Origin of the sequence: Alkalibacillus sp. S2W (assembly GCF_046764385.1) — a bacterium.
Taxonomy (GTDB): Bacteria; Bacillota; Bacilli; order Bacillales; family Alkalibacillaceae; genus Alkalibacillus; species Alkalibacillus almallahensis.
Genome location: NZ_CP177234.1, coordinates 1,614,404 through 1,672,074 on the forward strand (window position 1 = coordinate 1,614,404; position 57,671 = coordinate 1,672,074).

Genomic DNA, 57,671 nt, shown 5'->3' on the forward strand with positions numbered 1-57,671 from the left:
TGTTCCAGGTGTAAATACTTTTTGAACGCCTTGTTCTTCTAGATAAGCAATATCCTCATCTGGAATAACGCCTCCTCCAATAACTGGAATATCCTCAGCGTTTCTTTCCTTTAAGGCTTCAACAACCCTTGGAAACAATGTTTTATGACCACCTGATAACGATGACAAACCAACTACATCAACATCTTCTTGTATAGCCGCTTGTGCAATTTGAGCAGGTGATTGTCTTAACCCTGTATAAATGACTTCGATACCATGATCGCGTAGTGCTTGTGCGATGACAAGCGCCCCACGATCATGACCATCAAGTCCTGGTTTTGCAATGAGCACTCTGATTTTTCGATCCATTTCAACCTCTCCCCCTATTATACACCTGTATATTCACCGAATTCATCTCGTAATGTATGGCAGATTTCTCCGACTGTTGCATATGACTTAACACATTCTAAGATATAAGGCATGACATTAATCGTTTCATCTTGAGCAGCTTGTTTTAAATCATCCAGTTTAGAATCAACAGTCGATTGATCTCGTTCTTTTCGAACCTGTTGCGTTTTTTCAACTTGACGTTTTTCTAAAGCATCATCAACACGTAACAAATCTTCGTGCACTTCTTCTTCTAATTGGAATTCATTAAGGCCTACAATAATATCTTCTTTTGATTCAATTTTCTTCTGTGTTTCATAGGCTGTTTGGTGGATTTCACGCTGCATATAACCTTCTTCGACCGCTTGAACTGCGCCACCCATCTCTTCAATTCTGTCTATATAAGCCATAACTTCTTTTTCGATTTGGTCTGTCATCTCTTCAACATAATAAGAACCAGCGAGTGGGTCCACTGTATCAGCAACACCACTTTCATGAGCGATAATTTGTTGTGTTCGAAGGGCAATACGTGCTGATTCCTCTGTTGGCAAAGCTAACGCCTCATCTCTTGAATTCGTGTGTAAGCTTTGGGTTCCACCAAGCACAGCTGATAGTGCTTGTAATGCCACCCGTACCACATTATTATCAGGTTGTTGAGCCGTTAGTGTTGAACCACCCGTTTGTGTATGGAAACGCAATCTTAAACTCTTTTCATTTTGTGCTTGGTATTTCTCTCTCATTAATTTTGCCCAAATACGTCTTGCTGCACGGAATTTAGCAGTTTCTTCGAAGAAATTATTATGTGCATTGAAGAAAAAGGCTAATCTCGGAGCAAATTGATCAATTTCTAAACCGCTTTCAAGTGCCGCATCTACATAAGCCATACCATTCGCTAATGTAAACGCAACCTCTTGTACGGCTGTCGATCCCGCTTCACGAATATGATAACCCGAAATACTAATCGTATTGAACTTCGGCACCTCTTCAGCACAGTACTCAAAAATATTCGTAATTAATCGCATCGAAGGTTTTGGTGGATAAATATAAGTTCCGCGCGCAATGTATTCTTTTAATATATCATTTTGAATGGTCCCCGTAATCTTTTCTTTCGGGACACCCTGTTTCTCTGCAACGGCGATATACATACATAATAAAACTGAAGCGGGCGCATTGATCGTCATTGAGGTACTTACACGATCTAATGGAATACTATCTAGCAGTATTTCCATATCTTTTAAAGAATCAATGGCGACGCCTACTTTTCCCACTTCTCCTTCTGACATAAAATCATCTGAATCATAGCCTATTTGAGTCGGTAAATCAAAAGCAACGGATAAACCTGTTTGGCCTTGATCAAGTAAATAACGAAAGCGTTCATTCGTTTCTTCTGCTGAACCGAAGCCTGCGTATTGTCGCATCGTCCAAAAACGATTACGATACATGGAAGGCTGAATTCCTCGTGTGAATGGAAACTGCCCTGGAAAGCCAATATTTTCAGCATAATCATCTGTTTGCCCTTGTTCATCTGGCATATACAAACGGTCAATTTCTATTCCAGAATGATTCGTAAACTGTTCTTTTCGCTCTGGAAATCGTTCATTCGTTTGATCCACTGCATCTTGCCAGCGCTCATACTGTTTTCGAAATTTTTCATCCATTCTCCCAACCCCTTTAATGATCTACTTTACAATTTTGAGAAAAATTCGTCATCTAACCTTATTGTAAAGGAAAGTTTAGGCTTGTCCAATCTTCTTTTTTCTTTTACAATATGTTTATTAGAGATTTTAAAGGAGGTATAAGTGTGTCTAAAAAGCAAAATCAACCTCGTGCTCCTTATGCATCAAATCGACGCAAGAAAAACAAATGGACAACAATTGTAATCTATCTTATGATTATCGCCATGCTTCTTAGCTCTCTTATGATGGGCGCCAGCATGATTGTATAAATCAAATTCCCAAGTCATAGCTATTGCTATGGCTTTTTTATTAGATAACAGAAAATAAATACGAGCTTATTGAGATAATAATCACAAAATGGACACATATTTTTTAGTGAAGTGGTTATTTTGTCTTAGATTCGGGAATGACGATATTATATTACAATATTTTCACATCAAGGGGTTGGAAAAATGGCATTTTGGCTAAAACGGTATAAAATGATTTTCTTATTTTTTGTCTTACTATTAATCGTTGGTATTTATACATTCTTTAATTTACCTCAGCGTGATTTTCCAGAAACACCAGTCAATCAAGTTACAATTTCAACACCCTCTCCTGGAGCATCTCCAGAAGAAGTTGAACAAAATATAACAACCTTGATTGAGAGTGAAGTCAGTCAATTGGATGGGATTGATTCTTATCAATCGACATCTACTCGTGGATTTTCAAATATAATACTGTCGTTAGAGGATAGCACGAATGAAGCTGAGCTCGTCGCTGACCTGAATCAACAGATTAGCTCTCTAGACCTACCAGATTATGCATTAGAGACAAATGTCGAAGCTGTTAATTTAGAAACACCAAGTCAATCTTATTATTTCACAGCTTCTGAACGCGATCAGTTATATAATTTACAAGCTACACAGCAAGAATGGCAAGATCGTTTAAAATCCATTTCTGGTGTAGCTTCTGTTGAGTTTAATGGTTTAGAAGAAGAACAAGTGGTAATAGATTTAGACCCTGAAGCCTTGCAAGAGAATCAAATTCAATTCCAAAATGTCTTAACAGCACTAGAAGAAGAATGGCGACCAACACCAATGGGCCAAATTCAAACGGAAGATGGATATGAAACTTTGACGATTGATCACTATGAATCAATCAGTGAAATTAATAATACGACCATTCCTTCACAAAACGGGTCAGTTCCACTCAGTGATTTAGCTACCATTGAACAAGAACCTGTTGAACAACCAGACTTTATCAGTTATCAAGGCGAAGCAGCAATCAATCTGACCGTTTATTTAGAAAGTGGTGAAGATATACCATCAGTTAGCAAGCAAGTCGATGACGAAGTTCAAAATCTTGCTTCTGACTTACCTGAAAATATTAGCTTTCATCATTATTTCGATCAATCTTCATTTATTTCTAATATTTTTGATGATTTATTTTTATCATTAGCAATTGCTGTGATTGCCGTCATTTTAACAACTACTTTAGGCTTAACCTGGATTGGGTCGTTAGTTGTTGCAATAGCTATTCCAAGCTCACTAATACTAGCACTGATTCCGCTTCCGTTCTTGGATGTAACGTTAAATCAAATCTCCGTCATCGGAGCGATCATTGCACTCGGGATTTTAGTCGATGACTCTATTGTACTGAACGATAATATCGAGAGACGTTTTCGACTTGGAGATGGTCCATTAAAAGGAACGTTAACGGGAATTAAAGAAGTTCGCAACTCAATCTTAACGTCAACATTAGCGATTGTGTTTACGTTTTCACCATTAATCTTCTTATCAGGTGCAAATGGCGCTTTTATCCGGGCATTACCTAGTGTATTAATCGCGACCATTATTGCCTCAACGATCGTTGCATTAACATTAGTACCAGCGATTCGCTACGTACAATATAAACACAATCGTAAAACAATCAAAGCTAACCCAGGTTTACTCGGAACTTGGTTAAATCATGGCGCAAAATGGTATGCCCATAACTTAGTTAAGAAATTAATTCGCATTCCTAAACGGACAGTTGCATTAGGGCTAGTTCTCACTACTGGTCTATTTGCTTTAGTGGTATGGACACCTTTTGAATTCTTTCCTGCCGCAGATCGTGAGGAAGTGACAATTGACGTATCATTAAACAATGGTCTAACGAAAGAAGACACACATGAGACCTTGCAACAAATTGAATCAGACTTAACTCAAAGCAATGAACCCATTAAAGATATTAGCCTGTTCACAAGTGGTAGTGCCCCACAACTATTCACGCAAGGACAAGGAAATACAGGTGAAGAAACTGGCCGATTATATGTCCGAATCGACACTTCAGAAACGAATGCTGAAGCTTTTAAAGAAGAATGGGAACCAGAATTACGCAGTAACTATGAGGATGCTACGATCTTTATCGAGACAATTGAACAAGGACCGCCTTCAGGTGCACCTTTAACCGTTACGATTGAAGGAAATAATCTAGAAGAAATGATTAACCTAAGAGATCAGTATAATGAGCGATTAAGAGAAGAAGGTGCTAATTTAGTCGTTGATAATGTTGGAAACTTAACAGATCAAACGGTTTATCAACCGAACCGCGAATTATTGAATGACTATCAAATCTCAATTGAAAGTATCAATCAACAGTTAGCATTAAGAACAACAGGCACCCCTTTTATGACTATTAATGATGGTCTAGAACAGTATGATGTTCAACTTTACCTTAATCGTTTACAAGACGATGAAACGCTTGACTTAGATGAAATTGTTATTCCAGTTAATTCGAATGATGGCCCACCTGTTGTACCTGCTTCAGAACTGATCGAAGCAGAGTCAGAAAAAGTCATTCCAACTATCTATCACGAAGATGGTGATCGTACGATAACAATTAGAGCTTATGCAGATGACACAGCTCCTATTAAAGAAGCGATCCAACCTGGTATAGATGAATTTAATCAATCACATGAAGAGCTTTCGTTATCAACTGGAGCTGAAACAGATAGTCAGGACAGCTTCTTCACAGAAATTATCGTTATCTTCTCGATTGTGATTTTATTAGTCTATTTACTAATTGCCTTCCAATTCAACTCATTATCTATGCCGTTTTTAATTTTGATTTCGGTATATCTAGCTATAGCTGGGGCAATCTTAGGATTATTCGTTACACAAACTCCAATCAGCTTCTTAGCAGTAACGGGTATGGTTTCGTTAACTGGTATTGTTGTCAGAAATTCATTAGTTCTTGTTGATTTCATTGAACAATCCATCGCTTCGAATGAAACAATGAGTGAAGCAGTGATTAACGCTGCAGAAGCAAGATTTAAACCAATCATTCTAACAACGATCACCTCAATTGTAGCCTTAACACCAGTCGCATTAGGTGGGGATGCATTATTTAAACCACTAGCTATAACTATTATAGCTGGGATTATGTTCTCAACTGTATTAACCTTAATCTTAGTCCCTGTGTTATATATCATCTTTAATAAAAGACGCTACAAGATATCATAAATCGAGTAGGAGGAGGTGATTAACCTCCGACCTCTCACACCACCGTACGTACGGTTCCGTATACGGCGGTTTCTTTAAGATTGACGTATTGTTTGGTATCTACCATACAAGCTTGTTAAGCCTAGGTTACTCCAGTATGAGTTGCCTAGGCTTTTGTGTAAGATTGGACTATGGGTTATTCGCCAATAGCCTTTTCTCGTGTTGCCCCATTCATAAGCTTTTGACGGATTGACTCCTAGTGCTTTAAGGTTCTTCACTCTTGTCTTCGACAATTTCCATTCTTTCCACCTGCACATTCGAAGCCTTCTGCGTATCCATTCATCAAGTTCTCTAAATATACTCTTGGTATCTGCCAAGGCGTAGTATCCAAGCCATCCATTGAGAAATTTATTCAGTCGTTCAATCCTTCTGTCCATTGGAATGGAGGATTTCCGCGAAGTTAATTCTCTCACTTTTGACTTAAAACGTTTGATACTGTCCTTATGAATTCGAGTACGTGTTTGCTTTTCTAGAGTAAAACTAAATCCTAGAAATTTACGTTTCCATGGTCTATCGACCGCTGATTTCTCTCTGTTCACTTTCAACTTCATCGTCTTTTCAAGGAAAGTCGTTATGTTAGTCATCACTCTTTGTCCAGCTTTACGGGATTTCACATAGATTTGGAAATCATCCGCATATCGGACAAATTTGTGTCCTCTTGTTTCAAGTTCTTTATCCAATTCATCCAAAAGGATGTTGGCTAGAATTGGGCTTAGAGGACCACCTTGTGGTGTCCCTACTTGACTCTTGGTTGCTACGCCATGAATCATGATGCCTGCTTTCAGGTATTTGTTAATGAGCTTTAAGACGGTCTTGTCTTTAACTTTCTTCGCTAAAACTCCCATGAGTTTTTCATGGTTAACTGTGTCGAAGAATTTCTCTAAATCAACACCGACAACCCATCTATGCCCATCGTTTATATATGCCTGTGCTTGTCTAACGGCTTCATGTCCTTGTTTATTTGGACGGAATCCGTAGCTGAATGTTGAGAAACCCGGGTCGAAAACCCTGGTTAACTCTTGGGCAATAGCTTGTTGAATGAAGCGATCCATCACCGTTAGTATGCCTAATAACCGTTTCTCGCCGTCGGATTTCGGGATTTCGACTCGACGGACAAGGTTCGGGTTATAGGTTCCCTGTCTCAGTTCTTCTTTAATGATAGGCCAATAGTTGTAAATCTGTTCCCGTAGGGTTTGCACGGGCATTTTATCTACGCCATGGCTTCCTTTATTGCTTTCTACTCGCTTTAGTGCGGTTAGTAAGTTGTCACGGGATAGAATCACTTCAATCAAAGGTATCTTCCTTTCCTACGCGAGCGTACGTCTTATTTCTTCCTTGCTCACTCCACCACTCTGAAGTCCCCCACGGGATTCACCGTTTCCTCCTTCAGCTGTGCCTTAACGGTTATCTGTATCATGGTGAGACAGGTCTCCATAAGTGTCGCTCTTTCTTAAAGATTCAGTCCTTCCTACACTATCTTAAGCTAGCGTAGTACTATGACCTATGCTGACTTCTGACGATTCAGCCATCCTTCACAGAATGGGTTGTCAAGTGTACTTAACGTGTTCGTCAGGCCTCCCCAGGTAAGAGTACAATCTTTCCCTCCAGGTATCTGCTTCATTTACTCTGTATCACCTTCGGCAGTAAGGACTTCGCTTTGTTAAGCAAGCTCATCCAATGATACCTAGCCTTATATGAAGTTCGTGTTCCTCAGATCGGAGGTTTGCCGCTCGCTTCCTTCAGATTCTGGGTCACCCCAGACACCCTTGCGTTAAGCTAATCACTACTACTGCCTTCGTGATTCGGGACTTTCACCCTATAGATTGCACCCATGCTGGGCACACTTAAAGAAGGGTTGCTGGAGTTTCCAGCAACCCTTCTTATATGTCATATAGATTGGTTAACCTTATTGAAGTAAATATACAAAAAGTGGAATTCATGATAAACTTCACTCATCTTATTTCTAGCCATATTTTTTATTAATATGATTATCTTAAGGAGGTTGATTTCAATTGAAAACCATTTACATTCATATTCTAAATATCTTGGCCTTTATAGCACTAATTGTCTTTAACTTGTTCGCTTATTTGGGTATGAACTTCACTCCACAAAATGAACCTTACATAGCGGAATATACTTTTTTAGCGAGTTTTTATTTCATCTTAGCGTTATTTTACTATCTACAACTAAAGCAAACCTCTCTCAAATCACTTCTAGTCATCATTATTGTTGAGTTACTCCTTCTAATTACGTGGAGTCATTTCGGAAACACTCTTCTAGAAAGCTTGATTGAATAAAAACCGTAAATGCATATTAACCGATGCACTAAAGGAAATGAATGCGGAAAGCGAAGCGTTTTAATGGAGCGTCATTCAGACAGAAAACCCGAAAGATTTTATTAAATCTTTCGGGTTTCTACTATGCATTATTAACTTTTGTCTCAGCTTAATTTTATTAGCTTAACTATATATATTTGAAGTCTTTCTTGTTATATATCACTCTTTTTAAATGATCGTTTTAAAATGAGATATTGCTCAATCTCATTAAGTAATAAATATAAATTAGCACGGTCTTCAAATGTTTGCCTGTCATGTGGCAAAGGTTCTTCATTAAACTGCTGTCGGATCTCTTTTAATGAATCTAAATACTTAACCGCTGTATTCCCTGGATGAACATGAGATGCAAGATCCTCAAATAATTGACCAATATAATGATATTCATCTTGTGACGCGTCAATCCGACTAATTAACGGCAACATACGCTCTAAAATATCAAACTGTTTTTCCCGCATATGAAAATAATGATAAAACGGGTGGTGTCGGCGTAACAAATGGTTTTCAACATCTCGTGATGCTAGTTGATTAGCCTTTTCTAATAATTGAGCAGTTTCAGTAATTTCTTGGCCTGACCAATGATAATCGCCTGTCTTCAAATAATTAGCGATTTCTTGTAGGATAATCGCAAAATTATCCTCTAACTGATTACGAATTTTCACCAACTCAGAATCAAGACTCGGCATATACATGTTTAATAAAAGGGCTACACCTAAACCAATTGAAATTAAAATAATTTCATTAGCGACTAGAGAGAAAGTCAGTTGCCCAGCCCCGTAGATATGCAACATAATAACCGAACTAGTCACGACCCCTTCTGTAATTTGTAATCGAACTGTGATCGGAATAAATATAATTAAAACTAAACCAAATACAATTGGATTATAACCAATTAATTCAAATAACAATCCTGATACTAAAATTGCTATAACACAGGCATAGAAACGATACCAAGCACTTTGTATCGATCGTTGACGTGTGACTTGGATACATAGAATCGTTAAAATCGCTGCACTAATAGCATTTTCCAACTGTAGAGCATTTGCTAGCACGATTGAAATCGGTGCACCAATCGCTGTTTTGATTGTTCTAGACCCGATTTTAAACATTCTCATGCCTCTTTCTAAAGTAAATTTCTTCTTCTATCATATATGTCTTATTCAAGATTATAAAGCAAAAATAAAAAGGTGGCTATTAACCACCTTTTTATTGTTATTAGTATTCTTCACAATGTTGATCAAAGATTGTTTGTAACTGTTGAACAACTTCCATTGGTGTTGAGCTTTCAATTTCATGACGTTCAACCATTGTTACAAGTTTCCCATCTTTCATTAATGCAAACGATGGTGAAGATGGTGGATACCCTTCAAAGTAACCTCTTGCCTTCTCTGTTGCATCACGATCTTGTCCAGCAAAAACTGTTACAAGATGATCTGGTCTATAATCATAATGAATAGCACTTGATGCAGCTGGACGAGCAACGCCACCAGCACAACCACAAATTGAGTTAACAGCAACTAATGTTGTTCCTTCACGTGACAATGCCTGATCAACGTCCTCAGGTGTTTTCAATTCTTCATAGCCTGCATCAGCAATTTCTGAACGTGCTTGTTCGACGAAATCCTGCATATATAAATTAAAATCCATATTATACGCCTCCCCTATCTTTAAAATTCTACCTATATACTATCAACAAATGGAAGTCGTTTCAAATTGTTTAACTTCAAAATTTTATTTCAAAAAAGAAGAGGCTAGGACAAAACCCCATAAAGCAAAGTGAAACCCGAACGATTTAATTGAAAAAATAAATCGTTCGGGTTTATTGCTTGAATCACGCTCCATCAAAACACTTCGCTTGCCGCAGGCACGGCTCGAGTCTCCTCAGCCCAAAAGCGGGGCTTGCGGGGTCTCGAGACGCGTGCTATTCCCGCAGGCGTCTACGTGTTTTGATTCCGCTTTATTACTGTTCACCTATAACTATTTCAAACATTCGTTCTTTGTATAACTGATTATTCTTTTGTCTCAGATTCTTAAATAGTAATAATTAATAAATAGAAGTATTATCCTCTGTCATATTTTCAAGAATCTCTTTCACACGTTGTAAGAACTGGCCACAGATTAGACCGTCCAGTACTCGGTGATCAAGTGATAAACATAAGTTAACCATGTCACGTGCACCGAACATGCCATCCATGTAAACAGGTCGCTTCACAATTGATTCTACTTGTAATATAGCTGCTTGTGGGTGGTTGATGACGCCCATGGACTGGACAGAACCAAATGAGCCTGTATTATTGACTGTAAATGTACCACCTGACATATCTTCATTCGTCAGTTTACCATCACGTGCTTTCGCAGCCAATTCTACAATATCTTTGGCTATGCCTTTAACACTTTTATCATCAGCATTCTTAATAACAGGAACGAATAATTGATTATCACTAGCTACTGCAATCGATAAATTAATATCTTTCTTCTGAATGATTTTATCATCTGCCCACATACTGTTAAGCTCAGGGAATTCTTTTAATGCTTGAGCAACAGCTTTAACAAAGAAAGCGAAATACGTTAGTGAATAACCTTCTTTTTGTTTAAACTCTTTTTTCTTCTGCTCACGTAGCTGAACTAGGTTTGTGACATCAACTTCAACCATCATCCACGCGTGTGGAATCTCAGTTGTTGACTTAACCATGTTTTGCGCAATCGCTTTACGAACACCAGAGACAGGTACTTCGACATCTCCAGTTTGAGCACTTGGTGCAGGTTCTTGACTAGGTTTAGCCACTTGGGACGTTGATTTCTCTGCTGTGCTTGTCGTCTGGGCTGATTCTTGTTGAGCTTGCGGTACTTCACCAGATTCGACGATCGCTTCGATATCTTTACGTGTAATACGTCCACCTTTGCCTGAACCAGTCACTTGATTTAAATCGATATCATGTTCCTGAGCCATCTTAAGGACTGCTGGTGAATAACGCTTATTCATCGATTGGTCTGTTTGTGACGTTTCTGCTGGCTGTTCACCTTGTTCAGAGCTTGTTTCGTCACCTGAACCTGATGAAGCCTCAGATGCCCCACCTTCTACTTCTATATAAGCTATAAGACCACCAACTTCAATTGTATCGCCTTCACTTGCTACGAGATCAGTAATTTTACCTGTGAAAGATGATGGCACTTCAGCGTTTACTTTATCAGTCATGACTTCTGCGATGGGATCATACTTGTTTACTTGATCGCCAACACTGACTAGCCACGAGCTAATCGTACCTTCTGTTACACTCTCACCTAACTGAGGCATCTCTACCTTTTCGACCGACATGAATGACTACCTCCTTTGTTTTGCCTAAACAGCTTAAAATTCCGCTAGTTCACGCATTGCATTTTCCAATTTATCTGGATTAATCATAAAATACTTCTCCATTGTAGGAGCATAAGGCATTGATGGAACGTCTGGTCCTGCTAACCGTTGAACAGGCGAATCCAGATCAAATAGACAGTTTTCAGAGATAATAGCTGAGACCTCACTCATGATACTGCCTTCTTTGTTGTCTTCTGTCACAAGTAAGACTTTACCTGTCTTTTTCGCTGCCTCAATGACTGCTTCTTGGTCTAATGGATAAACGGTACGTAAGTCTAAAATGTGAGAAGAAATCCCTTCTTCTTCTAATTTTTCAGCTGCTTCTAAAGCGAAATGAACACCTAACCCATACGTGATAACTGTAATATCATCACCTTGTTTTTTAACATCAGCCTTACCGATCGGTAATTCATAATCTTCTTCAGGTACTTCTCCTTTAATCAAACGATAAGCACGTTTATGTTCAAAGAATAAAACAGGATCATCATCTCGAATAGCTGCTTTAAGTAACCCTTTGACATCATGTGGTGTGGAAGGCATGACGATCTTAAGGCCTGGCTGATTAGCAAAGACGGCTTCTACGGATTGTGAGTGGTACAACGCACCATGTACACCCCCACCATACGGAGCGCGAATCACCATTGGACAACTCCAATCATTATTTGATCGATAGCGAATACGTGATGCTTCTGAAATAATTTGGTTAACGGCTGGCATAATGAAATCGGCGAATTGCATTTCTGCAACAGGTCGTTTACCATACATTGCTGCACCAATGCCTACACCAGCAATAGCAGATTCCGTTAAAGGTGTGTCCATGACACGTGATTCACCAAATTGATCATATAATCCCTCAGTTGCTTTGAAAACGCCGCCTTTTTTACCGACGTCTTCACCAAGTACAAATACGGAGTCATCACGTTCCATTTCATCTTTTAAAGCACTCGTAACGGCTTGAATATAAGACATAACTGCCATGATTATTCCCCTCCTTTTTCTGCATAAACATACTTCAATGCATCTTCAGGTTCAGCATAAGGAGCATTCTCAGCTGCTTCTGTTGCTTCATTAATTTCATCATCAATTTCTTTATTTAAAGCTTGTTCCTTCTCTTCCGTTAATACGCCAACGTCACGTAAATATTGAGCAAAAGAAATCAAACTATCCTTTTGTTTCATTTCTTCTATTTCTTCTTCAGTACGATACGCTTTATCATTATCATCACTTGAATGTGCTGTTAAGCGTTCAGTCATTGCTTCGATTAACGTTGGTCCTTCTCCATTCATAGCACGATCATGAGCATCTTTTACGACTCGATAAACTTCTAATGGGTCATTTCCATCAACTTGATAACCTGGCATACCATAAGCAACGCCGCGGTCAGCTACGGATTCGCTTGAAATCTGACGTTCGAGCGGAACCGAAATGGCATATTTATTATTCTCAACCATCGTAATAACCGGCAGTTTATGAACCCCAGCAAAGTTTAGACCTTCATGGAAATCGCCTTGATTGGAAGAACCTTCACCTAATGTAACGAGCGAAGCAATATTTTCCCCATCCATCTTGGCTGCTAAAGCTATACCTACTGCATGAGGCAATTGTGTTGTAACAGGTGAAGAACCTGTTAAGATGCGGTTTTTCTTTTGGCCGAAGTGACCAGGCATCTGCCGACCACCTGAGTTAGGATCTTCTGCTTTAGCAAAAGCTGCTAAAAATAGCTCGTGCGTTGTCATACCAAATGCTAAAACAACCCCTAAATCTCGGTAATAAGGAGCTACATAATCCTTATCCAAATTGAGTGCATAGCTTGCACCAATTTGTGCGGCTTCTTGTCCTTGACACGAAATGACGAATGGAATTTTACCTGCTCGGTTCAAAAGCCACATACGTTCATCAATTTTACGTGCTAACAACATTGTGCGATACATATCGAGCACTTGCTCATCTGATAAGCCTAAATCTTGGTGGCGATTATCAACTTGACTCATAGAATAACCTCCTTATTCTTAACCATGAATTTGTTTCCCATCAACAGCTAAAGCCGCTTCACCTATTACTTCAGATAAAGTAGGATGCGGATGAATCGTTTCGCCGATCTCCCAAGCTGTCGCATCTAACACCATTGCAAGGCCAGCTTCCGAAATCATATCTGTTACGTGTGGACCAATCATATGCACACCAAGGAGATCATCATTTTCTGCATTCGTGATAATCTTCGTAAATCCTTCTTTTTCACCGTGAACTAATGATTTACCAACAGCCTGAAATGGAAATTTACCTACTTTAATCTCATAACCTTGATCTTTCGCAGCTTGTTCTGTTAATCCAACACTAGCCATCTCGGGATGTGAATAAATACAAGAAGCTACATGATTATAATTGATTGGCTCTGGATTTTCATTAGCCATATGTTCAACGGCCAAAATGCCTTCATGTGAGGCCACATGTGCTAATTGCATACCGCCAATAACATCGCCAATCGCATAGATATGGGATTCTTTCGTTTGTCCAAATTTATTAACTTTGATCGCGCCATTATCAACCTGAATATCTGTATTTTCTAACCCGATGTTATCGACAATAGGTGAACGTCCAACTGATACAAGCAAGCGATCTGCCTCAAAGGTTTGCTCTTCTCCATTTATATCTGCTTGTATAGAAACACCATCTTGTTTTTCTAACGTTTCTGGCTTCACTTTAGCCCCAGTAATGATTTCAATACCCTTTTGTTTCAACGCTTTTTCTGCTTCTTTAACGACATCTTGATCTTCAGTTGGTAAAATCTGATCCAGATATTCAATGACTTTCACATTCACTCCGAAATCTGCCAACATCGAAGCCCATTCGATACCAATCACACCACCACCGACAATCATAATAGACTCCGGCAATGATTCCATTTGTAAGGCTTCATCAGATGTCATGACCAATTTACCGTCAACTTCTAATCCCGGTAAAGTCTTAGGTTTGGAGCCTGTTGCCACAATGACATTTTTCGGGATGATCATGTCATTCTCTTCCCCATTATTCATTTCAACCGAGATTGTACCAGCTGTTGGTGAAAAAATACTTGGGCCTAAAATACGGCCATGACCCTCAATCACATCAATTTTTCCTTTTTTCATTAAACCTTGGACACCTTGATGTAATTGATCAACAATTTGTTGTTTACGTTCTTGAACTTTAATGAAATTCAAAGATGTATTTTCGGTCTCTACACCGTAAGTGTCAGCCTGTTTCGTTTGTTGATAGACTTCTGCACTTCTGAGCAATGCTTTAGACGGAATACAGCCTCTATGTAAACAGGTTCCGCCTAATTCGCCTTTTTCAACCATTGCAACACTTAAGCCAAGCTGACTTGCCCGAATTGCTGCAACATAACCGCCTGTCCCACCACCTAAAATGGCGAGATCATATTCTTTTGCCATAGCCTTACCTCTCCCTTCAATGAAAGTTTACTACTTAATAAATTTTGGCTTCTTCATCGCCATCTAAAACGCGTTGTGCCCCTTCAGCAAGAGCTATAAGTTCATTCTCACCAGGGTACACTCGAACATCTGCAATCCAACTAATTTGGTCTGTGATCCACTTTACGAGTAGGTCGCTATAAGCTAGCCCACCTGTTAGTACAATAGCGTTTATATCACCTTTAAGAACAGGACTAACCCTACCTACTTCCTTAGCGATTTGATAGGCCATAGCTTTATATACTTGCTTAGCCTCGTTATCACCATTGTCTATTGATTCTTCTACTTGTCTTGCATCATTCGTTCCTAAATGAGCAACTAAACCTCCATGACCTACCAGCAATTTATGCAAGGATTGCTGCGTATAGTCTTCAGAAAAGCACAAATCAACAAGCTGACCTGCTGGTATAGTCCCTGCACGTTCTGGTGAGAAAGGACCTTCTCCATTCAAACCATTATTAACATCTACGACTTTCCCTTTTTGATGAGCACCAACTGTAATGCCTCCGCCCATATGACATACGATCAGGTTAACGTCATGATAGGATTGGTTTAGTTCATGGGCCGCTTTTCGTGCAACAGCTTTTTGGTTAAGAGCATGAAAAATACTTTTACGAGGAATTTCAGGCACACCAGAATATCTCGCAATATCAGATAATTCATCTACTACAACAGGATCAACAATATAGGCAGGTACATTGACATTATTAGCAATCTCAAATGCTAGCATAGCTCCTAAGTTAGACGCATGCTCACCATTTTCAGCCTTTTTTAAGCCATCGATCATGTTCTGGTCTACCAAATAAGTCCCGCCTTCAATTGGCTTTAATAAACCGCCACGACCACATACAGCATCTAAATTGGAGATGTTAAATCCTTCATAATCTAATACATTCAATATCACGTTTTTTCGAAATAAGTATTGATCTGATACTGAATCGAATGCATTAAGTTCATCGGTTTGATGCCGAATCGATTTTTCAAATAATTGATAGCCTTGTTCGAAAACTGCAATTTTAGTTGAAGTCGAACCTGGATTAATGACTAAAATTCTATTATGCATCGTTCAACTTCCTCCTAAATTATTTACGACGTGAAATGACGCTATGTTCATTTTGTAGGAATGTACTACGAGATTTTCTAACGCTTTCAATACGTTCTTCTGCCATACGGTCTGCCGCTGCATGCGTTGAGATGTTATCACGTTTTGAAATCTCGAAAATCTTCGTTAAACTATCATAAATGGTTTCAATTTGCTTATAAGCACGGTCTTGATTATATCCATTTAACTCATCTGCTACATTAATAACGCCACCTGAGTTAATCACATAATCTGGCGCATAAACAATGCCTAATTCGTGAAGCTTTTCACCATGGCGCTCTTCTGCTAATTGGTTATTAGCTGAACCAGCAATGGCTTTCGCCTTCAATTGTGGAATTGTATCATCATTAATGGTTGCACCTAAAGCACACGGCGCATAGATATCACAATCAACCGAATAAATATCGTCTGGAGCTACTGCCTGAGCACCAAAATCATTAACGGCACGGTCAATAGATTCTTGGTTAATATCCGTCACAATTAGTTTTGCACCTTCTTCATGCAAATGCTTGCACATATGATAAGCAACATTTCCAACACCTTGAACAGCTATTGTCTTACCTTCCAATGAATCTGTTCCAAAAGCTTCATTCGCTGCTGCTTTCATGCCACGATACATACCATATGCTGTTGCTGGTGATGGATTACCTGAAGAACCGAACTCTGGGGAAATACCTGTTACATAATCAGTTTCCATGAAAATATGATCCATATCATGTTCTGTTGTCCCTACATCTTCTGCAGTAATATAACGCCCGTTTAATCCTTGGATATAACGTCCAAATGCACGGAACATCTCAGAATTTTTGTCTACTTTTGGATCGCCAATAATAACGGCTTTACCACCGCCAAGGTTAAGACCAGCCGCAGCATTTTTATAAGTCATGCCTTTAGCTAAACGAAGTGCATCAACTAATGCTTCTTCTTCTGAATCATAAGTCCACATTCTTGTTCCACCTAATGCAGGTCCTAATGTTGTGTCATGTAAGGCAATAATTGCTTTAAGTCCTGAATTTTTATCTTGGCAAAAAATCACCTGTTCATAATCGTATTCTTCCATGTAAGTAAATAATTCCATGATAAAACCTCCTAAAAATTAAGATGACGTTAACGCAAAGGCTAACGAGTAAATTTTACTATCTGCTGTATCTGCCCGTGACGTCAAAACAATGGGTGCTTTAGCGCCACTTATAATACCTGCAACCTTAGCATTTGCAAAATAAGTAAATGATTTATATAACGTATTGCCCACTTCAATATAAGGACATACGAGAATATCTGCTTGACCAGCGACCTCTGACTCGATTCGCTTCTCTTCTTTAGCTTCAGGTGAGATCGCATTATCAAAACCTAATGGGCCATCAACTGTACATCCTGTAATTTGGCCTCGTTTTTGCATTTGAGATAAGACAGCTGCATCTACTGAAGCTTGCATTTGTGGATTAATAATTTCTACAGCTGCAATTGGTGCCACTTTGGGATTAGTAAATCCAATTCGATTCGCTACATCAGCAGCATTTTGTATAATTTGTGCTTTTTCTTCTAAATCAGGTGCAATATTCATACCTGCATCTGTTAAAAATAACATTCGTTGGCGTTCAGGCATCTCAAATAACGCAACATGAGAAAGGACCCGCCCATTACGTAAGCCTGAGTTTTTATTTAACACTGCTTTTAGTACAATTTTAGTTGCAACATCCCCTTTCATCAGCACATCTGAACGTTCCTCAGAGACTGACATCACTGCTTTTTCAACTGCATTTTCAACAGAAGTTGCGTGGTGTAAGGTGATTCTTTCCTGTTGGAGATTTAAATCAATCATTTCTGCAGCTTCTTGGATTTTTCCCATATCACCAAATAATTTAAACTTCGCTAAATCTTGTTCAACACCTTCCTTAATGGCTTTTAGTGTTTCGATATTAGTTGCCTCAGCAACAGCGACTGTTTTCTTTTCTTGCATTTGACATAAGTCATCAACAAGTTGATCTAAGTTCATATTTTAATCACCTTCATGTTGTCCTATTTCGTTTATCAGCCTTGAACATGTTTGCCTAAATTATGTTTTTCCATCTTGTAATAAAGGTTACGAATCGAAATATTTAATTGTTTGGCTGTTTTCGATTTAATATAATTATTTCTTTCTAATGTTTCTAAAATTAGTTGTTTTTCAAATTCATCTAATGCATCTTGTAAAGGAATGCTTTCCTGATGATCAGGTTCCTGAAATAAATCTAATTCATGATAAGTCTGTTTTCGTAACTGCGGTAAATGGCGCTCAGCAATATTTGTCTCATTTTGGCCCATACTAATAATCGCTCTACCAATAATGTTTTCTAACTCACGCACATTACCAGGGAAATCATACGAACTCAATTTATCCAATGCTTCAGGTTCAATCGAATGAACATAACGACCATATTCTGCATTCAGTTTTATTATAAAATGATCAATAAGAGGTTTTAGATCCTCTTTCCTTTCCCTTAGCGGAGCAATCATAATTGGTAATCGACTCAAACGATAAAATAAATCTTCTCGGAATTCTCTTTCCATCATCGCCCGTTCCAAATTGACATTTGTCGCTGCAATCATTCGAACATTGACAGGTAATGGATCTTGACTGCCAACTCGAATTACCTGTTGTTTTTCTAAAACATATAAAATGCGTGCCTGTAAATGAAGCGACAAATCCCCTATTTCATCAAGAAACAATGAGCCGTTATGTGCTTCTTCTATTAGTCCTCTCTGCTGTTCAGGAGGTCCTAACACATTCCCAAATAACGATTTTTCGAGGGCTTCTTCATCCATTGCTGCACAATTGACTCGGATAAATTTATAATGCTTGCGATTACTTTCATTATGAATCGCATGCGCCATTAATTCCTTACCTGTACCAGACTCACCACGTAACAAAATCGTTACTGGATTTTTAGCACCTACTTTCGCTTGTTCCAGGGTCAATGTCATCTCAGATGAGTGAGCAATTATATCATCAAAAGTATATTTTGCCTCTAGATTACGAATAATTTGTCTTGCTTTTTTCAATTCTGAAGTAAGCGACTCAATCTCAGATAAATCATGGATAATCGCCACACTACCTTTCAAAACACCATCCACTAAAATCGGCGCAGCATTAACCAAAACATCTCGTTTGGATGGGCCCACTTTCATTCTCGCTCCACGAACAGGTCGGCGTGTTTTAAGAACCTGCATATGCATACTTTCGCCTTCTGAGATATCTGTTGTCGCAGGCTTACCAATGACCTCATTTTCTTTTAACCCTGTTATGTTAGTATAAGCAGGGTTAATCAGTATACCAACACCATTTTCATCCACTACAGAGATAGCTTCTTCACTGGATTGAATAATCGCTTCTAACATGTTTTGAATGTTTTTGAGATCTGTTATTTCTTCAGCTAATTCGACGACTTCAGTAATATCCTTAAATACGGCAAAAGCACCGAGAAGTTCGCCACTATTCGTAATTAATGGAATTCGCGTAGTAATAATTTGTTTACCATTATGTAAGCGAAGAGATTGATTTAATTCTTTTTGTTTCGTTTTCATCACTTTCGGTAAATGAGAATCCGGAATAATGGATTGAATCGGTTGTTCCAGCATATCATCTTTATTTAAATTCAAAACATTCTCAGCCGCTTCATTTACAAAAGTTACGGTTTGATCCAACCCAATCACAATCATTCCATCATGAATTGAATCAAGTAATAAGTTGCGGGAGTCTGTTTCATTCTTTAATTCATTAAATAAATCCTCGCGTTCATTTAATAAATTATAAATTATATGAGCAACCGTTCCTGGAATAAGCACTGATTGTTTCGGTTTATGTTGTTTGAGATCATCAAATACATCCTCTATTCCCGTTGTTTCCACAATGATATCAATCGGCTCGGATAATGCATCCCAATAGGAATGAAAAGTTTTGATATTTTTTTGTTCTGCTAATAATATCCCAGGAGCCTTTTCATCAATGTCTGCAACTGCTTGCACATTGATCATATCTATTTGTTCAAATAAACGAATAAGTGCCGTTCCGCCTTGACCAACACCGACTATTAACACATTTTGCATTCTACGACACCTACATTTGCAATTTTTTGCACACTTCTATCATATTGAAAGCGCTTTAATTATGCAAGTATTTTTCATTTTTTTTATGGATAAATTTTGATATACTACTAGAAGTGAATGAAGGGGAGACTACAATGCGTTCAATTGCCTTATTTATAATGATTATTCCAGGAGTTATTGCAGCTTATGGTATGATTTTAATGCGCGATGCTTTTTTCGGGCAGGTTGCTGCAATATTTTTCAATAATGTTTTTCTACAATTTATTGGCGGTTTGATATTGTTTGTTGGAGGACTCGGCTTTATAGGTGGCTTTATTGTATACCGAGATAAAAAACGAGGTAAGCGATCATAAAAAAAGGAGCTCGAAGTTTCGTAACGGGTTCCGTTCAGAAGTGCAAACAGACAAAAACACATACTATTTCACACGTGAATTCGCATTTGAATTCACGTGTTTTATTTTGCTGTAACATCAGGGTTTTATAAAGGTTTTCTATTATAATCACACCCTAAAACAAATGACCATTCACAAGGGCTGAATTAAATATTGTAGTAGGTGTGAATCGGTTGTGATTTTATGTGAATTTTATTTTAAATCCAGGCAGAATAGAAAATTATGTTAAAATAAATATAAGGATATAAAAAGTTTGTGAAGCAATGTACTTAAGCTAACGGAGCAGGTAAGTTGAATAAATGTAGGAGGTATCTATGAAACAAATTAGAAAGTTATTAATCTTATTACTTTTTATTTTGTTATTGTCTGCTTGTAATCAGAATGAAGAACATCCATATGATCAAAGCATAGAAGGTATTGATGATTTCCCATATGAGTTTAAGCTTCCGACTCATATGCCATATGAGGTAGAACGAGTAAAGTTATTCCATTATGACCAAAGAACTGAAGAGTTACCTAAAAAAATAGATGATTTAAAACCATTGGATTTTAGCTTAGAAGTTTCACTACGTGGTACGTCGAAAGAAGAATTAGTTCTAACTCATATTGAGCCGAAAAAAGAGTTTGGAAATAAAATAGGTTCGAACGAACAACAATTAGAATTGAGTAATGGCACAGAAGCAAAATATTTCTATAATGGTAGTTCTCAAATCTTAACTTGGAATGATTCAGGTTTCAGTTACGACATTATAGTTTATCTTCCTGAACAGGATCAAGAACTCTATTCCGTAGAGGACCTGATTAAAATAGCTAATTCTTTTGCACCATATTATAAGTTTGAGTAACCACTTCAACTAAATGGAGCGTTAGTTGAAGTAGGAAAATTCATGCAAAAGGGACTTAGAAAAAATTCTAAGTCCCTTTTGCATGATTTCTAATATAAATTTAGTGAGAATTCTTATGTGAGTTGCCTTGCGATTTTAACTGCGATTTAACGTCTTGCACCTCATAACGGAACCTGTTAGAATTTTCGAGCTCCTTTTTTATTTAAGCTAAGCTTCTAAGAAAAATTCACGATATAGTGATCGAACAGCTTGATCCACTTTGTTTTCATCAATACCGAACATCATCGAGACTTCTGAAGATCCTTCGTTAATCATATTAATCCTCACATCTGCATCAGCAAACGCTTTGGTTGCTTTCGAAGCCACATGCAGTCGTTCACTCATTCCTTCGCCAACTAACATGACCATAGCTAAACCATGAATGACATCAACTGTATCAGCGTTGAGTTCATTTTTAATTCTGTTTTTCAGTCGTTCTTCCTTGTCGCCTTTAATATGATCTCGTCTTATAATGACCGACATATCGTCAATCCCTGAAGGCGCATGCTCGAAAGAAATATCCATATCTGCCAGGATCCCTAATAAACGCTGACCAAAGCCAATTTCACGGTTCATTAAGTATTTCCGTACATATATAGATGAAAATCCTTCATCACTAGCAATACCAACGACTTGCTGACTAAGATCATCTTTATTTGAGACAATCATAGTTCCTTCTGCACCAGGATCATGAGTACTCTTAATACAAACAGGAATATTTTTTTGGAAAGCTGGAATTAAAGCTTCATCATGAAATACTGTAAACCCAGCATAGGATAATTCTCGCATTTCTTTATAAGTTAGAGTATGGATCTCGTGTGGTTGATCAACGATTTTCGGGTTGACGCAATAGACAGAACTAACATCAGTAAAGTTCTCGTATAAATCTGCTTGTACACCTGCAGCAACAATTGAACCCGTAATATCTGATCCACCACGTGGGAATGTGGTTAAAACACCCGTTTCGGTATATCCGAAGAAACCAGGAATGACAACAACCCCACTTCTTTCGGTTAATTTATGGATTTCCTCATAACTTTTCTCTAAGATTTGAGCGCCACCTGGCTCAGAATTAACGATAATCCCTGCATCTTTCGGGTTGACATAAGTTGCCTGTGTGCCACGTTTATTGAGATATGCACTCAAAATCCGAGCTAAGGAATCCTCTCCCATTGCTTTTAATCCATCTGTTAAATGTGTCGTATTCGTCGTTTCACGTAACAAACGACGCGATTCATTTTCAATACGCGCTACGATATCATCTGATAACCCTAGCTGATCTGTAATGGCCTGAAAGCGTTGAGAGATTTTGAATAATGTTACTTCGTAATCTTGTCCACTGTTAAATTGTTCACCCAATTGGATAAACATATCTGTTACTTTTTCATCTTCGTCATAACGTTTTCCAGGAGCAGAAACGACAATAAATTTTCTATCGGGATCTGATTCAATAATTGAAGCGACTTGTTCAAGCATTGCATGATCTGCTACTGAACTTCCACCAAACTTTGCTACTTTCACTATTATCACCACTATTTTGAATTGTTTTATAACGAACAGTGCTTATTTTAACATATCCGTCACAAAAGAAAAGGGTGTTAGCCAATCAATCGCTAACACCCTTGTATATAAACCCGTTTATCCCACTTTATGCTCTAAACGTAATTTATCAGCAATCATTGCGATAAATTCACTGTTAGTCGGTTTTGCTTTAGACATGCTTACCGTGTAGCCAAAAATAGCGGAAAGCGAATCAATATTGCCTCGATTCCAAGCGACCTCAATAGCATGACGAATCGCTCTTTCTACACGAGATGCTGTCGTATTATATTTCTTTGCAATATCTGGATAAAGTACTTTCGTGATGGATCCAAGTAATTCAATATCATGATAAACCATACCAATAGCTTCTCGTAGGTATAGGTAACCTTTAATATGTGCTGGAACACCAACTTCATGAATAATTGATGTAATATTAGATTCTAAATCGATTGGTTTTGCCTTAGGCTCACTTGTCACATGTTTTAAAGGCGAGTAAGGTTTTGAGCCAGCTACATTAACAACTTGATCTTTTAACATATCTAAGTCAAATGGCTTCAGCATATAGTATGTAGCCCCTAACTCCACAGCTTTCTTCGTAACGGACTCATGACCAAATGCTGTTAACATAATAACCTTGGGTGGTTTAGTAAGTGATAAAGATCGTAATTGCTCCATAACTGCCAATCCATCCATGTGCGGCATGATGATGTCTAAAATAAGCACATCAGGTTCTTGTTCCTTAATGACATCAAGACACTCATTACCATTAAAAGCAGTTCCAACAACTTGTGTTTCTGCTTCCTCTCTAAAATGCTCCTCAAGCATGTGTACGAGTTCGCGATTGTCATCCGCGATTGCAACTTTAATTGTCTCCATCGTATTCCCTCCTAAAAATTATCCGTATCGCTCTCATATAAGACTTTCGACAGTTAGACGTATTTTCCTTTTTAAAAGGTAAAATTTTTTATATTTTTTCATATTTAATAACTTTATATCCAAAAATCGACAATTAATTAATTGATTCGACACAGAAATCAGACTATTATACATTAAGCTCAATACGAGTACTCGTATTGAGCTTAATGTTAACTGGCTTTATTTTCTTCACTTGATTGTTTAACTTTTAGTCCAGCTTCTTCTAACATCCATTCAAGATGCACACCATAACCACTTGTAGGATCGTTTAAGAAGACATGTGTGACGGCACCAACAATTTTTCCATTTTGAATAATTGGACTGCCACTCATTCCTTGAACTATTCCTCCTGTTTGCTCAAGCAACTCTTCATCTGTAACTTGTACAATCATACCTTTTGTTTCTGGATTTTTCGAAGGGACACTGCTGACAATTTCGACGTCAAACTCTTCAACTTTTTTTCCTTTAACAACTGTTCTAATTTTCGCTTTACCTTCTTTAACTTCATTAGCTGGAGCAACTGGAATTGGCTCAATTCCCTGCTTATTCGTAAAGTCATTCTGAGTCAGTTTACCATAAACACCATAATCAGAGTTTTTCTGAATTGACCCGATTGGCTCATCTGTTTTAGAAAATTTCGCTCTCTTTTCACCAGGAGAGCCACTTTCACCTTTATTGATGGATGTGACATCAGAAAGAACAATCTGACCATCAAAAATATCTAAAGGCTTCTTCGTTTGCTGGTCTGCGATAACGTGTCCTAAAGCTCCATAACGCATGGTTAACGGATCGTAAAACGTTAATGTGCCAATACCAGCTGTCGCATCGCGAATATACAAGCCTAATTTGTAATTATCCTTCTCCTTTTTAGGTTCAATTTCAACTGGGAAAATATGCTCTTTGCGTTTAATTCTTAATTCAATTGGAGAATCAGAATTTTGGTACTTTGTCATAAACGTTTTAAATGTTTGCATATCATCGATTTTGTGACCGTTTAATTGTAGAATGATATCTCCTATTTCCACACCAGATTCTTCGGCTGGGGATTCCTTCGAATCATTTGTGCTTATTTCGTTAAAACCTACAACTACGACACCAGATGTATGCAATTTAATACCTAATGATTGTCCACCAGGTACAACTTCTTCTACTGGCTGTAACGATTGAGCAAATGCTGGCTGGATGACTGTAAGCGGAAGAACAAATGAAATAAGGAGGATTAGGTTTATTTTAATTTGTGAACGGCTCAATGAATCCTCACTCCTCATTTCAATTTAATTGAAGCTTTAATGTTAATTTGAGCCGATTAAATACTTTTTAAACGGGAAAAGTAAAGTCAATATAGTTTAACTTTTCCTAAACAAAACTGGATTATAAACGAATAAAAGCTAGACAAAGGGTGTCTAGCTTTTTAAAGAAGCAGCTTGTTTAATTAATTCTTCAGCATGTTGAGTCGTTGTTTCAGTTAATTCACCACCTGAAATCATTCGACCAACTTCATCAATTGTTTCTTGTTGATCCAGTTTTTGTACAGAAGTATTCGTAAAACCTTTTTGCGTAACATCTTTTTCAATAAGATAGTGATGATCAGCCATAGCAGCAACTTGCGGCAGATGGGTGATACAAAGCACTTGTGATTGACTTGATACGCCGTGTATTTTCTGAGCAATAGCCTGTGCAACTCGACCACTAACGCCTGTATCAACTTCATCAAAAATAACACTTGTGATCCCTTGATGTTGAGAAAGGATACTTTTAATTGCTAACATAATACGGGAAATCTCTCCCCCTGAAGCAACCTTATGTAAGGGTTTTAAAGGTTCTCCAGGATTAGTGGTGATTAGAAATTGGACAAGATCAAGACCTTGCTTCATTAATTTAATGTTTTGATCACGCCATGCTACTGGTCCTGATTGAGTCGAAAATGAAACATCAAACTGAGCCTTCTCTAGATAAAGATCTTTTAACTCATATTGAATCGCTTCTGATAAGTCATTCGCAATCTCTTGACGTAATTTATGTAAATGCTCAGCTTCTGTAAGGGCATCTTTTTGAACTTCTTGTATTTCTTTTTCTAAAGATTGTAAATGGGTGTCTTTGTTGTGTAATTGTTCTAATTCTTCTTCCATTTCAGCCATACGAGTCATGAGCTCATTAAGTTCAAGGCCATACTTACGTTTTAACCGATTAAGTTCAAAAAGCCGTGTTTCAATTTCATCTAGTCGACCTGGTTGAAATTCGAGATCATCCACCCGATTACGCAAGTCATGTGACAATTCTTCTAATGAATAATAACTCGTTTTGAGTTGTTGTGATAACTGCTTAAACTCATCATTAACATCTTCTAGTGATTCTAAAGCTGTCATGGCTTGACCTAAGTAATCTAAAGTATGACTTTCAGCAGCTAGGGATTCATAAGCTGTATTTAACCCATCGAATATTCGTTCATAATTCATTAACTGGCGGCGCTCTTCTTCGAGTTGTTCGTCCTCTTTCGGCTCAAGATTGGCCTCATTTAACTCTTGCCATTGAAAGGTCAGTAAATCAATGCGTTGAACCACTTCTTGTTCATTATGAGATAACTCATCGTATTTACGTCTTAATGATTGTAATTCATCATACAGCTCTTTATAATGCTCTTTTGTCTGTTGTAACCGTTCTGGAGCAAAATGATCAAGCAAATTAATATGACTGTCAGGATTCATAAGGGATTGCGTTTCATGTTGACTGTGAATGTCAATGAGTTGACGTCCGATTTCCTTCAAGACAGCAAGTGTAATTAGTTTTCCGTTAACTTTACATATACTTTTTCCTTTTGCTGTTATTCGACGTTCAACAACAACACTGCCTTCATCATAATCGACAGGTATATCAAATTGTTCCAATAAGTTCTGAACACCTTCTGAACGACTATCAATAAAGAACAACCCTTCGATTAGTGCTTGTTCAGCTTGATGGCGCACATATTCAACTGAAGCACGTGCCCCAGCTAATAATTGAATGGCATCAATAATAATTGATTTACCTGCCCCTGTTTCACCTGTTAAAACCGTCAAACCATCATCAAAAGTCAAGGAAACTTCATCTATAATGGCAAAATCTTTAATCGTAATTTGTGCTAACACAACAGCCACCTCTTATTCTAGAGCATAGTCATAAACGCATCATATACAGCTTGACTTTGTTCAGGCGTTCTACAAATAATTAAACATGTATCATCCCCGCAAATACTTCCCATGATATCTTCCCAATCTAGCTGGTCAATTAAAACACCTACTGCTTGGGCATTTCCGGGAACTGTCTTTAAAATAATAAAATGATCCGCACGGTCAATCGAAACAAAGCTTTCAATTAAAGTGCGTTGCAACTTCTCAGTAGGGTTAACTTTTGTATCACCAGGCAAACTATACTTATACCCGCCTGATTGTGTTGGAACTTTCACTAATTGAAGCTCTTTAATATCTCGGGAAATCGTTGCTTGCGTAACATCATACCCTAAATCATGAAATGTCTGAACTAATTCATCTTGTGTCTCTATATCCTGTTTGTAAATTAAATCACGGATTTTTAATAAACGCTGCGTTTTCTTCAATGACTTTGTCACCAACTTTTTTTCTTATGATCGGTTGTTGAAATCGTGATGTGCTGCTTCAATCACTGTATTTATTTGAGTATCTGGAATATTAGACGTTTGGCTATTCTCACCCCATCTTGCATGCAATAAAAATTCAATATTTCCGTCCCCTCCAGTGATTGGGGAGTAATCTAAATTGACTAAGGAGAAGCCTTCATTATATATAAATTGTAACACATCTTCTAGAACCGCATGATGCGTTTCTGAATCTCGTATAATCCCTTTTTTCCCGACAGCATCACGACCTGCTTCAAATTGAGGCTTAATTAAAGCAACAATGTCTGACTGAGATTTTACAATCGATTTAATAACAGGGAATATTAATTTTAATGAAATAAACGAAACATCAGTCACAGCCAGTGTAGGTAAACCAAATTCAAAGTCATCCTTTGTGACATAACGAAAATTAACACGCTCCATTACAACCACTCGGTCATCCTGTCGTAATGACCACGCTAATTGATTATAACCAACATCAATTGCATAGCTTAATTTAGCTCCATGTTGAAGGGCACAGTCTGTAAATCCTCCAGTAGAAGAACCAATATCGACAATACTTTGATTATTTAAATTTAAGTCAAACTGTTTAATTGCTTTCTCAAGCTTTAAGCCGCCCCGACTAACATACGGGACAGCTTTACCTTTGACATAAATATTAATAGTCGGGTCAATCTTAACACCTGGCTTGTCTAATAGCTCATGATCAGTATAAACTAATCCAGCCATAATCGAACGCTTTGCTTTTTCTCTCGAATCGAAAAAGCCTTGTTCAACTAAAAATGTATCCAATCTTACTTTTTTCATCATGTTTAAGCTCTTTTCCTCTGGGTCGGCACAATTTCTTTTACTTCTTGTTCAATTTTTTCAACTGTTAGACCAACTTCTTCTAATAAATCATCAACACTTCCATGTTCAATGAATCGATCAGGAATTCCCATTCTAGAGATATATGGAAATGGTAATTTTTCTACTTCAAAAAACTCTAATACGGCACTACCGAAGCCGCCTTGAAGTGCATGTTCTTCAATAGTTAAAATCGGTAATTTTTCTTGTGCTAATTGATGCATGAGGTTATGATCTAATGGCTTAATAAATCGAGCATTAACTACACGAACGGATATACCTTCTTTTTCTAATGAATGAGCTGCTTCAAGCGCTCGAGGTATCATGGTACCAAATGTTAAAATCACTAAATCTTCGCCATCTTTAAGCACTTCCCATGAGCCTATAGGAATACTTTCGTAGTCGCCTAATTCCGGTTCATCACTTGCATTTCCACGCGGATAACGTAACGCCATTGGACCATCATCATTTTGAACAGCGGTATGAACCATGTTCTGACCTTCTTTTGCATCCTTTGGCATCATTATTTTCATATTTGGCAGATCTCGTAAAAATGAAATGTCAAAAACACCTTGATGCGTCTCTCCATCAGCTCCAACTAAACCAGCGCGGTCAATACCAAATATTACATTTAAATTTTGACGGCAAACATCATGAATAACTTGGTCATATCCACGTTGTAAGAAGGTCGAGTAAATGGATAGTACTGGTTTCATACCTTGGGTCGCTAATCCAGCCGATACTGTTGTCGCATGTTGTTCAGCGATACCTACATCAAATAATCGATCCGGAAAAGCCTTACGGAAGTCTTCTAATTTAGATCCCACTGTCATAGCTGGTGTAATGGCTACGATTCGCTCATCTGTCTTAGCAAGATCCATTAAGCTGTCACTAATCACTTTACTCCAAGCTTTACCTGATGAACCTTTTTTAACGGATTCTCCTGATTCAATCTTATAAGGTCCAACACCATGCCAAGTTCCAACCGTGTCATTTTCTGCAGGATGATACCCTTTACCTTTTGTTGTTAGAACATGAATAATAATTGGGCCTTCAGTTTTTTTAGCATAATCAATCGACTTAAATAAATCATCATAACTATGACCATCAACTGGGCCGTAGTAAGTAAAACCTAACTCTTCAAAAAACATACCCGGTACAACTAAATATTTCATACTGTCTTTAATTCGTTCAGCAGTATTAGCTATTCGTCCACCTACTGTAGGGATCTTTTTAAGAAGAAATTCAAGTTCATCCTTCACCCAATTATACCTTTGTCCACTTCTTAAACGTGCTAACATATTATGCATCGCACCCACATTAGGTGCAATTGACATTTCATTATCATTTAAAATGACAATCATGTTTTTCTTTTCGTGACCGATGTGATTAAGTGCCTCTAAGGCCATGCCACCCGTTAAGGCACCATCTCCAATAATAGGTACAACATGATGGTCTTCTTGTTTAATATCACGAGCAATAGCCATACCCATAGCTGCGGATAAGGAAGTGGAACTATGGCCAGTTTCCCAAATGTCATGTTCACTTTCATTACGTTTTGGAAAACCACATAGCCCTTGATATTGTCTTAACGTTGCAAATTGACCAGTTCTTCCGGTTAACATTTTATGAACGTATGCTTGATGGCCTACATCCCATAGAAATTTATCGTTAGGGCTGTCAAATTCTTGGTGCAATGCCAAAGTTAACTCCACAACACCTAAATTAGGGCCAAGATGACCACCTGTTTCAGATAAATTATTAATTAAAAATGACCGAATATCTCCGCTAAGCTTAATCAATTCATCTCTAGACAAATGTTTAATTTGAGAAGGATGTTCAATGTTTTGAAGATCCATGTTGGATCACACACCTTTATGTTGAAATAAATTTTCTATCACTATAAATTATTTATCGTTTTTTATTTGATGGTAACAAACGTATTCTTAATGTGTCTTCAATTATAGCTGTAACTTTACCTGCAAATAAAACTAAATCAGTTGATAACCTTACAGCTAATGACTTCCCTAACGCTTTACCACCTACAGTTAGAGCTGCAACTAAACTTGTAAAAATAATACCAATCACAAATTGATATGTACTTATATTCCCATCTGTAATAACCGTTGCTAACTGAATCACAACAAGTGTTGAAGCGGTACCACTAATGACACCAGCAATATCTCCAATCACATCATTACAAAAAGTAGCAAACTTATCAGCATTTCGAACAATTCGAATAGCGTTTTTAGCGCCATAAACTTTTTCTGAAGCCATGGAATGAAAAGGTTTTTCACTTGCGGCAGTCGCTGCTATCCCCAACATATCTGATAGTACACCAATCAATACGATCGTTAAGACAATGATAATACCTATAAACCAATTTACGCCACCTAAAACACCTTGTGAAACGATTGAAAAAATGGCCGCTAACACAAAAGTGATAACGGCTATACTTATACTAAACCTTATGGATTCTTTTATAATCTTGAGCATTTGTTGACCTCGTATTTTTATACATTCCAACCCTATTATGTAACGAAAGGGATGGTCATTTAAAAGGTAAAAATTGCGGCTTAGGTCCAGCAGGTTTTCCCAGGTCGTTACCGTGTGTTGCCACTACGGAGGTTCCCCTTTAAAACGACCCCAGCTCCGTTTCCGGATGCTAAACTGGATTACCACTTAGCCCGCACTATAATCCCTTTTAAATGTCTTATGGAACAGTCTAGGAGTTTTCCTCGGCAGCCTTTGACCACTTCCTAGCCTCTTTTGCAGTGTCTATTTCATACAACGTTGCGAGTGTTTCATTCGCTGGCCACACGACTGAACACTATATGGTTGTAATCCCCTACACACCACTCAAGGCAGGCTACGCTGCAGATAACGAATTCCTCGCTATCATACAGGTTCATACCCCATTTCATACCTTATAATCATGTGTCATAAGGCACAAATATGGGCCTCCACGGAAGCAGGGTCAACGCCCACATGCCATTGTGGATCGCCCTACGACCTTAACTCCCAGCATCGACCCAAGGCTGGGCGCCTCAAGCCAACACCAGGAACTTCATCGATGTGCCCTTTGGCGGATTTTTAGGCCCGCCTTCAGAAGCGGAGGACCGACTAGAATACTGCACCACCCCTTGTGTAAATCCTATTTTACCATATTACGATTATACTCACAATTATGTGCACTCAGTTATTTCTGCGACCAAATAGATTAATAAATGCAATCAGATTTTCATCATTAACATTAGCTTCATTTAATGCATTCACGGCTTTAGTCATACAATCTTCTCGCCATTCTATTGCCTGTTCTAAACCAAGTAAGCTCGGGAACGTATTTTTATGTAAGGAGACATCACTTCCTATTGGTTTCCCTAGCTCATCTTCACTTCCTGTTACATCCAAAATATCATCCTGTATTTGAAAGATCATTCCTAAGTAGAATGCGTATCGATCAAGTGATTCGATTTGCGGAGGTATAGCACCACCCAAATAAGCACCTATTTTAACCGCTGCGCGGATTAGTGCTCCTGTTTTGTACCGATGTACTAACTCCAATTGGTCAATTGTGATTGTCTTACCTTCTGATTGTAAATCAAGAAATTGACCTTGGATCATGCCTTCAAATCCACTCGCCTGACTTAATTGTTGTGTAACGTATACTTTTTCTTCAGCATCCAAATAAGAACTGTTCGCAATCAATTGAAAAGCATAGGTTAAGAATCCATCGCCTACAAGAATTGCTGTCGCTTCATTAAATTGCTTGTGGATTGTCGGTTGACCACGTCGTAAATCGTCATCATCCATAGCAGGTAGGTCGTCGTGAATTAATGAGTATGTATGAACAAGCTCAAGCGCAAGCATGACATCGCTTATTTTTTGAGTGTGTTCCGAAAAAACACGGAAGGTTTCTTGCATTAATATAGGACGAAGCCGTTTCCCCCCTGCACTAATTGCATATTGAACGGCTTGTTGAAATTCCTGAGGCAAATCTAATTGACCAAGGCGATTTATAAGTAACTGATCAACATCATTTTTATAACTTTCTAATTGCATAGTCACTCTGAATCGTCCTCCACCGTAAATGATTCTGTTTCACCATTTTCTTTCATGATTTCTGCCATCTCATTTTCAACATTCTTTAATTTATCATGGCATACTTTCGATAACTCCATACCATCCTTGTAATACTGAATCGCTTGTTCTAGTGGAACATCGCCTTGTTCAAGTTGATCAACGATCTTTTCTAAACGTTCCATCGCTTGTTCAAAATTAAGTTCCGTTTTCTCCTCCATCAATCCTCAGTCCTTTCTGCCTTTTTTTGCACTTCACAATATAATGAACCATCATTTAAATTAATATCAATTTGCTCTCCTAAAGATACCTTCTCAATCGACTTAACAATATCTCCATTTTCATTGTAAGTTATGGAATAACCTCTTTTCATCGTGGTCATTGGATTGAGTAACTCCAATTTATCAACCATACGGTCAAGTTGGTGAACATTATTTCGATAATGAGAATTCATGGTGTGAATAAGTTGTGTTTTGAGTGTTATTAATGATTGATAACGTTCATTAACAAGCTGTTGAGGGGAATTAGCTAACAGTCTTTCCTTTTTTCTATTTAATAATTGCTTATGATTATAAATCTGTTGTTTCATATTACGATTTAAATGATTCAAAGCTCGGTCCAAATCCTGCTCTTTTTGTTGAGTTAACTGGACTGGGTATTTAAAAGCATAAGCTTGTTTTAATCGTTGCAAGCGATCAGTTTCACTTCTTATTCTTTGTGCCATTTGCTGTTGAATTCGTTGTTGAATGACATGAAGTTGCTGAGAAAGTTCATCTTGAGATGGAACAGCTAGTTCTGCTGCAGCTGTTGGCGTAGGTGCACGTAAATCAGCAACAAAGTCAGCAATCGTGTAGTCCGTTTCATGGCCTACAGCTGAAATAATTGGAATGTCAGAATGGAAAATAGATCTGGCGACGATTTCTTCATTGAAGGCCCACAACTCTTCAATCGATCCACCGCCACGTCCAACAATCAATGTATCAAAATCGCCTACTTCATTTGCGTAATTAATCGCATTCGCTACAGATTGACCTGCTTGTTCACCTTGTACAGACGCAGGTATAATAACACGTCTAGCTTGTGGATAACGACGGTTGATCGTCGTCATAATATCTCGAACTGCAGCACCTGTAGGTGAGGTAATCACACCTAATTTTTCAGGGAACAATGGAATAGATTGTTTACTATTTTCTTCAAACAACCCTTCTTGATCTAACTTTTTCTTTAATTGTTCATACGCTTGGTATAAGGCACCTAATCCATCGGGTTCCATTCTTTGTACATATACTTGATACTGACCTGTTCGTTCATAAACCGTAACATCGCCCTGTATAAGTACCTTCATACCATCTTCTGGTTTGAATGCTAATGTTTGATTATGCGAGGTAAACATGACAGCCGAAATTCTTGTTTGTTGATCTTTTATTGTGAAATACATATGACCGCGTGAATGATGTTTAAAATTTGATATTTCGCCTTGTAATAAAACTTGTTTGAGGTGACGATCGATATCAAATTTCTTTTTTATATACTTAGTTAAAGCGGTCACCGTTAAATATTTTGGTTCCTCCATTTGATTCAATCCCCTTTAAAAGAAAGACGCTTGGCTGCTTCAACAGTATTATTTAATAACATAGTGATCGTCATAGGGCCAACACCCTTAGGAACTGGTGTTATATAGCTCACATGTTCTTGAACATCATCAAAATCAACGTCACCTAAGACTTCTCCTGTCGATTGAAAAGAATTACCAACATCAACGACTACCGCTCCAGCCTTTACGTCTTCTTTTTGAATCAGGTGGGCACGACCCGCCGCAACAATTAAAATATCACCTTGTGTTGTATATTGAGACAAATTGGGCGTTTTTGAATGACAATATGTAACAGTCGCATCACGATTTAACATCATCTGTCCAATTGGTTTGCCAACAATATGACTTCTTCCTACTACCACGACATGCTTTTGGGCAATGTCTATATTATAATAATCCAATAACTTCATGATCCCTAATGGGGTACAGGGATAAAAAGCATCCTCTTCCACAGCTAATCGACCAATATTTATCGGATGAAACCCGTCTACATCTTTTTCAGGAGAGATTGTTTCTAAAACAGCATGATCACGGATATGATCTGGTAGAGGTAGTTGAACCAAAATGCCATGCGTTTCATGATCATTATTCAAAGACTGGATTAACTCAAGTAATTCACGTTCAGTGATCGTTTCATCTTTTTCGATTATTTCAGCCTTAATTCCAATTTTCTCAGCTGCTTTTTTCTTAATTCGGACATAGGTCTGTGAAGCTTTATGTTCACCAATGATAATTACAGTTATTTTAGGAATAACTTGTTGTTTACTTAAGCTTGTGACTTCTTCTTGTAATGCTAATCGAATTTGATCAGCGGCTGGCTTTCCATACATAACAGTTGTTTCCATTACAATCACCTTCTATTGGTCTGCAAGTTTCGATAAAACACCATTCACAAATTTACCTGATTGGTCATCATGGAATCGCTTAGCTAGTTCGACAGCTTCATTGACAGCTACTTTATATGGGGTTTCTTCAACATATTTCATTTCGTATATAGCTATTCTTAATAAGGCTTTTTCAACTGCACCGATTCTTGAGAAGCTCCAATTCTCCAAATAACCATCAATAATTGTATCGATCTCATCTTTATGATCGATCACACCTTTTATGATCTGCGAGGCAAAGGGGCTCACATCTTCATCCATGACTTTCATAAGATTTTCTTCTTTCACTTCTTCGTTAATGTCGATTTGAAATAAAACTTGAAAAGCTTTTTCTCGACTATGCTTTCGACTCATTCTATAGTTAACTCCTTCATTAATTCGGTTTTGATCAATATTTATACATATGTCAGTTTACCACGAAATTCATAAGAAATAAAAAATAAACCTTCATTCTAAATTGATTTAAATAACGCATATGACATAACCAACCCCCAGTAAAATAATCAACCATTTTACTGGGGGTTTAATTAACATTTATTTTGATTCTTGTTTAGATTCATCTGTTTTTTCTTCAATTTGAATACCGACCACATGAACATTAATTTCTAAGATTTCTAACGCCGTCATATTTTTCAGTGTTGTGCGTATATTTTCCTGTATTTTTTCAGTTACTTTGGGAATTGAAACGCCATAATCTAATACTGTAAATACATCAATTTCAATTCCTTCTTCAGTTAATTCAACCTTAACACCTTTACCATGTTGTTTCTTTTTACCCAGACGTTCGGATACATTTGACGCTATATTACCACGCATATTAGCAACACCACTGATTTCATTAGCCGCAATACCTGCAATAACTTCAATGACCTCTGGTGCAATCTCAACACGACCTAATGATTGATCATCACTGACATTTAATAAATGATTCTCTTCCATTTATGTCACCTCAAATTTTAGTCTTCCATGACTTGATATGTTTCAAGGAATTTCGTATTAAACTCACCATCTCTAAAGACGGGATGATTCATCATTCGTTTATGGAACGGAATAGTCGAATGAATTCCTTCAATAACAAATTCATCTAATGCGCGATTCATCTTATCCATAGCTTCTTCTCGTGTAGCGCCATGAACGATTAGCTTAGCAATCATTGAGTCATAATAAGGAGGAATATTCCATCCTGTATAGGCTGCAGAATCCACTCTCACTCCAAATCCTCCGGGCGGTAAATACATAGCCACTTTGCCAGCAGAAGGCATGAAATCTTTAGCTGGATTTTCAGCATTTACACGACACTCAATTGACCAACCATCAAATTGAATATCCTCTTGATTAAATGATATCGGCTCACCATCAGCTACTTTAATTTGCTGTTTGATTAAATCTATACCTGTAACCATTTCCGTTACCGGATGTTCAACTTGAATACGTGTATTCATTTCCATAAAGTAGAAACTTGAGTCTTTTTGGTCAAAGATAAATTCAATCGTACCAGCACCTACATAATCGACTGCTTGCGCTGCTTTAACAGCAGAATCACCCATTTTTGCACGAATGGTTTCATCAATTGCTGGTGAAGGTGTTTCTTCAATCAATTTCTGTAAGCGTCGCTGAACGGTACAATCACGTTCACCTAAATGAACAGTATTACCGTGTTTGTCAGCTAATACTTGAATTTCAACATGGCGAAAATCTTCAATAAATTTCTCTAGATAAACACCTGGATTACCAAATGCTGTTTCAGCCTCATTCTGCGTTACACGAATACCTTGTACAAGATCTTCTTCATTTCGAGCAACGCGAATCCCTTTACCACCGCCACCAGCAGTAGCTTTAATAATGACGGGATACCCGATTTCATTTGCCACTCGTTTACCTTCTTCTTCATTGGCAATAATTCCATCAGAGCCAGGGACAATTGGAACCCCAGCTTCTCGCATTGTCTCACGTGCAACATCTTTGGTTCCCATACGTGAAATCGAGTCCCCACTAGGCCCAATAAATGTCACATTACATTCTTCACATAACTCAGCGAAATCGGCATTTTCAGATAAGAAACCATAACCAGGATGAATGGCATCACAGTCCGTTAATTTAGCCACGCTCATAATATTGGTTTTATTTAAATAAGAATCCTTACTTAATGTAGGACCCACACAATAAGCTTCATCTGCTATTTGTACATGTAATGATTCACGATCAGCTTCTGAGAAAATAGCAACCGTTTCAATGTTAAGTTCTTTACAAGCACGAATAATTCTTACGGCAATTTCACCACGATTTGCAATTAATACTTTGTTAATCACAGACAACCCCTCCTTTATTTCTGTTTCACTCTGAATAGTGGTTGTCCATACTCAACAAGTTCGCCGTCGTCTACTAGAATCTCTACAATTTCACCCTTTGTTTCAGCTTCAATTTCGTTAAAGAGTTTCATTGCTTCAACAATGCATACAACTGAATTTTCTTCAACTTGATCGCCCACTTGAACATACACATCATCATCAGGTGATGGTGCTTCATAGAATGTCCCAACCATTGGTGAAACAATCTCTGTGTCATAATCAACCTCATTATTTGAAGCTGTTTCTTCTTTTGGTGCTGGAGCAGGTTCTGCTTCTGCTTTCGGTTCAGCTGGTTGATTTTCTACTTTGGGTTCCGCTGGTTTTTCAGTTGTTACAGGTTGTGGAGTTGCAACTTGTACAACTTCCCCATTTTGTTTACTCATAGAAATTTTGCCATCATCTGTTTCATACGTGAAATCAGAAATAGATGATTCATCTAATAATTTAATCAATTCTCGTATCTCTTGAACTTTTAGCATGACAAGTAGCACTCCTTTAGATTTAATAACAGGTACTAATATTTCCTAACAACATTGTACGATAAAGTGAAAGCAACCTTCAACTTAATTTAAATATATTTTCATATTTTATTTAAATATGGTCATCCTGTTTAAAAGCGTTTATGAGTTAACAATCTTAAACCTCCATACCCTATTCGGATATGGAGGTCTTATGTTACGCATCTTCTTGTAATCGAACGCGCGGTTCTAATTCACTGAATTCATCTCGTGCTAACTGCATAAGATGATTGGCATCTGTTTTAGATAATTCTTCTGCAATCACTCTAATCTGCACAACTTCTTCATCTGTTCGAACTAACACATCTTTAAATCCTTTTTCTTGTTTAATCATTTCTTCTAAAATCGTTTCTTTCTGTGCAGCAGTTTGCAATGCGTACATTTCTTCCATTGCTTCATTTTTCTCTTCTGTTGTGGCAGAACTTGATGCCACAATTGATGATAATTGCTCTTTCATTTCACTACGAGCATCTTCTTTTTCTAATCGAATCGTGGTAAACAATTCGTGAGGTGATAATTCATCTGTACTCACATCCACATCTAGATCACCTTCAGAACTTGTCTCTGTTTGCGGATCGTTTGTACCATCACCTTCACTTTCCTCCTGATTTTCATCACCTTCTATTTGTTCTTGCCGTTCCTCATCTTCGTCCGGAATTAAAGCCACCTCTCCACTTCCAGGAGACATCAAATAATAAACACTCAACACAATTAATAAACTCAACATTGTAATTAACCAAACTGTTTGTTTTCTTAACACCATCATCATTCCTCCTCACCCTTTGGCATTACTGCTATACGATGGGTTGATACATCTAACAATCTAGAAACTGAATCAATGATTCTTTCTTTAACGTGAATTTGATCAACTCCTTTGGCTACAATTAATACGCCTCGAATCGCGGGGGTTTGTGTTTGAATAAGCAATGGTTCTTCACGGTTGTTTTGACGTAATAGGACAGTTTGCTCTTCTACGGACTCATCTTCAACACTTCTAGTTCCACCATTTTGATCATTTTCATCTGTATATTGATTTGTTGTTGTTGTGTTTTTTTCAAAGACTTTTATAGCTGATGAATCTAGTTGTAAGCTTACTTCAACATCATGAACATCAGATATACTCTCCAAGGCTTGTTCAAGTTCTTGCCTCATTTGGTTCTGGATGTGCTCATAATTAGAATTTGTCGTATTTCCAGACTGTTTTTCTTTCTTTTCATCTTCCCATTGACTTTCTTCAATAGGTGCTTGTGTATCATCAGATGATCCCGAAAACACATTAGATAGAATTAAAAACAGTAGCCCTATCAGCCCGATTAAAATCATATATGATCGCTTCGTCGGCCTGTCCGTCTCACTTTTTAATTTGAACCATTCTTTAAATTGCATTATTAATGCCCCCCTTCCCATTCAATAGATATTTTTGATAAAGGTAGATTTAAATATGAGGCGATTGTTTGTTTAATCATGTCATCATCCATCGTCTCCTTATCCTGGTCTGCAGGAATCTGTACTTCCTCAACCTGTTCAACACCAGTTTGTTCCTCTGTCACTACAAACGTGACGTGATCAATCATGTCACTGATTTCTTCAGTTTCACGATCCTCTTTCCATTCCATTAAGACATCTTGTATGGCTAAATCATATTCATCCATCAACTCCTCTTCTACAGAATTTTGTAGCTCTTGGGTCAGTTGTTCTAATATATATGCATTTGAAGAGGCTTGTATTTCTTTTTTTTGTGATTCTATTTTCTCTTCAAATGTATCCTCATTCATTAAATCAGATGAAAACTCAAAATTATCAACGACTTCCTCTGGATTTACTTGAAATAAAGTCGTTAAAGGATGTAAAAAAAGAAGTAAAATGATCATACCGAATACAACACGAATGACTTGTTCATGAGATGTTTTGGGAATGAGCAATATAATAATCGTCGCTATAAATACAAAGACAACAAGCTGAGTAATCCAATCCGTAATAAATTCCATTTGCTCCTCCACTAACGAACCATTAATGATGTATTACTAATTACAATTAGCATTACAATTGAAAAGAAAAACATAATCGAAACCATTAACAAAGCCAACAGTAAATATAGAATATGTTTGCCCATATCATCTATCATATGAACAACCGGACCATCAGCAACTGGTTGTAAAATCGCTGCGGCCAAACGAAAAAACAATCCAAGAACAAGCACCTTTAAGACAGGAAATAATATCATGACAAATAGTACAACTAATCCAGCAACACCAATTGTGTTTTTTACCAATATTGAAGCGGATAAAACTGTATCAGTTGCATCCGTAAACATTCGTCCAATGACAGGTATAAAGTTGCTTGTCACAAACTTTGCTGCTCTCACAGCAACACCATCTGATGCAGCAGTTGTGATACCTTGTACAGACATAATCGTTAAGAAAATGGATAAAAAAGCTCCCATTAGTAATAGCGCGCCTTGTTTAAACAAGTGTGCTAATCGAGATAAGTTGTACGTTTCATTAACGTGACTAGCTATGTGTAAAATAGCTGACAAAAATAATAGTGGTATAATAATCTTTGCAACAAACAAACCACTTGCTTGTGTCAAAAACAATATAAAAGGATTAAAGAAAGCGACCGTTGCTACATGGCCAAATGCCGCCATCATACTCAGGAACAATGGAAGAAGCGATACCATAAAGTGACGCATCGTTTCGATCGTATCAGTCGTAAAATTAGCTGCCGTATGAAACCCTGTCATTGCAATTGTCATGAGCACACCAAAAATGACAAATTGGCTCACTTTTGTAACGGTTTGAGTCTCAAATGACTGAGCTAGCACATTTAACACAGCACTTAATAACGTAATAAATATTAACAAGCTAAGTGTTTGACCGTTTGCCAATAACTCATCGATTAAAAATGATACGATCCCATCCACCCAAGCGCGCCAAGACAAGATTGACTCTCTGTCAGTAATATCTGTCCATTGATTACCTGAATCTATTGGCATATAATCTCGATATTCATTAAGTAAATCCTGCCATTGATTCTCAATCGTTGGACTTTCAAAGAAACCTTCAAGATCTTCTTCTACTTCATTTTGATCTAGCTCCTCACCTTCGTCTTCAGCAATACTTTGTATATCCGTTAGTGACATCATGATGACGACAATAAGCAGGGAGATAACTGTCTTTTTCATAAGCGATCTCCTTTGGATTACGGTACAAATCCTAGTAAGGTTTCGATAACAGCTATAAAGATAGGAATAGCCATTAATAATATAAATAACTTACCAATAATTTCTACTTTGACAGCGATCGAATTAAGTTGGGCATCTTTCAAAACATGGACAGCAAATTCAGTCATGTAAGCAACAGCTATCACCTTAAAAATAGTATCCAAATGCAGCAATGATACATCTATATGAGAAGTGATCTCTTGAAAAGCACTGATCACTTCATTCATTTGCAATAGAACATATAAAAAGATTAATATGCCAGTTAATATGATTAATAAAAAGCTAATCGACTGATGATGCTCTCTCACAACAACGATTAAAATCGCAGCAACAATTATGATGACCATTATTTGTAAAAACGGCATAATAAACCTCTACTCTATAACATCATTTGAAATAAAAACACAGAACGAATTTGTTGAAAGAGCTGACCTAAATAATCAATGACAATAACGAGAACAATAATAAATCCTATTAAAGTCACCCACTGAGCTAAGTCGTCCTTCCCCATTTGTTTAAGTAGGGCACTTAGCATAGCGACGATGATTCCAATCCCTGCAACTTGAAATAATAGAAATACATCAGACATGAAGTAAGCTCCTTCAAATTAAAATTAAAACAAATAATAGTCCTGACAATACCCCTAACACCCGATACATACTTGAAAAGCGTTTTTCTTCTTCTAATGCCTCATCAAGTTCATATTGTAGATGAACTCGCGCCAGTTGAATTTGTTTTCTTTGTTGTTCAATGTTATGTCGTCCTAATGATTGACCAAATTGCAACATGATTTGTTTTTCTTTCGATTTTAAAGCTGTAAAGTGCCATTCTTCCTCGATCACATTTTCCCAACAATCATCTAAAGAAATTTCAGTTTCATTTAATTCATTAACTAAACGTTGAAATAAAGACCCAATAGGAAATGATAACTGTTTGGAAATGTAACGACAGATCGTTTCAATTGGCTTTTGAGCATATACAATTTCAGCTTCCATAATTTGCAAAGCTTGTAGTAGATCCCTGATTTGTTGTGGCCTTTTTTTATATTGATTGGCGAAATCAATTCCGACCCATGTACACGTTAATAGAATTAGGATCGCGCCGACCCACTTCATGACTATGACTCCTAACTTTTGTCGTTATAATTTCACGATGATCATCATAAATAGCATGTACAGTTCCGGGTTGTGGTAAAGAATTTAACAAGATGAATCGTTGGAAAACACCTTGTTTCAGCAGTGGTTGTAACTGTGGGCGTTGTTCAATGTCTGATAAGGTGTGACCATGCACACTACAAATTAAACCAACTCCTGTATAAACGGCCTCCATCAGACTATCGACATCTTCTTTTCTTCCAATTTCATCAACGGCTAAAATTTCAGGTGACATCGACCGAACCATCATCATCATACCTTCTGCCTTAGGACAATCACTCATAACATCTGTTAAAGGACCGACATCATGCTGCGGGACTCCTTGAAATGCTGCTGCGATTTCAGAACGTTCATCAACTAACGAAACACGTCGTCCCGTCAATTGCTCAGAGCCAGTACTTATCAGACGAATCAAATCTCTTAAAATCGTTGTCTTACCACTTTTAGGAGGTCCGATCAATAAAGTGTTTTGGATTTCATCCTCAAATAAATGAGGTAGGATGTGTTTAGCTGCTCCATAACGTTCTGAAGCGATACGAATATTAAATGATGTCACATTCGTAATGGCTTGTACTGATCCATTTTCTACAGCCACTTGTCCACTGATTCCAATTCGATGACCACCACGGATTGTTATAAATCCGTTTCTTAATTCTTCTTCTAAACGATAGACTGAAAAATCACTTATACGTGCCAACAACGCATTCGCATCATTTTCGTAAAAAACAAATCCCTCTAAAAACTGACTATGATTTGAGAAGATTAATTGTACTTGATGCCCCACACGTAAACGAATCTCTTCTAGTTGATTTAACGCTTGTTGAGAAATGTTTGCTTTGATCAGACTGGTGATGGTTGTAGGTAAATAAGAGGCAATAAACTTGTCCAACCAATCCCTCCTTCCGCTTAACACTACTATATGTATGAGAAGAAGAGATATGATATTCAAAGTATAAAAAGGAGAGAGTTATTTTCTCATTAAAAAACCCGACACTAATAAAAGTGTCGGGTTAAGAGTATGAATTTCCGATCAGTTAAAATTTAATATTTATTTTCAAAATGTGTATTACTTAGTTGTTGAATTGTGAGAAGCGAAGGTGGCGACTCCTGCAGGAACAGCACGAGTCTCGAGACCCCGCAGGCCATGTTTTTCGGCCGAGGAGGCTCGAGCCGTGCCTGCGGAAAGCGTCCACCGATAGCGGATCACAATATCAACAACGGACTTTAACAAATCCTAAACACTAAGCGCGAGATACATACTTGCCTTCAGTTGTGTTAATGACTAATTTCTCACCTTTATCAATGAAGAAAGGAACTTGAACAGTATAACCTGTCTCAAGTGTTGCTGGCTTTGTTCCACCAGACGCTGTATCACCTTTAACTCCAGGTTCTGTTTCAGCTACTTCAAGTTCAACGTTATTCGGTAATTCAATTCCTAACGTATCACCTTCATAGATTAAGACGTGGGCTTGAGTACCTTCAGTTAAGAAATTTAATTCCGTTTTGATTTTATCGCCTGGGATTTCAATTTGATCAAACGTTTCAGTATCCATGAATGTATGACTTTCCCCAGTTTCATATAGATACTGCATAGGGCGACGCTCTAAATGGGCTTTATTGACTTTTTCACCTGCTCGGAACGTCTTATCTTGGATGTTACCATTTTCTAAATTGCGTAGTTTTGAGCGAACAAACGCTGATCCTTTTCCTGGTTTAACATGTTGAAATTCAATGACTTGCCAAATTTTACCCTCTACTTCTATTGTTAACCCTGTTTTAAAATCGTTTACTGAAATCATGTTAATAACCTCCTTCTATCATTTACAACGTGATTAATTCTTTAGTTGAGAATGTTAATCTTTCATTTCCATTTTCAGTGACGACAGCATCATCTTCAATACGACAACCACCTACATTAGGCACATAGATTCCAGGTTCAACTGTAACAACCATACCCGGCTCTAATGGATTTTCATTACGGAATGATAAAGACGGTGCCTCGTGTACATCCATGCCTAAGCCATGGCCAGTCGAGTGACCGAAATATTCACCATAACCTTGTTCTTTAATATAATCACGTGTTAATGCATCTGCTTCTTTACCAGTAATACCTGCTTTCAGTCCATTCATACCACGTTTTTGTGCTTCTAAAACCGTATGATAAATGGTATTCAGCTCATCACTAATTGGTCCAACTGCAAGAGTTCTTGTCATATCAGAGCAATACCCTTTATAAAGTGCTCCGAAATCTAAAGTTACAAGTTCACCTGATTGAATTTCTTTATCTGAAGCTACTCCGTGTGGAAGCGCCGCCCGATAACCTGAAGCTACAATAATATCAAAAGATGAGGACACTGCTCCCTGTTTACGCATAAAAAATTCTAATTCATTTGATACATCAATTTCCTTAACGCCTGGTTTAATAATAGTTTGTATATAATCGAAAGCATCGTCTGCAATCTGTGCTGCATCTTTTAATATAGCAATTTCCGATTCGGTTTTATACAGTCGTAATTGTTCGACTAAACCATCGATAGGGATAAACTCACTTGATAAGGCCTGTTGGAACACTTCAAAGGTCGAATACGTCATATGGTTTTTTTCGAAACCTAAACGTTTGATTCCAAGCTGTTCCACTTGATTAGCTACTTCTTGATAAATCGGCCCTTTATGTTCCACAAGTTCATAGTCTGTCACTTGTTCTTTAGCTTGTACAGTATAACGAAAATCTGTAATAAACACAGCTTGATCTAAAGAAACTAAAACGACCCCAGCCGTTCCCGTAAAACCTGTCATGTAACGGCGGTTTTGGTCATTAGTTATAAGAAGACCATCTACATCGTTCTGTTGCATCTTCTCTCGTAAACGAGTTAGCTTTTCCACATTATCTCTCCCTTTCATTCAATTGATCAATTAAAGCATACGCTGCTAGTTTGTACCCCAATGCTCCGAACCCGACTATTTGACCAGAAGTAACTGCTGATAAATAGGAATGATGACGGAATGTTTCCCGATTATGTATGTTCGATAAATGGACTTCAATAACAGGAATTTGGATCATTTCTACAGCGTCTCGAATAGCTACACTGGTATGAGCATAACCACCTGGATTAAAGATAATGCCATCATAATGCATGGCATTTTGTAACCAGTCAATAATTTCACCTTCATGATTTGATTGTCTAACATCTAAATAAGCACCATGAGAACTTGCGATTTCGAGCATCATGTCTTCAATATCAGCTAAGGTCTCACTCCCATAGTGGGATTCATCTCGTTGACCTAACATATTAAGATTCGGGCCGTTAATTAATAACCAGGATTTCATGACACCAGAGCTCCTTTGATTGATGTATCCATCCTAAGTTTATCATAAATCGCCCTATTTTTGTCACACTTTTCTCGCAACCCGTTCCCCGTGTTGGTTATAAGATATGGTATAGCCAACAAACACACCGTATAGCGCAAATTGACATAAAGTTGTTGCAATCGTATCTTTTGTTAAATTTTCAAGAGTTGGGACATAATCGAATAACCCATTAGCTAACCAAAAAATAATTCCCCATAGTAAGATGCCATATAATAATCCAGGTAAAACACCTCTAAATCTTTTTAAAAGTGCATAATAGATGATTGCTGGTAATATAGCTAAAACACCCAATATTATAGCGCTTACTAATTCAATCCACCATGTTGATGTCCAATCACCTTCAAAAAAAGACCGAAAGATAAACGATGCATGTGACACCTCATTGAATTTTAAAGCATAAGTAAACGAGTTGAGTAATCCAAATATAATTCCACCAAATAAACCTGTATAAACACTTTCCATAATAACTGATTTTTCTCGCATTTTTATTAGCCTCCTCTCGCGTTATTTTAACCTATAGAGGATTAATTCATGCATGACAAATGGCTATTATGTATAATGAATAACTTGACGTGTTATAATAGATTTACAAGTTACTAGCTGAATACGAAGAGAGGGATTACCATGACACAAGCAAGAAGTAAAATCATTTTGTATATAGTCGTTAGTTTGGCAGCTATTGGACTAATCGGTCAGTTAATAGTGAACCCACTTAACTTTATAGAAAGCATTCTTACGACAATCGGCCTAACCGCTGTAATCGGTCTAGCTTTATATTTCATTTTAAAACGAGTGAGACAAGGTGGCGTGCGCTCCTCTGGCTATCAAAAAGCTGTTAAACAATCGAAAAAGAAATACGGTAAAGTAGATCAAAAGATGAGATATAACCAACACGTGGAAAAACCCTCTTCAATAAAAAAACAACGTAACCAAACACATCTTAAAGTTATTAAAGGACACAAAAAATAGCGTTAGACGGAATGACCGTCTAACGCTATTTTTATATACCACATTTTAATTGTGCACCACAATTTGTACAAGTATTACAGCCACCAACATCTTGAATATCACCTTGGCGACAAACTGGACAAGTATCTCCTACTTCAGATCCAACTGTTACATTCGTTGTCTCAAGCTCATGGACTGTGTCCATTAAAACAACTTTTTGTTGATCGTCTTCGAATAATTCTGTTTGCTCTGAAGGCTCATTTTCTTCAGCTTTTAACGTTAAGACTTGTGAATCACGGCTTCCGTCTACATACACTGTACCACCTTTGGCACCACCACGATATAATCGCTGATAAACTTGTTCAACTTGATCAACACGGTAACCTTTCGGTGCATTGACCGTTTTTGAAATCGAACTATCGACCCAACGTTGAATGACACATTGCGTATCAGCGTGGGCTTCAGGAGATAAATCCATTGCAGTCACAAACCAGTCTGGCAGTTCATCTTGATTTGCTTCCGGATTTTCTTTGAAATAGTCTTGCGCAATATCAGCTTTCACTTCGATAAACTTACCTAAACGTCCACTACGATAATACGTGAAGGAGAAATAAGGTTCTAAACCTGTTGAAACACCAACCATTGTGCCTGTAGAACCAGTCGGCGCAACTGTTAATAAGTGACTATTGCGAATGCCATGATCAAGAACACCTTGCTTAATGTCATCAGGCATTTTTTGCATATAGCCAGTATTAATAAAACGTTCACGGAGTGCTTGTGTTTCTTCTTTTGCTTCACCAATTAAGAATGGGAAACTGCCTTTTTCTTTCGCTAAATCAATAGATGTACGATAAGCTGTTGTCGCAATCGTTTCAAAGATTTGATCGACAAGTTCATTACCTTCTTGTGAACCATAGGCTGTTTCACAGTAAATGAGTAAGTCATGTAAGCCCATAACGCCTAATCCGACTCGGCGCTCACCAAGTGCTTGTTCGCGGTTTTTATCTAGGAAATACGGTGTTGAATCGATGACATTATCCTGCATGCGTACACCTGTTTCAACCGTTTGTTTTAACTTCGCAAAATCAGGTTGTTTAAGTTCTCGATCAGCAATTGATGCTAGATTAACTGCCGCTAAATTACAAACACTATAAGGAGCTAGAGGTTGTTCACCACAATTGTGAACAACAACACCATTAGCAATTAGAGAATGTGTTTCAGGTTCCGTTATATCATATACGGTAACTAGCTCACCTTGTTCAATCGATTTCACTGACGTTGTGAAATACTCACGTTTACGTGGTTGAGCTGGCACTATATCTAACAATTCTTCCTTTTTAGTATGATAATAAAATCCGACTTCTTCTTTGAACACAGATAAGTTTCGACCTGAAATCACCAATTCAAAGAAAGGACGACTATCATAGGTTCTCTCTTCGCCATCAACTGTAACGTAATTAAAGTTTTGCTGATTGCGTTTTGGTCTTTCGTATACTTTTCCATGAATACCTAAGTTTAACAATAAAAGTTGTACGTCTTCTAACAGTTGTTTAGAAGATGAGGTTAAACGAGCCGTGCGATGAGACGGATCTGTTGTATAAACGGTCCCATCAGCTGAAAATAATGCTCTTAAATACGTCACAACACTCTCTTTTGTAGCTGTGAAAATCGCTTCAGGTACACGTTTCTCATAAGCTCGCACACGCTTAACACCTAACGATTCGAGAAGTTCTGTGAAAGTTTTGCGGTGGTACATCATTTGGAATGTTCCATTTTCTCTTTCATGAACTTTAGCTCGCAGGCCAGAAATTTCTTCACCAGCATCGATCAATTGTGGAATGATATCCATATCATCTTTACCAAACGTTAAACCTGCTCTGCCATCATTAGCTAACCAGCCGTCGCCAGTTAACCAACCTAAAAATAGCGCATGGCTATGTGACAATTCATCACGTTTAGCAAATTGACCTTCCCCTGATTGAATGTAAACCGTGTCTTCTTCTGTTAAATGCTGTGCTTCTTTCCATCCTTGATCCGTATAGACGCGATGTTCTGGTGTTACATTTAACGTCATACCATTTTGAAGGGTTATTACCTTTGTTTCTTTTGCTCCAGTTGGAAATACCGTTGCTTGACGCATCGTTACTCCTGGAATTTCATATTGACGACCGTTGACAACTTTCTTCTCTTCTTTCAAACGATTGTCCGTCGCTGTATAAAACGATTGTGACCCTTGCTGATTATAAAGCTCTTCAATTGTCATAAGTCCAAACTCTGTTGAAATTCTAGTACTGGGATGAAAACAAGGATTTGTCGCAACAACTTTTTGGCCATAGGCACTAGCATTTGTTTCCTTATTCGCATTATCAATGAAGAAAATGCCTGGCTCTGCTGAGTAAGTCGCACAAATATTAATTAAATTCCATAATTCTTTTGCACGTATCTGTTTATATACTCTGGTTCCAAAGCCTAAACGTTCCCACTCACGAACATCACCAATATCGTTCCAATGGTCATTATAGTAAGCCATTTCTTCTTCAGTGTAATTTGCAACGTCTGGAAAACGTAATTCATAAACGTCATCATTCTCAACAGCGTTCATAAATTCATCCGTAATACAAACTGAGATGTTCGCGCCTGATAAAAATTCTGGACTATTAACGCTGTAAGTACCACCGTCACGAATTTTCTGCTCAGCATCACGAATATTTTTCTCAGTGAAGCCACCGTGTCCTTCGATATGCTTATAGTTCACGATTCCTTGATATAGTTGCATTTCATCATTTGTTAATGGGGTGAAGCTCAATTTATCTTTAGCTTCTTCTTGGATTGTTTCATCCTCTATGTTCTCGATTAAATATCTTAAAATACGCGGGTTTTGCATTTTCGATATAATAAACTCGATTACATCAGGATGCCAATCATTCAGCATGATCATCTGTGCCAATAATTGTTACTCGCTATTAATTAGCGGGATAGGTCATTTCTGCCCACCTCTTACACTTTCATGTAAGATCAGACTATATCTTCAAGGAAGAGAATTTTTCATACTTTCTTTGTAATTTCAGTTGACTTTCATGATACAAGTAGTTATAGATTTTCAATAAGTCAGTTAGGCTAGATAAATGCAAGTCATAGCACCCTTGTTTTTTGTAAAGACCGTTAACATGTTGTCCTATTCCATAGCTTTTTAAAAACTTTAGAACATCCATTAACAATGACTTATTACTCGTGATACCAAACCTTGCTTTAGTATATTTTTTCGGTCCGTTCTTTCTATTATAGATTCTCTCATAAACTCGTATATGCCCATCAGCATCAAACAGACCTCTTAAAAAATGCCATTGCAATTCAGGATTCTTTAAATCGATCCATTGTTCCTTTCCTGTTTTGTTTGGTGTGACTCCTAAGTTTATTAAATCATTGGCCATTTTAGTAGAAAATATCGTTAAGCTATATTTATTTTGTTCACGGGCATTCCTTTTATTTCTAAATTTCACATTCCTATTAAGATTTAAGCAAGTTGCTACTTCATATAACAGGCTTTTATCTTGTTCGACAAGTGTTAGAACTACTTTTTTTGATGATCTATTTATGACAATAGTTCCGTCACCTAATATAAATCCCAGTAAATAAGCTTTATTAGGGTGGTCAATATCTTCAAAAAAGTTTTCATTGAAATCATACTTTTTTGAGGCTAACTTACCAGCCAAACCTGGGGGCCTTGTATTGATAAAAGCCTTTTCTTTATTCCACCGTGAAATAGTACCTCTACTAACACCTAACTTCTTGGAAATCTCTACTTGACTTACTCCTTTATCATGCATCTGTATTACTTTTTGTATGATCTCTTCCTTGTCTCGCGCCCCATAAGGACGTCTCCGTACATTATGGTTTACTTCTTCCTTAGCACACATCAGATCACCTTCTTTAACGTGATTACTTTTATTATACTCATATTTTGTGCTTTAGGAAGTTTCAATAGTCGTTGAACGTTCATCTTCATTTCTGAAGATGCTTCGCTGCTGATTGCCCATTGTTGCATCCTAATACTTTTTTAACGATCACGCTTGCCGTCACCAGCTACGTTGTCGTGTAATAGGCTTTAGGGGTTTCCAGCAATTCACGAGATTTATTTTTAGACGAGGCACAACAATTTACCACGTCTCGAACCACCCTGCTCAACAAGGTGAGTAAGTTTCGCAATATCATCTAACCAAGAAACAGAACCAGATGATTTGCCGTTTACCCCACGGGCTAATGCATTTCGTGGACGAAGGGTCGAACCGTTCGTACCAACACCGCCGCCACGCGACATAATTTCCATCACTTGTTTACGGTGATCACTAATACCTTCTCTTGAGTCTTGGACAAATGGCATCACATAACAATTAAAGTAAGTGACATCTGTATTTGAACCAGCTCCATATAGAACTCGTCCAGCAGGAATGAAATTTAACTCAGATAATTCTTGATAAAATTTATTAAACCATTCTTGGCGTTTTTCTTCAGATGTTTCTACTTCTGCTAAACCAGTCGCATTACGCAAAGCAATTTGTTCGTAATAGACTTCGAGAGGTTTATCAACAGCACTTAAAGTTTTTTCAATTAAGCCCGTTTCTTGTGCTTCTTCGTTATCTAGTACATGTAAATAATCATCATCTACTCGAACAGTGGCACGGTCACCTTTTAATTCATAAATAAATCCTGTACCACGTGCAGGAAACTTTGGATCATCTTTCACTGTTAAGACGACAAAGTCACCTTCTTGAATCGTTCTCTTCTCCGTGTCCTTGAATGCATATCGGTCTAACATAACAAGTCGTGATACGCCTTTATGAGTCGTTGACATATCCGACGTGACCGGATGTACATTAGGAAATTGCTTAATGTCTTCATTTAATTGATCGACATTAATATGCAACCCTTTTGTTTTTACATCTTGCATTTCATGACCTCCTTCACGTAAAATCAAATCGTTACGTATTTTTAGTAACGTTTCTTATCATAGCTTATCAAAACTGAACCAAACAATCAATATATAGTGTTGTTTTTTGACGATTTATTCTATATATAGTGTTAAGGGCATATAAAGCTATAAAAGTCAAGTTAGTTTATTGTAAATAATAAGAATAATTGATTAGTATTAGGTCAAATGTCTGATGGCTAATTGAGATAGAAATCCTTTGAATCAAAAGCAGAAGCCTTATATAATGTATAGTGGACTGAAAATAGAGAAAGAGGGGAACATTAGAATGGATCTTATATTTACCATCCTGATTGTTGTAGCTGTATTAATTTTATTTTTCGTTTTACGAAGTGTTCAAAAACAAAAGCATGTTACAACCTTAACTGAAGAACAATTTAAAGAAAATTATCGAAAAGCCCAATTAATCGATGTTCGTGAACCAAATGAGTATGAACGTGGTCACATCCTAGGGGCCCGAAATATTCCATTATCACAATTGAAGCAACGAATAGGTGAGGTTCGAAAAGATCAACCTATCTATCTATATTGTCAAAGAGGATCCCGTTCAACGCGAGCTGCTAATATTCTCCGTAAAAAAGGATATTCTAGCTTGCATCAATTAAAGGGTGGCTTCAGTAAGTGGACAGGCAAAATCAAACAAAAGAAAAAAGGTTATTAAATAAAAATCCGTTGAGCTAACGTTAGCTCAACGGATTTTTGATTAATCACGATAATATCGAAGTATTGGTTTTCTGGCTGCAGTTGTTTCATCCATACGATCGACTACCGTTGTATGTGGAGCTTCTTGCACTGTTTCTGGATCTTCATGTGCTTCTTTTGAAATTTGATTCATAGCATCAACAAACTCGTCTAATGTTTCCTTCGCTTCTGTTTCTGTCGGTTCAACCATTAATGCCTCTTCGACATTTAATGGGAAATAAATAGTTGGTGGATGATAACCAAAGTCAAGCAGACGCTTAGCCATATCTAAGGTACGAACACCCATCTTCTTCTGATTTTTCCCTGATAAAACAAATTCATGTTTACAATGTTGATCATATGGCAACTCAAATTCTTCACTTAAACGACGCATCATATAGTTTGCATTCAGAACAGCACTTTCACTCACTTGTTTCAAGCCATCTGGTCCCATCGAGCGAATATAAGTGTATGCTCGAACATTAATTCCAAAGTTTCCATAATAAGGCTTAATTCGACCGATTGAATGCGGACGATCATAGTCAAAGAAATATTGTTCATCTTCACTTTTAGCAATTAAAGGTTTTGGTAAGAATGGCGCTAATTCATTCGTTACACCAACAGGACCTGACCCTGGTCCCCCTCCACCATGCGGTCCGGTGAACGTTTTATGCAGATTTAAGTGAACGACGTCAAAGCCCATATCAACTGGACGTGTGTATCCCATAATGGCGTTTAAATTCGCACCATCATAATACAGTCGACCACCAGCACCATGAACGATTTCAGCCATTTCGATAATGTCTTTTTCGAACAAGCCTAATGTATTAGGGTTCGTTAGCATTAAAGCTGCTGTATGTTCATCTACAACACGTCTTAAATCATCTAAATCGACTAATCCTTGCTCATTTGATTTAACTGTAACTGCCTCAAAACCTGCTACCGTTGCAGATGCTGGGTTTGTACCATGTGCAGAATCCGGGACAATGACTTTCGTCCGCTGATAATCCCCATTTGCTTCATGAAAAGCACGGATCATCATAAGCCCTGTCCATTCTCCTTGGGCACCTGCTGCTGATTGTAGGGTGACGTAATCCATGCCCGTGATGTGACTTAAAGATGTTTGTAAATCATACATCAAAGCCATAGCACCTTGAACTGAAGATTCAGGTTGATAAGGATGAATCGAACTAAGGCCTGGTAGGCGCGCTACATCTTCATTCATCTTAGGATTATACTTCATCGTACAAGACCCTAGTGGATAAAATCCTGAGTCAACACCATGATTGCGCTTTGATAAGGCTGTATAATGACGCATGATTTGTAATTCGCTGACCTCTGGTAAATCTGGGTCCTCTTGACGAATATACTGCTTCTGAAATTCTTCATCTAAGTTAACATCATCAACATCTAGTTCTGGTAAATGATAACCTTTACGTCCTTCTTTACTTAATTCAAAAATAACCGGAAAATCTTGTTCATTAGCCATTCAGCTCACCTACTTTCGAAACAAACTGATCGATCTCGTCTTTAGAACGTACTTCTGTTACAGCAACTAACATATGATGGTCATACTGCTGATCATCACGCCCTAAATCATAACCACCAATAAAGCCTTCTTCTAATAACGCCTCATTTAATTCATGAACAGGTCTGTTTAATTTCACAATAAATTCATTGAAAAACGGACCATCATATAATGTTTCAAGTCCAGCATTTTCAAATGCTTTTTTCGCATAACGCGCTTTTTTCATATTTAACTCAGACATTTCACGAACACCTTGTTTTCCTAAAGCGCTCATGGCTACTGATGAAGCTAACGCATTTAGAGCTTGGTTTGAACAAATATTTGAAGTGGCTTTATCACGACGAATATGTTGCTCGCGAGCTTGTAATGTTAAGACAAAACCACGACGACCTTCATCATCTGAGGTCTGTCCCACTAATCGCCCAGGTACTTTTCTCATCAACTTCTTGGTTGTTGCAAAGTAACCACAATGCGGACCACCAAACTGTGTAGGGATACCGAACACTTGAGCATCACCTACCACGATATCCGCACCAAATTCTCCTGGTGGCGTTAAGTACCCTAAAGCAAGTGGATTACTAGAGACAATCATCATTGTTTTCTGTTGTTCACTGACGAGTGATTGAACATCTTCAAGTGGCTCAACCTGACCAAAGAAGTTAGGATACTGCATGACGATACTCGCTGTATCATCATCTAGTTCTGCTTTTAACTGATCTAGGTCAGTTAAACCATTTTGATGATCGATTTCAACTATATCTAAGTTAAATCCTTTTGCGTAAGTATAAATCACATCTAATGATTCTGGATGAATGGCCTTCGATACAATCACTTTTTTCTTCTTAGTCTGACCGGCACTTAAGTTCACCGCTTCAGCCAATGCTGTACCTCCATCGTACATGGACGAGTTAGCTACCTCCATCCCAGTCATCTCACAGATCATCGTTTGAAATTCGAAAATCGCTTGTAATTCACCTTGTGAAATCTCAGGTTGGTATGGTGTATAGGCGGTGTAAAACTCAGAACGCGAAATAACATGATCTACTATTGATGGAATGTAATGTTCATAAACACCTGCACCTAGAAAAGAAATATGAGATTGTGTATGGCTATTCTGTTCAGCTAAACCAGCCATTTCTTTCTTAAGTTCAAATTCCGATTTTGCCGGTTTAATATTTAATTCACCAGTGAAACGAACAGGTTCTGGTATGTCTGCAAATAATTCATCAGATGATGAGACGCCAATGGTCTTAAGCATTGCCTGACGGTCTTCATCTGTCATTGGAATGTATCGATGTTGCATGATTAACTCACCTCTTATCCTCTTTTATAAAATGGTGTCGGCACCACTTTAGCTGATAATTGACGCTTTCGAACTTGCACACTTAATAGTTCTTCTTCATTTGCATAATTGACATCAATTAAAGCTAACCCTACATTTTTTCCTAATGTCGGCGACTGTGTGCCAGATGTGACAAACCCAATCACCTGGTCCTCTTTCAAGACATCATAACCATGTCGCGGAATGCCTTTATCAAGCATTTCAATGCCAACTAGTTTTCGACTTGGTCCTTCTTCTTTCTGTTGTTTCAAAACTTCTTTTCCGATAAAGTCATCATCTGTTTTTGTCTTCACGGCAAAACCAATTCCCGCTTCTATCGGCGTAATATCTTTTGATAATTCTTGACCATATAAAGCTAGATTCGCTTCAAACCGAAGTGTATCACGGGCACCTAATCCAATCGGTTGCAAGCCTTCAGACTCTCCTGCTTGCATAATCGCCTGCCACAACTCTCGTCCAGAAGCTGCGTTAATATAAATCTCGAAACCATCTTCACCTGTATAACCCGTACGTGAAACTAATGCTCCTTGCTCAACACCTTGAATCTTAACATTATCTTTAAACCGAAAGAATTTTATTTCACTTAAATCATCATCAGTAATGGTTTGTAAGATTGATTGAGCTTGAGGTCCCTGAAGTGCTAATTGAGCAAACTGGTCTGATTCGTTCGTAATGGTAACATTGCCAGATTGATGTTCTAGTAACCATTCATAATCTTTCACTGTATTAGCTGCATTAACAACCAATAAATAATCATGATCAGCTCGTTTGTAAACTAGAAAGTCATCAACTGTACCACCGTCGGGATAACACATCGCAGTGTATTGAGCCTGATTAATATTCAACTTAGTTACGTTATTGGTAATCATTTTTTGTAAGAACGATTCACTATCTGGTCCTTTCACCACGATCTCACCCATATGAGAAACGTCAAAAAGCCCCGCTTTCTCACGAGTAGCATGATGTTCTTCCTTAATTCCCGAGAATTGGACAGGTAGATCCCAACCGCCGAAGTCAACTGTTTTACCGCCCCACTTCTCATATTCTGGATAAATCGGTGTCCTTTTTAATTCAGTCACGTTCATTCCCCCTTGTAGAAGATTTTCACATTAAAAAAAGAGAATACCAAAGAAAGCTTGGTATTCTCCCTGTCCTTTCACCTGAAAGTTTCGCATGAGAAACATGCTTACATCGTTGGTGGTTGATGAATTTACATCAACACTCTCCAGAGGTGCGTCCTACAAGAGTCATGGTGCCTGAGAGATTCATACCCCTAAATGTACTTGCTCCGTCGGCGTCACGACATAGCGCGAGCTCTCCTCTTGTAATCATTCGCTTATATTATTCAATTATTTGTGCACACTATCAATATATATGTAGCAATGGTAATCGTGCAAAAAGTATGAATAAAACTTATATGTATTGTATCACAATCCTCTCACACGTGTAAGCGTTATCTTAAACTTTAGGTGATTAAAATGAAACCAACAATTAAAACGGATCATCTATGGAACTCTTTTGGGCAAGTCCTAGAAGGGCACCATAGTGACTGGGAAACATTTAAACAAGCGTATCAATTAAGCCAACTTCCTTTATCACAACAAAATGAATTAAAAGCATTGCAATACCTTCCCAATCTAACACTATTAGATCATCAAGAAGAAGCTGTCAAAAAAGTATTGCACAATATGCACGGACGCGCCATTTTAGCTGATGAAGTAGGCTTAGGAAAAACAATCGAAGCTGGTGTGATCCTTAAAGAACTGATGATTAAGGGGCTTGTACGCCGAGCTCTTATCTTGGTACCACCCTCCCTCTTATCACAATGGGAAAGTGAATTAAATCAAACGTTTTATATACCAGCTCGAGCCAAACACCGTTCTTATCCGTGGGAATCATATGAAATTGTTATTGCATCAATCGATCTCGCCAAAAAAGAACCCCATGCCTCATCATTACAAGAACAATCATTTGATTGTGTGATTGTAGACGAAGCTCATCGACTTAAAAATCCTAAAACGAAGAACTTTAAATTCGTTCAACAACTACAGTCGACTTACTGTTTGTTATTAACGGCAACACCGATTCAAAATTCAATCGACGATGTCTATTATCTCATGAAGATTGTCAGACCAGGTTTATTAGGTGATAGAAGATTATTTCATAAACGAGTCAATCATCGTCATGATGAAGCCATTCAATCACTGATACGCCAATCCATGGTTCGTACTCGAAAACGTGATATCGAAACTCAGTGGGGTGAACGACATATTGACACTATGTATGTTGATTTCACTTCAGATGAACAAGATTTCTATGAAAAATTAACTTCTTCAGAAACTAATCACCAACTAACAGCTTTAACATATGAGCGTGAGTTTTGTTCAAGTCGCGAAGCTTTATACGTCTCTTTGAAAAAACAAGATGAACAGCATCCCATGCTAGAAGAAATCGGTCAACTTCCTCATCATGCAAAGGCATTAAAGGCAATCGAATTAATCCAATCGCTTGATGAACCAGTGATTATTTTCACCGAATACAAATCAACTCAAGTCTATTTACAGTGGTTGTGTCAACATAATAATATTCGTGCCATTCCTTACAATGGAGATTTTAAGAAGAGTAAAAAACAATGGATGCTTCAACTATTTCAACAACACGGAGATGTCCTGATTACGACTGACGCCGGAACGGAAGGACTAAATTTACAGTATTGTCACCATATGATTCACTACGATTTACCTTGGAATCCAATGCGTTTAGAACAAAGAATTGGTCGTATTCACCGTTATGGCCAAACTCAGGACATTAATATTTATTATTTAATTTTATCTAATACGATTGAAGAGCATATTTGGGAAGTACTATATGAGAAGTTATCTGCATTTGAAG

At 37.7% G+C, this 57,671-nt stretch carries 54 protein-coding genes, 1 pseudogene and 1 riboswitch (2 of these 56 running past the window's edge); of the genes and pseudogenes, 8 read left to right on the plus strand and 47 right to left on the minus strand.

Going from position 1 to position 57,671, the window contains the following annotated elements; genetic code table 11:
• Both ACKXGF_RS08710 and ACKXGF_RS08715 read right to left on the minus strand, forming a co-directional pair.
• Positions 1-348 carry the 5' portion of a cobalamin-dependent protein gene (locus ACKXGF_RS08710; protein WP_167262476.1) on the minus strand. Its footprint begins 60 nt before the window's first position, so the window shows 348 of its 408 coding nt (coding positions 1-348); the start codon lies at positions 346-348; its stop codon lies beyond the left edge, outside the window.
• Positions 349-365: 17 nt separating this feature from the next.
• Positions 366-2,024: a methylmalonyl-CoA mutase gene (locus tag ACKXGF_RS08715; RefSeq protein ID WP_411953385.1), complete on the minus strand. Its 1,659-nt coding sequence runs from the start codon at positions 2,022-2,024 to the stop codon at positions 366-368.
• 143 nt (positions 2,025-2,167) lie between these two features.
• Here ACKXGF_RS08715 and prli42 point away from each other — a divergent pair, with 143 nt between their 5' ends.
• Both prli42 and ACKXGF_RS08725 read left to right on the plus strand, forming a co-directional pair.
• On the plus strand, positions 2,168-2,311 hold the full coding sequence (gene prli42 / locus ACKXGF_RS08720) for a stressosome-associated protein Prli42 (RefSeq protein WP_411953386.1): 144 nt from the start codon (positions 2,168-2,170) through the stop codon (positions 2,309-2,311).
• Positions 2,312-2,494: 183 nt separating this feature from the next.
• Positions 2,495-5,527: an efflux RND transporter permease subunit gene (locus tag ACKXGF_RS08725; RefSeq protein WP_411953387.1), complete on the plus strand. Its 3,033-nt coding sequence runs from the start codon at positions 2,495-2,497 to the stop codon at positions 5,525-5,527.
• 74 nt (positions 5,528-5,601) lie between these two features.
• On the opposite strand, the gene ltrA is transcribed toward ACKXGF_RS08725, so the two are convergent.
• The gene (ltrA, locus tag ACKXGF_RS08730; protein ID WP_411953388.1) at positions 5,602-6,858 is read right to left on the minus strand and encodes a group II intron reverse transcriptase/maturase; all 1,257 of its coding nucleotides are present in this window, start codon (positions 6,856-6,858) and stop codon (positions 5,602-5,604) included.
• A gap of 720 nt (positions 6,859-7,578) precedes the next feature.
• Between ltrA and ACKXGF_RS08735 the strand changes: the two genes are divergently transcribed.
• Entirely contained in the window at positions 7,579-7,863 is a 285-nt protein-coding gene (locus ACKXGF_RS08735; protein WP_411953389.1) for a hypothetical protein, read from the plus strand.
• Between the two features lie 191 nt (positions 7,864-8,054).
• Here the strand turns inward: ACKXGF_RS08735 and ACKXGF_RS08740 are convergent, their stop codons facing one another.
• The 10 genes from ACKXGF_RS08740 to ACKXGF_RS08785 all read right to left on the minus strand — a co-directional run bounded on the left by ACKXGF_RS08740 (position 8,055) and on the right by ACKXGF_RS08785 (position 19,912).
• Positions 8,055-9,008: an aromatic acid exporter family protein gene (locus ACKXGF_RS08740; protein ID WP_411953390.1), complete on the minus strand. Its 954-nt coding sequence runs from the start codon at positions 9,006-9,008 to the stop codon at positions 8,055-8,057.
• 106 nt (positions 9,009-9,114) lie between these two features.
• Positions 9,115-9,546: a BrxA/BrxB family bacilliredoxin gene (locus ACKXGF_RS08745; protein ID WP_411953391.1), complete on the minus strand. Its 432-nt coding sequence runs from the start codon at positions 9,544-9,546 to the stop codon at positions 9,115-9,117.
• Positions 9,547-9,943: 397 nt separating this feature from the next.
• Entirely contained in the window at positions 9,944-11,215 is a 1,272-nt protein-coding gene (locus tag ACKXGF_RS08750; RefSeq protein WP_411953392.1) for a dihydrolipoamide acetyltransferase family protein, read from the minus strand.
• Between the two features lie 33 nt (positions 11,216-11,248).
• Positions 11,249-12,232 carry an alpha-ketoacid dehydrogenase subunit beta gene (locus ACKXGF_RS08755; protein ID WP_411953393.1) on the minus strand — a complete coding sequence of 328 codons (984 nt, stop codon included), beginning with the start codon at positions 12,230-12,232 and terminating at the stop codon, positions 11,249-11,251.
• Between the two features lie 2 nt (positions 12,233-12,234).
• Positions 12,235-13,245 (minus strand): thiamine pyrophosphate-dependent dehydrogenase E1 component subunit alpha, encoded by a 1,011-nt coding sequence (locus ACKXGF_RS08760; RefSeq protein WP_411953394.1) that lies wholly within the window; start codon positions 13,243-13,245, stop codon positions 12,235-12,237.
• A gap of 18 nt (positions 13,246-13,263) precedes the next feature.
• On the minus strand, positions 13,264-14,685 hold the full coding sequence (lpdA, locus tag ACKXGF_RS08765; protein WP_411953395.1) for a dihydrolipoyl dehydrogenase: 1,422 nt from the start codon (positions 14,683-14,685) through the stop codon (positions 13,264-13,266).
• A gap of 34 nt (positions 14,686-14,719) precedes the next feature.
• Positions 14,720-15,787 carry a butyrate kinase gene (gene buk / locus ACKXGF_RS08770; protein WP_411953396.1) on the minus strand — a complete coding sequence of 356 codons (1,068 nt, stop codon included), beginning with the start codon at positions 15,785-15,787 and terminating at the stop codon, positions 14,720-14,722.
• Positions 15,788-15,806: 19 nt separating this feature from the next.
• A complete protein-coding gene (locus ACKXGF_RS08775) occupies positions 15,807-16,904 on the minus strand; it encodes a Leu/Phe/Val dehydrogenase (RefSeq protein ID WP_411953397.1) in 1,098 nt (365 codons plus the stop codon).
• 18 nt (positions 16,905-16,922) lie between these two features.
• Positions 16,923-17,822 carry a bifunctional enoyl-CoA hydratase/phosphate acetyltransferase gene (locus tag ACKXGF_RS08780; protein ID WP_411953398.1) on the minus strand — a complete coding sequence of 300 codons (900 nt, stop codon included), beginning with the start codon at positions 17,820-17,822 and terminating at the stop codon, positions 16,923-16,925.
• 35 nt (positions 17,823-17,857) lie between these two features.
• The gene (locus ACKXGF_RS08785) at positions 17,858-19,912 is read right to left on the minus strand and encodes a sigma 54-interacting transcriptional regulator (RefSeq protein ID WP_411953399.1); all 2,055 of its coding nucleotides are present in this window, start codon (positions 19,910-19,912) and stop codon (positions 17,858-17,860) included.
• A 134-nt stretch (positions 19,913-20,046) separates the two neighbouring features.
• Between ACKXGF_RS08785 and ACKXGF_RS08790 the strand changes: the two genes are divergently transcribed.
• Both ACKXGF_RS08790 and ACKXGF_RS08795 read left to right on the plus strand, forming a co-directional pair.
• Positions 20,047-20,265, plus strand: coding sequence for a DUF2627 family protein (locus tag ACKXGF_RS08790; RefSeq protein WP_411953400.1), 219 nt, complete (start codon positions 20,047-20,049; stop codon positions 20,263-20,265).
• 353 nt (positions 20,266-20,618) lie between these two features.
• The gene (locus tag ACKXGF_RS08795) at positions 20,619-21,149 is read left to right on the plus strand and encodes a hypothetical protein (RefSeq protein WP_411953401.1); all 531 of its coding nucleotides are present in this window, start codon (positions 20,619-20,621) and stop codon (positions 21,147-21,149) included.
• Positions 21,150-21,356: 207 nt separating this feature from the next.
• Here ACKXGF_RS08795 and ACKXGF_RS08800 read toward each other — a convergent pair whose 3' ends face one another.
• From ACKXGF_RS08800 to ACKXGF_RS08935, 28 genes are all read right to left on the minus strand, one after another.
• Positions 21,357-22,709, minus strand: coding sequence for an aspartate kinase (locus tag ACKXGF_RS08800; RefSeq protein WP_411953402.1), 1,353 nt, complete (start codon positions 22,707-22,709; stop codon positions 21,357-21,359).
• A gap of 117 nt (positions 22,710-22,826) precedes the next feature.
• Positions 22,827-23,606, minus strand: a complete 780-nt coding sequence (gene spo0A / locus ACKXGF_RS08805) for a sporulation transcription factor Spo0A (RefSeq protein WP_411953403.1) — start codon at positions 23,604-23,606, stop codon at positions 22,827-22,829.
• Positions 23,607-23,815: 209 nt separating this feature from the next.
• Positions 23,816-24,895, minus strand: a complete 1,080-nt coding sequence (gene spoIVB, locus ACKXGF_RS08810; protein ID WP_411953404.1) for a SpoIVB peptidase — start codon at positions 24,893-24,895, stop codon at positions 23,816-23,818.
• Between the two features lie 153 nt (positions 24,896-25,048).
• Entirely contained in the window at positions 25,049-26,770 is a 1,722-nt protein-coding gene (recN, locus tag ACKXGF_RS08815; RefSeq protein WP_411953405.1) for a DNA repair protein RecN, read from the minus strand.
• Between the two features lie 17 nt (positions 26,771-26,787).
• Positions 26,788-27,237, minus strand: coding sequence for a transcriptional regulator AhrC/ArgR (gene ahrC, locus ACKXGF_RS08820; protein ID WP_167262497.1), 450 nt, complete (start codon positions 27,235-27,237; stop codon positions 26,788-26,790).
• A gap of 24 nt (positions 27,238-27,261) precedes the next feature.
• The gene (locus ACKXGF_RS08825) at positions 27,262-28,086 is read right to left on the minus strand and encodes a TlyA family RNA methyltransferase (RefSeq protein ID WP_411953406.1); all 825 of its coding nucleotides are present in this window, start codon (positions 28,084-28,086) and stop codon (positions 27,262-27,264) included.
• Positions 28,087-28,088: 2 nt separating this feature from the next.
• Entirely contained in the window at positions 28,089-29,981 is a 1,893-nt protein-coding gene (gene dxs, locus ACKXGF_RS08830) for a 1-deoxy-D-xylulose-5-phosphate synthase (protein ID WP_411953407.1), read from the minus strand.
• 52 nt (positions 29,982-30,033) lie between these two features.
• The gene (locus ACKXGF_RS08835) at positions 30,034-30,618 is read right to left on the minus strand and encodes a hypothetical protein (RefSeq protein WP_411953408.1); all 585 of its coding nucleotides are present in this window, start codon (positions 30,616-30,618) and stop codon (positions 30,034-30,036) included.
• A 699-nt stretch (positions 30,619-31,317) separates the two neighbouring features.
• Entirely contained in the window at positions 31,318-32,184 is an 867-nt protein-coding gene (locus ACKXGF_RS08840) for a polyprenyl synthetase family protein (protein WP_411955577.1), read from the minus strand.
• A 2-nt stretch (positions 32,185-32,186) separates the two neighbouring features.
• Complete coding sequence (locus ACKXGF_RS08845) at positions 32,187-32,423, minus strand: exodeoxyribonuclease VII small subunit (protein ID WP_411953409.1); 237 nt, start codon at positions 32,421-32,423, stop codon at positions 32,187-32,189.
• Positions 32,423-33,775 carry an exodeoxyribonuclease VII large subunit gene (gene xseA / locus ACKXGF_RS08850; protein ID WP_411953410.1) on the minus strand — a complete coding sequence of 451 codons (1,353 nt, stop codon included), beginning with the start codon at positions 33,773-33,775 and terminating at the stop codon, positions 32,423-32,425. Before xseA ends, ACKXGF_RS08845 begins: the two co-directional genes overlap by 1 nt.
• Positions 33,776-33,780: 5 nt before the next feature.
• Positions 33,781-34,641, minus strand: coding sequence for a bifunctional 5,10-methylenetetrahydrofolate dehydrogenase/5,10-methenyltetrahydrofolate cyclohydrolase (locus ACKXGF_RS08855; protein ID WP_411953411.1), 861 nt, complete (start codon positions 34,639-34,641; stop codon positions 33,781-33,783).
• A gap of 12 nt (positions 34,642-34,653) precedes the next feature.
• A complete protein-coding gene (gene nusB, locus ACKXGF_RS08860) occupies positions 34,654-35,034 on the minus strand; it encodes a transcription antitermination factor NusB (RefSeq protein ID WP_167262503.1) in 381 nt (126 codons plus the stop codon).
• A 180-nt stretch (positions 35,035-35,214) separates the two neighbouring features.
• Positions 35,215-35,619 (minus strand): Asp23/Gls24 family envelope stress response protein, encoded by a 405-nt coding sequence (locus ACKXGF_RS08865; RefSeq protein WP_411953412.1) that lies wholly within the window; start codon positions 35,617-35,619, stop codon positions 35,215-35,217.
• A 17-nt stretch (positions 35,620-35,636) separates the two neighbouring features.
• Complete coding sequence (gene accC, locus ACKXGF_RS08870; protein WP_411953413.1) at positions 35,637-36,989, minus strand: acetyl-CoA carboxylase biotin carboxylase subunit; 1,353 nt, start codon at positions 36,987-36,989, stop codon at positions 35,637-35,639.
• A 14-nt stretch (positions 36,990-37,003) separates the two neighbouring features.
• A complete protein-coding gene (gene accB / locus ACKXGF_RS08875; RefSeq protein ID WP_411953414.1) occupies positions 37,004-37,507 on the minus strand; it encodes an acetyl-CoA carboxylase biotin carboxyl carrier protein in 504 nt (167 codons plus the stop codon).
• Between the two features lie 196 nt (positions 37,508-37,703).
• Positions 37,704-38,309, minus strand: coding sequence for a SpoIIIAH-like family protein (locus ACKXGF_RS08880; RefSeq protein ID WP_411953415.1), 606 nt, complete (start codon positions 38,307-38,309; stop codon positions 37,704-37,706).
• Between the two features lie 2 nt (positions 38,310-38,311).
• On the minus strand, positions 38,312-38,932 hold the full coding sequence (spoIIIAG, locus tag ACKXGF_RS08885; RefSeq protein WP_411953416.1) for a stage III sporulation protein AG: 621 nt from the start codon (positions 38,930-38,932) through the stop codon (positions 38,312-38,314).
• A gap of 2 nt (positions 38,933-38,934) precedes the next feature.
• Positions 38,935-39,534 carry a stage III sporulation protein AF gene (gene spoIIIAF, locus ACKXGF_RS08890; protein ID WP_411953417.1) on the minus strand — a complete coding sequence of 200 codons (600 nt, stop codon included), beginning with the start codon at positions 39,532-39,534 and terminating at the stop codon, positions 38,935-38,937.
• 11 nt (positions 39,535-39,545) lie between these two features.
• Positions 39,546-40,730, minus strand: coding sequence for a stage III sporulation protein AE (spoIIIAE, locus tag ACKXGF_RS08895; protein WP_411953418.1), 1,185 nt, complete (start codon positions 40,728-40,730; stop codon positions 39,546-39,548).
• A 17-nt stretch (positions 40,731-40,747) separates the two neighbouring features.
• On the minus strand, positions 40,748-41,134 hold the full coding sequence (gene spoIIIAD, locus ACKXGF_RS08900; RefSeq protein WP_411953419.1) for a stage III sporulation protein AD: 387 nt from the start codon (positions 41,132-41,134) through the stop codon (positions 40,748-40,750).
• A gap of 14 nt (positions 41,135-41,148) precedes the next feature.
• On the minus strand, positions 41,149-41,358 hold the full coding sequence (gene spoIIIAC / locus ACKXGF_RS08905; RefSeq protein WP_167262511.1) for a stage III sporulation protein AC: 210 nt from the start codon (positions 41,356-41,358) through the stop codon (positions 41,149-41,151).
• A gap of 13 nt (positions 41,359-41,371) precedes the next feature.
• Positions 41,372-41,884, minus strand: a complete 513-nt coding sequence (spoIIIAB, locus tag ACKXGF_RS08910; RefSeq protein ID WP_167262512.1) for a stage III sporulation protein SpoIIIAB — start codon at positions 41,882-41,884, stop codon at positions 41,372-41,374.
• Positions 41,829-42,812 (minus strand): stage III sporulation protein AA, encoded by a 984-nt coding sequence (gene spoIIIAA / locus ACKXGF_RS08915; protein ID WP_411953420.1) that lies wholly within the window; start codon positions 42,810-42,812, stop codon positions 41,829-41,831. Before spoIIIAA ends, spoIIIAB begins: the two co-directional genes overlap by 56 nt.
• A 352-nt stretch (positions 42,813-43,164) precedes the next feature.
• Positions 43,165-43,722: an elongation factor P gene (gene efp / locus ACKXGF_RS08920; RefSeq protein ID WP_411953421.1), complete on the minus strand. Its 558-nt coding sequence runs from the start codon at positions 43,720-43,722 to the stop codon at positions 43,165-43,167.
• A 22-nt stretch (positions 43,723-43,744) separates the two neighbouring features.
• Positions 43,745-44,806 (minus strand): M24 family metallopeptidase, encoded by a 1,062-nt coding sequence (locus tag ACKXGF_RS08925; protein ID WP_411953422.1) that lies wholly within the window; start codon positions 44,804-44,806, stop codon positions 43,745-43,747.
• Position 44,807: 1 nt separating this feature from the next.
• Positions 44,808-45,251 carry a type II 3-dehydroquinate dehydratase gene (gene aroQ, locus ACKXGF_RS08930; RefSeq protein ID WP_411953423.1) on the minus strand — a complete coding sequence of 148 codons (444 nt, stop codon included), beginning with the start codon at positions 45,249-45,251 and terminating at the stop codon, positions 44,808-44,810.
• Positions 45,252-45,314: 63 nt separating this feature from the next.
• Positions 45,315-45,776 (minus strand): YqhR family membrane protein, encoded by a 462-nt coding sequence (locus ACKXGF_RS08935; RefSeq protein WP_411953424.1) that lies wholly within the window; start codon positions 45,774-45,776, stop codon positions 45,315-45,317.
• Positions 45,777-45,917: 141 nt separating this feature from the next.
• Between ACKXGF_RS08935 and ACKXGF_RS08940 the strand changes: the two genes are divergently transcribed.
• On the plus strand, positions 45,918-46,262 hold the full coding sequence (locus tag ACKXGF_RS08940; protein ID WP_411953425.1) for an SA1362 family protein: 345 nt from the start codon (positions 45,918-45,920) through the stop codon (positions 46,260-46,262).
• Positions 46,263-46,293: 31 nt separating this feature from the next.
• On the opposite strand, the gene ACKXGF_RS08945 is transcribed toward ACKXGF_RS08940, so the two are convergent.
• From ACKXGF_RS08945 to ACKXGF_RS08955, 3 genes and pseudogenes are all read right to left on the minus strand, one after another.
• Entirely contained in the window at positions 46,294-49,188 is a 2,895-nt protein-coding gene (locus ACKXGF_RS08945; protein WP_411953426.1) for an LAGLIDADG family homing endonuclease, read from the minus strand.
• Between the two features lie 73 nt (positions 49,189-49,261).
• Positions 49,262-50,158 carry an LAGLIDADG family homing endonuclease gene (locus tag ACKXGF_RS08950; RefSeq protein WP_411953427.1) on the minus strand — a complete coding sequence of 299 codons (897 nt, stop codon included), beginning with the start codon at positions 50,156-50,158 and terminating at the stop codon, positions 49,262-49,264.
• 224 nt (positions 50,159-50,382) lie between these two features.
• Positions 50,383-51,189 (minus strand): annotated as a pseudogene (locus tag ACKXGF_RS08955) (ribonucleotide reductase N-terminal alpha domain-containing protein); the annotation flags it as partial.
• Positions 51,190-51,496: 307 nt separating this feature from the next.
• Between ACKXGF_RS08955 and ACKXGF_RS08960 the strand changes: the two are divergent.
• A complete protein-coding gene (locus ACKXGF_RS08960; RefSeq protein WP_411953428.1) occupies positions 51,497-51,889 on the plus strand; it encodes a rhodanese-like domain-containing protein in 393 nt (130 codons plus the stop codon).
• A 42-nt stretch (positions 51,890-51,931) separates the two neighbouring features.
• On the opposite strand, the gene gcvPB is transcribed toward ACKXGF_RS08960, so the two are convergent.
• From gcvPB to gcvT, 3 genes are read right to left on the minus strand one after another with little or no spacing between them, the layout of a single operon-like run.
• Positions 51,932-53,398, minus strand: a complete 1,467-nt coding sequence (gene gcvPB / locus ACKXGF_RS08965; RefSeq protein ID WP_411953429.1) for an aminomethyl-transferring glycine dehydrogenase subunit GcvPB — start codon at positions 53,396-53,398, stop codon at positions 51,932-51,934.
• Positions 53,391-54,740 carry an aminomethyl-transferring glycine dehydrogenase subunit GcvPA gene (gene gcvPA / locus ACKXGF_RS08970; RefSeq protein ID WP_411953430.1) on the minus strand — a complete coding sequence of 450 codons (1,350 nt, stop codon included), beginning with the start codon at positions 54,738-54,740 and terminating at the stop codon, positions 53,391-53,393. The genes gcvPB and gcvPA overlap by 8 nt, the downstream gene beginning before the upstream one ends.
• A 14-nt stretch (positions 54,741-54,754) precedes the next feature.
• Positions 54,755-55,864, minus strand: a complete 1,110-nt coding sequence (gcvT, locus tag ACKXGF_RS08975; RefSeq protein WP_411953431.1) for a glycine cleavage system aminomethyltransferase GcvT — start codon at positions 55,862-55,864, stop codon at positions 54,755-54,757.
• 149 nt (positions 55,865-56,013) lie between these two features.
• Positions 56,014-56,111: riboswitch (glycine riboswitch) on the minus strand.
• A gap of 146 nt (positions 56,112-56,257) precedes the next feature.
• Between gcvT and ACKXGF_RS08980 the strand changes: the two genes are divergently transcribed.
• Positions 56,258-57,671 carry the 5' portion of a DEAD/DEAH box helicase gene (locus ACKXGF_RS08980; protein WP_411953432.1) on the plus strand. The gene runs 182 nt beyond the window's last position, so 1,414 of the gene's 1,596 nt are visible here — the first part of the coding sequence; it begins with the start codon at positions 56,258-56,260; the stop codon falls past the right edge of the window.

What these genes read in the sequence shown, in the direction of transcription:
- ACKXGF_RS08960 (WP_411953428.1), top strand. Translation starts at nt 51,497, where the DNA reads ATGGATCTTATATTTACCATCCTGATTGTTGTAGCTGTATTAATTTTA.
- ACKXGF_RS08760 (WP_411953394.1), bottom strand. Translation starts at nt 13,245, where the DNA reads ATGAGTCAAGTTGATAATCGCCACCAAGATTTAGGCTTATCAGATGAG.
- ACKXGF_RS08880 (WP_411953415.1), bottom strand. Translation starts at nt 38,309, where the DNA reads ATGGTGTTAAGAAAACAAACAGTTTGGTTAATTACAATGTTGAGTTTA.
- spoIIIAC (WP_167262511.1), bottom strand. Translation starts at nt 41,358, where the DNA reads ATGTCTGATGTATTTCTATTATTTCAAGTTGCAGGGATTGGAATCATC.
- ACKXGF_RS08725 (WP_411953387.1), top strand. Translation starts at nt 2,495, where the DNA reads ATGGCATTTTGGCTAAAACGGTATAAAATGATTTTCTTATTTTTTGTC.
- ACKXGF_RS08855 (WP_411953411.1), bottom strand. Translation starts at nt 34,641, where the DNA reads ATGGAAACAACTGTTATGTATGGAAAGCCAGCCGCTGATCAAATTCGA.
- ACKXGF_RS08715 (WP_411953385.1), bottom strand. Translation starts at nt 2,024, where the DNA reads ATGGATGAAAAATTTCGAAAACAGTATGAGCGCTGGCAAGATGCAGTG.
- nusB (WP_167262503.1), bottom strand. Translation starts at nt 35,034, where the DNA reads ATGAGTCGAAAGCATAGTCGAGAAAAAGCTTTTCAAGTTTTATTTCAA.
- ACKXGF_RS08940 (WP_411953425.1), top strand. Translation starts at nt 45,918, where the DNA reads ATGACACAAGCAAGAAGTAAAATCATTTTGTATATAGTCGTTAGTTTG.
- ACKXGF_RS08795 (WP_411953401.1), top strand. Translation starts at nt 20,619, where the DNA reads ATGAAACAAATTAGAAAGTTATTAATCTTATTACTTTTTATTTTGTTA.
- spoIIIAF (WP_411953417.1), bottom strand. Translation starts at nt 39,534, where the DNA reads ATGGAATTTATTACGGATTGGATTACTCAGCTTGTTGTCTTTGTATTT.
- efp (WP_411953421.1), bottom strand. Translation starts at nt 43,722, where the DNA reads ATGATTTCAGTAAACGATTTTAAAACAGGGTTAACAATAGAAGTAGAG.
- buk (WP_411953396.1), bottom strand. Translation starts at nt 15,787, where the DNA reads ATGCATAATAGAATTTTAGTCATTAATCCAGGTTCGACTTCAACTAAA.
- ACKXGF_RS08950 (WP_411953427.1), bottom strand. Translation starts at nt 50,158, where the DNA reads ATGTGTGCTAAGGAAGAAGTAAACCATAATGTACGGAGACGTCCTTAT.
- spoIIIAB (WP_167262512.1), bottom strand. Translation starts at nt 41,884, where the DNA reads ATGAAGTGGGTCGGCGCGATCCTAATTCTATTAACGTGTACATGGGTC.
- gcvPB (WP_411953429.1), bottom strand. Translation starts at nt 53,398, where the DNA reads ATGGCTAATGAACAAGATTTTCCGGTTATTTTTGAATTAAGTAAAGAA.
- ACKXGF_RS08935 (WP_411953424.1), bottom strand. Translation starts at nt 45,776, where the DNA reads ATGCGAGAAAAATCAGTTATTATGGAAAGTGTTTATACAGGTTTATTT.
- ACKXGF_RS08835 (WP_411953408.1), bottom strand. Translation starts at nt 30,618, where the DNA reads ATGCTCAAGATTATAAAAGAATCCATAAGGTTTAGTATAAGTATAGCC.
- ACKXGF_RS08865 (WP_411953412.1), bottom strand. Translation starts at nt 35,619, where the DNA reads ATGGAAGAGAATCATTTATTAAATGTCAGTGATGATCAATCATTAGGT.
- spo0A (WP_411953403.1), bottom strand. Translation starts at nt 23,606, where the DNA reads ATGGAGACAATTAAAGTTGCAATCGCGGATGACAATCGCGAACTCGTA.
- accB (WP_411953414.1), bottom strand. Translation starts at nt 37,507, where the DNA reads ATGCTAAAAGTTCAAGAGATACGAGAATTGATTAAATTATTAGATGAA.
- ACKXGF_RS08840 (WP_411955577.1), bottom strand. Translation starts at nt 32,184, where the DNA reads ATGCAATTAGAAAGTTATAAAAATGATGTTGATCAGTTACTTATAAAT.
- aroQ (WP_411953423.1), bottom strand. Translation starts at nt 45,251, where the DNA reads ATGAAATCCTGGTTATTAATTAACGGCCCGAATCTTAATATGTTAGGT.
- ACKXGF_RS08780 (WP_411953398.1), bottom strand. Translation starts at nt 17,822, where the DNA reads ATGAACTTAGATCAACTTGTTGATGACTTATGTCAAATGCAAGAAAAG.
- spoIIIAG (WP_411953416.1), bottom strand. Translation starts at nt 38,932, where the DNA reads ATGCAATTTAAAGAATGGTTCAAATTAAAAAGTGAGACGGACAGGCCG.
- xseA (WP_411953410.1), bottom strand. Translation starts at nt 33,775, where the DNA reads ATGGAGGAACCAAAATATTTAACGGTGACCGCTTTAACTAAGTATATA.
- spoIIIAE (WP_411953418.1), bottom strand. Translation starts at nt 40,730, where the DNA reads ATGAAAAAGACAGTTATCTCCCTGCTTATTGTCGTCATCATGATGTCA.
- gcvPA (WP_411953430.1), bottom strand. Translation starts at nt 54,740, where the DNA reads ATGCAACATCGATACATTCCAATGACAGATGAAGACCGTCAGGCAATG.
- dxs (WP_411953407.1), bottom strand. Translation starts at nt 29,981, where the DNA reads ATGGATCTTCAAAACATTGAACATCCTTCTCAAATTAAACATTTGTCT.
- ACKXGF_RS08740 (WP_411953390.1), bottom strand. Translation starts at nt 9,008, where the DNA reads ATGTTTAAAATCGGGTCTAGAACAATCAAAACAGCGATTGGTGCACCG.
- ACKXGF_RS08785 (WP_411953399.1), bottom strand. Translation starts at nt 19,912, where the DNA reads ATGCAAAATGTGTTAATAGTCGGTGTTGGTCAAGGCGGAACGGCACTT.
- spoIIIAD (WP_411953419.1), bottom strand. Translation starts at nt 41,134, where the DNA reads ATGCCGTTTTTACAAATAATGGTCATCATAATTGTTGCTGCGATTTTA.
- gcvT (WP_411953431.1), bottom strand. Translation starts at nt 55,864, where the DNA reads ATGAACGTGACTGAATTAAAAAGGACACCGATTTATCCAGAATATGAG.
- ACKXGF_RS08845 (WP_411953409.1), bottom strand. Translation starts at nt 32,423, where the DNA reads ATGGAGGAGAAAACGGAACTTAATTTTGAACAAGCGATGGAACGTTTA.
- ACKXGF_RS08825 (WP_411953406.1), bottom strand. Translation starts at nt 28,086, where the DNA reads ATGATGAAAAAAGTAAGATTGGATACATTTTTAGTTGAACAAGGCTTT.
- ACKXGF_RS08745 (WP_411953391.1), bottom strand. Translation starts at nt 9,546, where the DNA reads ATGGATTTTAATTTATATATGCAGGATTTCGTCGAACAAGCACGTTCA.
- lpdA (WP_411953395.1), bottom strand. Translation starts at nt 14,685, where the DNA reads ATGGCAAAAGAATATGATCTCGCCATTTTAGGTGGTGGGACAGGCGGT.
- ACKXGF_RS08775 (WP_411953397.1), bottom strand. Translation starts at nt 16,904, where the DNA reads ATGGAATTATTTACTTACATGGAAGAATACGATTATGAACAGGTGATT.
- ACKXGF_RS08755 (WP_411953393.1), bottom strand. Translation starts at nt 12,232, where the DNA reads ATGGCAGTTATGTCTTATATTCAAGCCGTTACGAGTGCTTTAAAAGAT.
- ACKXGF_RS08750 (WP_411953392.1), bottom strand. Translation starts at nt 11,215, where the DNA reads ATGTCGGTCGAAAAGGTAGAGATGCCTCAGTTAGGTGAGAGTGTAACA.
- ACKXGF_RS08790 (WP_411953400.1), top strand. Translation starts at nt 20,047, where the DNA reads ATGCGTTCAATTGCCTTATTTATAATGATTATTCCAGGAGTTATTGCA.